The sequence below is a fragment of the Kitasatospora sp. NPDC058243 genome (genome assembly GCF_042882025.1).
Classification (GTDB): Bacteria; Actinomycetota; Actinomycetes; order Streptomycetales; family Streptomycetaceae; genus Kitasatospora.
In genome coordinates this window covers 1-51,319 of sequence record NZ_JBHVWW010000038.1, presented here as the reverse complement: position 1 = coordinate 51,319, position 51,319 = coordinate 1, and the positions used below count along the sequence as shown (strand labels likewise).

At 73.1% G+C, this 51,319-nt stretch carries 38 protein-coding genes; 17 read left to right on the top strand and 21 right to left on the bottom strand.

Going from position 1 to position 51,319, the window contains the following annotated elements:
• The first annotated feature begins 143 nt into the window (after window positions 1-143).
• Window positions 144-983, top strand: coding sequence for a helix-turn-helix domain-containing protein (locus ACFVX9_RS23915; protein WP_387983357.1), 840 nt, complete (start codon window positions 144-146; stop codon window positions 981-983).
• 105 nt (window positions 984-1,088) lie between these two features.
• Here ACFVX9_RS23915 and ACFVX9_RS23910 read toward each other — a convergent pair whose 3' ends face one another.
• From ACFVX9_RS23910 to ACFVX9_RS23895, 4 genes are all read right to left on the bottom strand, one after another.
• The gene (locus tag ACFVX9_RS23910) at window positions 1,089-2,966 is read right to left on the bottom strand and encodes an acetolactate synthase large subunit (protein WP_387983355.1); all 1,878 of its coding nucleotides are present in this window, start codon (window positions 2,964-2,966) and stop codon (window positions 1,089-1,091) included.
• A 258-nt stretch (window positions 2,967-3,224) separates the two neighbouring features.
• The gene (locus ACFVX9_RS23905; protein WP_380340466.1) at window positions 3,225-4,445 is read right to left on the bottom strand and encodes an MFS transporter; all 1,221 of its coding nucleotides are present in this window, start codon (window positions 4,443-4,445) and stop codon (window positions 3,225-3,227) included.
• Between the two features lie 77 nt (window positions 4,446-4,522).
• Complete coding sequence (locus ACFVX9_RS23900; RefSeq protein WP_350886768.1) at window positions 4,523-5,002, bottom strand: Rrf2 family transcriptional regulator; 480 nt, start codon at window positions 5,000-5,002, stop codon at window positions 4,523-4,525.
• Window positions 5,003-5,136: 134 nt separating this feature from the next.
• Window positions 5,137-6,123: an NADPH:quinone reductase gene (locus tag ACFVX9_RS23895; RefSeq protein WP_363376882.1), complete on the bottom strand. Its 987-nt coding sequence runs from the start codon at window positions 6,121-6,123 to the stop codon at window positions 5,137-5,139.
• Between the two features lie 273 nt (window positions 6,124-6,396).
• On the opposite strand from ACFVX9_RS23895, the gene ACFVX9_RS23890 reads away from it, so the two are divergent.
• Window positions 6,397-7,626 carry an IS701 family transposase gene (locus ACFVX9_RS23890; protein WP_380340458.1) on the top strand — a complete coding sequence of 410 codons (1,230 nt, stop codon included), beginning with the start codon at window positions 6,397-6,399 and terminating at the stop codon, window positions 7,624-7,626.
• Between the two features lie 28 nt (window positions 7,627-7,654).
• On the opposite strand, the gene ACFVX9_RS23885 is transcribed toward ACFVX9_RS23890, so the two are convergent.
• Window positions 7,655-9,583: a helix-turn-helix domain-containing protein gene (locus tag ACFVX9_RS23885; RefSeq protein ID WP_380375359.1), complete on the bottom strand. Its 1,929-nt coding sequence runs from the start codon at window positions 9,581-9,583 to the stop codon at window positions 7,655-7,657.
• Between the two features lie 262 nt (window positions 9,584-9,845).
• Here ACFVX9_RS23885 and ACFVX9_RS23880 point away from each other — a divergent pair, with 262 nt between their 5' ends.
• From ACFVX9_RS23880 to ACFVX9_RS23855, 6 genes are all read left to right on the top strand, one after another.
• Window positions 9,846-10,595, top strand: a complete 750-nt coding sequence (locus ACFVX9_RS23880; RefSeq protein WP_380375361.1) for a 50S ribosomal protein L11 methyltransferase — start codon at window positions 9,846-9,848, stop codon at window positions 10,593-10,595.
• Window positions 10,596-11,091: 496 nt separating this feature from the next.
• The gene (locus ACFVX9_RS23875; RefSeq protein ID WP_387983351.1) at window positions 11,092-12,264 is read left to right on the top strand and encodes a 3-deoxy-7-phosphoheptulonate synthase; all 1,173 of its coding nucleotides are present in this window, start codon (window positions 11,092-11,094) and stop codon (window positions 12,262-12,264) included.
• 98 nt (window positions 12,265-12,362) lie between these two features.
• Window positions 12,363-13,133 (top strand): 2,3-dihydro-2,3-dihydroxybenzoate dehydrogenase, encoded by a 771-nt coding sequence (locus ACFVX9_RS23870; protein ID WP_380375364.1) that lies wholly within the window; start codon window positions 12,363-12,365, stop codon window positions 13,131-13,133.
• A gap of 42 nt (window positions 13,134-13,175) precedes the next feature.
• Window positions 13,176-13,805, top strand: a complete 630-nt coding sequence (locus ACFVX9_RS23865) for an isochorismatase family protein (RefSeq protein WP_063346539.1) — start codon at window positions 13,176-13,178, stop codon at window positions 13,803-13,805.
• Window positions 13,802-15,757 carry an anthranilate synthase family protein gene (locus tag ACFVX9_RS23860; protein WP_380375365.1) on the top strand — a complete coding sequence of 652 codons (1,956 nt, stop codon included), beginning with the start codon at window positions 13,802-13,804 and terminating at the stop codon, window positions 15,755-15,757. The genes ACFVX9_RS23865 and ACFVX9_RS23860 overlap by 4 nt, the downstream gene beginning before the upstream one ends.
• Window positions 15,758-15,792: 35 nt before the next feature.
• A complete protein-coding gene (locus ACFVX9_RS23855) occupies window positions 15,793-16,650 on the top strand; it encodes an arylamine N-acetyltransferase (protein ID WP_380375367.1) in 858 nt (285 codons plus the stop codon).
• A 31-nt stretch (window positions 16,651-16,681) separates the two neighbouring features.
• On the opposite strand, the gene ACFVX9_RS23850 is transcribed toward ACFVX9_RS23855, so the two are convergent.
• From ACFVX9_RS23850 to ACFVX9_RS23820, 7 genes are all read right to left on the bottom strand, one after another.
• Window positions 16,682-18,250, bottom strand: a complete 1,569-nt coding sequence (locus ACFVX9_RS23850; protein WP_380340442.1) for a class I adenylate-forming enzyme family protein — start codon at window positions 18,248-18,250, stop codon at window positions 16,682-16,684.
• Between the two features lie 58 nt (window positions 18,251-18,308).
• The gene (locus tag ACFVX9_RS23845; protein ID WP_387983347.1) at window positions 18,309-19,787 is read right to left on the bottom strand and encodes an adenylosuccinate lyase family protein; all 1,479 of its coding nucleotides are present in this window, start codon (window positions 19,785-19,787) and stop codon (window positions 18,309-18,311) included.
• Window positions 19,784-21,775 carry an FAD/NAD(P)-binding protein gene (locus tag ACFVX9_RS23840; protein ID WP_387983345.1) on the bottom strand — a complete coding sequence of 664 codons (1,992 nt, stop codon included), beginning with the start codon at window positions 21,773-21,775 and terminating at the stop codon, window positions 19,784-19,786. The genes ACFVX9_RS23845 and ACFVX9_RS23840 overlap by 4 nt, the downstream gene beginning before the upstream one ends.
• Window positions 21,776-21,848: 73 nt before the next feature.
• A complete protein-coding gene (locus ACFVX9_RS23835) occupies window positions 21,849-23,420 on the bottom strand; it encodes a class I adenylate-forming enzyme family protein (RefSeq protein WP_167745846.1) in 1,572 nt (523 codons plus the stop codon).
• Between the two features lie 228 nt (window positions 23,421-23,648).
• Window positions 23,649-24,194: an SRPBCC family protein gene (locus ACFVX9_RS23830; protein WP_387983343.1), complete on the bottom strand. Its 546-nt coding sequence runs from the start codon at window positions 24,192-24,194 to the stop codon at window positions 23,649-23,651.
• Window positions 24,195-24,351: 157 nt separating this feature from the next.
• Window positions 24,352-24,753, bottom strand: coding sequence for a GNAT family N-acetyltransferase (locus tag ACFVX9_RS23825; protein ID WP_244293282.1), 402 nt, complete (start codon window positions 24,751-24,753; stop codon window positions 24,352-24,354).
• Window positions 24,754-24,903: 150 nt separating this feature from the next.
• Window positions 24,904-25,317 (bottom strand): Fur family transcriptional regulator, encoded by a 414-nt coding sequence (locus ACFVX9_RS23820; protein WP_363376909.1) that lies wholly within the window; start codon window positions 25,315-25,317, stop codon window positions 24,904-24,906.
• Window positions 25,318-25,517: 200 nt separating this feature from the next.
• On the opposite strand from ACFVX9_RS23820, the gene katG reads away from it, so the two are divergent.
• The gene (katG, locus tag ACFVX9_RS23815; RefSeq protein WP_387983340.1) at window positions 25,518-27,752 is read left to right on the top strand and encodes a catalase/peroxidase HPI; all 2,235 of its coding nucleotides are present in this window, start codon (window positions 25,518-25,520) and stop codon (window positions 27,750-27,752) included.
• A gap of 117 nt (window positions 27,753-27,869) precedes the next feature.
• Here the strand turns inward: katG and ACFVX9_RS23810 are convergent, their stop codons facing one another.
• Together ACFVX9_RS23810 and ACFVX9_RS23805 are read right to left on the bottom strand one after the other, a co-directional pair.
• A complete protein-coding gene (locus ACFVX9_RS23810; protein WP_380483861.1) occupies window positions 27,870-28,562 on the bottom strand; it encodes a response regulator in 693 nt (230 codons plus the stop codon).
• Window positions 28,559-29,812 (bottom strand): sensor histidine kinase, encoded by a 1,254-nt coding sequence (locus tag ACFVX9_RS23805; RefSeq protein WP_387983338.1) that lies wholly within the window; start codon window positions 29,810-29,812, stop codon window positions 28,559-28,561. Before ACFVX9_RS23805 ends, ACFVX9_RS23810 begins: the two co-directional genes overlap by 4 nt.
• A 206-nt stretch (window positions 29,813-30,018) precedes the next feature.
• On the opposite strand from ACFVX9_RS23805, the gene ACFVX9_RS23800 reads away from it, so the two are divergent.
• Together ACFVX9_RS23800 and ACFVX9_RS23795 are read left to right on the top strand one after the other, a co-directional pair.
• On the top strand, window positions 30,019-30,708 hold the full coding sequence (locus ACFVX9_RS23800) for an ABC transporter ATP-binding protein (RefSeq protein WP_380375381.1): 690 nt from the start codon (window positions 30,019-30,021) through the stop codon (window positions 30,706-30,708).
• Complete coding sequence (locus ACFVX9_RS23795; protein ID WP_380375382.1) at window positions 30,705-33,095, top strand: FtsX-like permease family protein; 2,391 nt, start codon at window positions 30,705-30,707, stop codon at window positions 33,093-33,095. Before ACFVX9_RS23800 ends, ACFVX9_RS23795 begins: the two co-directional genes overlap by 4 nt.
• Before the next feature lie 28 nt (window positions 33,096-33,123).
• Here ACFVX9_RS23795 and ACFVX9_RS23790 read toward each other — a convergent pair whose 3' ends face one another.
• Window positions 33,124-33,708 (bottom strand): hypothetical protein, encoded by a 585-nt coding sequence (locus tag ACFVX9_RS23790; RefSeq protein ID WP_380375384.1) that lies wholly within the window; start codon window positions 33,706-33,708, stop codon window positions 33,124-33,126.
• Window positions 33,709-34,076: 368 nt separating this feature from the next.
• Here ACFVX9_RS23790 and ACFVX9_RS23785 point away from each other — a divergent pair, with 368 nt between their 5' ends.
• From ACFVX9_RS23785 to ACFVX9_RS23775, 3 genes are all read left to right on the top strand, one after another.
• Window positions 34,077-34,256, top strand: coding sequence for a hypothetical protein (locus ACFVX9_RS23785; protein ID WP_380375386.1), 180 nt, complete (start codon window positions 34,077-34,079; stop codon window positions 34,254-34,256).
• Between the two features lie 179 nt (window positions 34,257-34,435).
• Window positions 34,436-37,648: a type 2 lanthipeptide synthetase LanM family protein gene (locus ACFVX9_RS23780; protein WP_380375388.1), complete on the top strand. Its 3,213-nt coding sequence runs from the start codon at window positions 34,436-34,438 to the stop codon at window positions 37,646-37,648.
• Window positions 37,649-38,025: 377 nt separating this feature from the next.
• Window positions 38,026-40,008 carry an ATP-binding cassette domain-containing protein gene (locus ACFVX9_RS23775; protein WP_380375390.1) on the top strand — a complete coding sequence of 661 codons (1,983 nt, stop codon included), beginning with the start codon at window positions 38,026-38,028 and terminating at the stop codon, window positions 40,006-40,008.
• 154 nt (window positions 40,009-40,162) lie between these two features.
• On the opposite strand, the gene ACFVX9_RS23770 is transcribed toward ACFVX9_RS23775, so the two are convergent.
• Both ACFVX9_RS23770 and ACFVX9_RS23765 read right to left on the bottom strand, forming a co-directional pair.
• Complete coding sequence (locus tag ACFVX9_RS23770; protein WP_380375392.1) at window positions 40,163-41,188, bottom strand: JmjC domain-containing protein; 1,026 nt, start codon at window positions 41,186-41,188, stop codon at window positions 40,163-40,165.
• Window positions 41,189-41,227: 39 nt separating this feature from the next.
• The gene (locus tag ACFVX9_RS23765) at window positions 41,228-42,274 is read right to left on the bottom strand and encodes a cytochrome P450 (protein WP_380375394.1); all 1,047 of its coding nucleotides are present in this window, start codon (window positions 42,272-42,274) and stop codon (window positions 41,228-41,230) included.
• 507 nt (window positions 42,275-42,781) lie between these two features.
• Here ACFVX9_RS23765 and ACFVX9_RS23760 point away from each other — a divergent pair.
• Entirely contained in the window at window positions 42,782-43,252 is a 471-nt protein-coding gene (locus ACFVX9_RS23760; RefSeq protein ID WP_380375395.1) for a DUF5990 family protein, read from the top strand.
• 73 nt (window positions 43,253-43,325) lie between these two features.
• On the opposite strand, the gene ACFVX9_RS23755 is transcribed toward ACFVX9_RS23760, so the two are convergent.
• Together ACFVX9_RS23755 and tsaD are read right to left on the bottom strand one after the other, a co-directional pair.
• Window positions 43,326-45,611, bottom strand: coding sequence for a M9 family metallopeptidase (locus ACFVX9_RS23755; RefSeq protein ID WP_380375397.1), 2,286 nt, complete (start codon window positions 45,609-45,611; stop codon window positions 43,326-43,328).
• A gap of 263 nt (window positions 45,612-45,874) precedes the next feature.
• Window positions 45,875-46,927 carry a tRNA (adenosine(37)-N6)-threonylcarbamoyltransferase complex transferase subunit TsaD gene (tsaD, locus tag ACFVX9_RS23750; RefSeq protein WP_380375424.1) on the bottom strand — a complete coding sequence of 351 codons (1,053 nt, stop codon included), beginning with the start codon at window positions 46,925-46,927 and terminating at the stop codon, window positions 45,875-45,877.
• Between the two features lie 175 nt (window positions 46,928-47,102).
• Here tsaD and ACFVX9_RS23745 point away from each other — a divergent pair, with 175 nt between their 5' ends.
• The gene (locus tag ACFVX9_RS23745) at window positions 47,103-47,705 is read left to right on the top strand and encodes a superoxide dismutase (RefSeq protein ID WP_380375399.1); all 603 of its coding nucleotides are present in this window, start codon (window positions 47,103-47,105) and stop codon (window positions 47,703-47,705) included.
• 55 nt (window positions 47,706-47,760) lie between these two features.
• Here the strand turns inward: ACFVX9_RS23745 and ACFVX9_RS23740 are convergent, their stop codons facing one another.
• Together ACFVX9_RS23740 and ACFVX9_RS23735 are read right to left on the bottom strand one after the other, a co-directional pair.
• The gene (locus tag ACFVX9_RS23740; RefSeq protein WP_380375401.1) at window positions 47,761-48,921 is read right to left on the bottom strand and encodes an XRE family transcriptional regulator; all 1,161 of its coding nucleotides are present in this window, start codon (window positions 48,919-48,921) and stop codon (window positions 47,761-47,763) included.
• Between the two features lie 3 nt (window positions 48,922-48,924).
• Entirely contained in the window at window positions 48,925-49,785 is an 861-nt protein-coding gene (locus ACFVX9_RS23735) for a tetratricopeptide repeat protein (RefSeq protein ID WP_380375403.1), read from the bottom strand.
• Window positions 49,786-50,444: 659 nt separating this feature from the next.
• Here ACFVX9_RS23735 and ACFVX9_RS23730 point away from each other — a divergent pair.
• Window positions 50,445-51,191 carry a hypothetical protein gene (locus ACFVX9_RS23730; protein ID WP_380375404.1) on the top strand — a complete coding sequence of 249 codons (747 nt, stop codon included), beginning with the start codon at window positions 50,445-50,447 and terminating at the stop codon, window positions 51,189-51,191.
• The last annotated feature ends 128 nt before the right edge of the window (window positions 51,192-51,319 follow it).

The window sequence follows — 51,319 nt, the reverse complement described above, 5'->3', positions numbered from 1 at the left end:
TTTTCGGCGCCCGTTTGTGGGGCGAGTGGGGGCGTTCGTGGTGTGTGCCTTGTATTTTTTCTCTGTTTGTTGGGGGGGAGGGGTCGTTTTTCCCGACACCACCCCCCCCCCCCGCCGCCCGCCTCTGGGTGAGAATCATCCCTATGAACCCGACCAGTGCCCTGAGCGAGTTCCTCCGCACCCGCCGCGCCCAGCTGCGGCCCGAGGACGTCGACCTGCCCGACTACGGCGGCCGCCGCCGGGTCGCCGGGCTCCGCCGCGAGGAGCTCGCCCACCTCGCCGGGGTCAGCGTCGACTACTACACCCGCCTCGAACAGGGCCGTGTCGGCAACCCCTCCGAAGCCGTCCTCGACGCCGTCGCCCGCGCCCTGCAACTCGCCCCCGACGAGTCCGGCCACCTCCACCGCCTCGCCCGCCCCACCCGCCGTGCGCCCCGCCGCCGCACCGCCCCGCAGCAGCCCCGCCCCTCCCTGCTGCGCCTGCTCGACCAGCTCGACCACGTCCCGGCCCTGGTGATGGGCCACCGGATGGACGTCCTGGCCTGGAACCGCGCGGCCGTCGCGCTGTTCGGCGACTACGGCGCCCTGCCGGTCGAGGACCGCAACATCGCCCGCTGCACCTTCCTCGACCCCGCCTCGCGCGAGCTCTACGGCGACTGGACGGCCTGCGCCCGCGAGAACGTCGCCTTCCTCCACCTGGAGGCGGGCCGCCGCCCCCACGACCCCCTCCTCGCCGAACTCGTCGGCCAACTCTGCGTCCACAGCGAGGAGTTCCGCCACCTCTGGGCCGAACACCCGGTCGCCGACAAGACCTCCGGCCGCAAGCTCTTCCACCACCCCATCGCCGGCCCCCTCGACCTCGCCTACGACACCCTCCGCCCCGCCGACGACCCCGACCAGGCCCTCGTCACCTACACCGCCGACCCGCACACCCCGTCGGACGACGCGCTGCGCCTCCTGCTCTCCTGGTCGGCGAGCCGCTGAGCGGCCTGCTCCGACGGCCGCCTGCCTGAAGGGCGCGAGAAACAAGACCGGCCGTAGGCCCTCGCGGGGGTCGAGGGCCTACGACCGGGGTTCAGGGGAGGGGTGTCAGTCGAGGTCGTCGCCGAAGTCGGGGCGGACGCCCTTGGCGAACTGGATCTCGTCGTTGCTGGTGCCGGCCGCGACCATCGGCCAGACCATGGCGTCCTGGTGGACGATGAAGTCGATGACGACCGGGCGGTCGTTGATCTCCATGGCCTGCTTGATGACGGCGTCCAGGTCCTCGGGGCGCTCGCAGCGCAGGCCGACGCAGCCCATCGCCTCGGACAGCAGGACGAAGTCGGGGATCCGGGTGCCCTGGGCCGGCGGCGCGATGCCGTCGTGGTCGGGGCCGGAGTGCAGCACGGTGTTGGAGTAGCGCTGGTTGTAGAACAGCGTCTGCCACTGGCGGACCATGCCGAGCGAGCCGTTGTTGATGACCGCGACCTTGATCGGGATGTCGTTCAGGGCGCAGGTGGCCAGTTCCTGGTTGGTCATCTGGAAGCAGCCGTCGCCGTCGATGGCCCAGACCGCGGTGTCCGGCCGGCCGGCCTTGGCGCCCATCGCGGCGGGGACGGCGTAGCCCATGGTGCCCGCGCCGCCCGAGTTGAGCCAGGTGCCCGGCTTCTCGAAGCGGATGAACTGCGAGCTCCACATCTGGTGCTGGCCGACGCCCGCGGCGTAGATCGCGTCGGGGCCGACCAGCCGGCCGATCCGCTCGATGACCTGCTGCGGGGAGAGGCGGCCGCCCGGGGCGGGCTCGTAGCCGAGCGGGTAGGTCTTCTTCCACTCGTCGAGCTTCTCCCACCACTGCGAGTAGTCGCCCTTGTGGCCGGCGTCGAACTCGGCCTGGACGGCGACGATCAGATCGGCCAGCACCTCGCGGGCGTCGCCGACGATCGGCACGTCGGCGGGGCGGTTCTTGCCGATCTCGGCGGGGTCGATGTCCGCGTGGACGACCTTGGCGTGCGGGGCGAAGCTGTCCAGTTTGCCGGTGACGCGGTCGTCGAAGCGGGCGCCGAGGGTGAACAGCAGGTCGGCCTTCTGCAGCGCGGTGACGGCCGGGACGGAGCCGTGCATGCCGGGCATGCCCAGGTGCTGCGGGTGGCTGTCGGGGAAGGCGCCGAGCGCCATCAGGGTGGTGACCACGGGGGCGCCGGTCAGTTCGGCGAGGATCCGCAGCTCGGTGGTGGCCTGTGCCTTGATCACGCCGCCGCCGACGTACAGCACCGGGCGCTTGGCGCCCACCAGCATCTTCGCGGCCTCGCGGATCTGCTTGGCGTGCGGCTTGGTGACCGGGCGGTAGCCGGGCAGCGAGGGCTCGACCTGCCGATGCCTTGTCAGGCCCTGGAGGGCGTCCTTGGTGATGTCGACGAGGACGGGGCCGGGGCGGCCGGTGGCGGCGATGTGGAACGCCTCGGCGATCACCCGGGGGATCTCGTCGGGGTCGGTGACCAGGTAGTTGTGCTTGGTGATCGGCATGGTGATGCCGCAGATGTCCGCCTCCTGGAAGGCGTCCCTTCCGATCAGGGTCGAGGGGACCTGGCCGGTGATCGCGACGATCGGCACCGAGTCCATGTAGGCGTCGGCGATCGGGGTCACCAGGTTGGTCGCGCCCGGGCCGGAGGTGGCCATGCAGACCCCGACCCGGCCGGTGGCCTGGGCGTATCCGGTGGCGGCGTGGCCGGCGCCCTGCTCGTGGCGGACCAGGATGTGGCGCACCTTGGCCGAGTCCATCAGCGGGTCGTACGCGGGAAGGATGGCCCCGCCCGGGATGCCGAAGACGGTGTCCACTCCGACCTCTTCGAGTGCACGGATCAATGCCTGGGCGCCGGTCGTCCCGGACTCCGCGGGCGTGGTCCGTGCGTCGGGGGTGACCGGCGCGGGGGTCGATTCGGTGGTCTCGGCGCTGTGGGTGGTCACGGGGGACTCGCTCAACTGGGTCATCTGGCAATCTCTCGGTTTCGTCGACGTGGTGGTCCCGCGGGGAGTGCGGGGTGGTGTCCGTGGCCGGGGCCGCTGCGGTGCGCGGCGCCGTTGGGCGGCCAGGGACGTGTCGGGGAAACCGGGGCAGCAGGGTCTGTCTCCGCGCCGGTCGTCGGTCGTCGCGTGCTGAGGGGTGTTTCAGCGCTCGGTGCGACGCCGCACCGTCAGGAAGCGGTGACCGGAAGGGAGTTGACCGGCCCGCAGGAGGTGTCTCGCGCCTCAGCCTTTGTTCGTGGGCGAGTGGCGGGTGAAGAGCAGGAAGATCAGGGCGATGGCGGCGATGGCCGCGCCCAGGCCGTACACGGTCGCGGCGCCGGCGCCGAGGGTGGAGCCGCCGATGATGGTGCCGAGGCCGATGCCGAGGTAGATGGAGGAGGAGTTGAGGGAGACCACCAGCGGGGCCTCCTGGGGGGCGACCTCGATCAGGCGGTGCTGCTGCGGGGGTGTCTGGCACCAACTGCTGGCGCCCCAGAGGAGGACCAGCAGGCCGACGACGGGCTTGAGGTCGGAGTCGGAGGCGGCGAGCCAGGCGAGGGCCCCGAGGGCGACGACCATGGCGGTGTAGCCGATGATCAGGACCTTGGTGGAGCCCCAGCGGTCGGTGGTGTAGCCCGCGGCGAGGTTCCCGATGACGGCGCCGAGGCCGTACAGGAAGAGCATCCACAGGATGGAACTCTCGGGCACCTTGACGGCTTCCAGCATGGGCACGCTGTAGGCGTACGCGGTGTAGCTGGCGCCCATGCCGAGGATGGTGAGCGGCAGGACGGCGAGGACGGCCGGTCGGCGCAGGACGGCGAGGCGGGTGCGTAGCGGCACCCGGACGTTGCCGGGGAGCCACGGCATGATCAGGCGCAGTATCACGGCGACGAGCAGGCAGAGTCCGGCGACGAGGCCGAGGGCGGTGCGCCAGCCCAGCCAGTGGCTGGCGGCGTTGCCGAGCGGCACGCCGAGTGCGGTGGCGATGGTGAGGCCGCCGATGACCACGGCGAGGGCGCGGGCCCGCAGTTCGGGGCGGACGAGGGAGGCGCTGACGGCTCCGGCGTTGGGGGTGTAGGCGGCGGCGCCGGCGGCGGCGATGATGCGGCTGATGATCAGCACGGCCATGTTGGGGGCCAGTGCCGAGCCGAGGTTGGCGATGCCGAGCGTGAACAGTGCGGTGATCAGCAGGGTTCGGCGGGGAAGCCGGGCGAGGAGGGTGGCCAGGACGGGGGAGAGGACGGCGTAGGCGGCGGCGAAGACGGTGATCGACTGGCCGGCCGTGGCCGAGGAGACGTGCAGGTCCTTGGCCATGGAGGGGAGGAAGCCGGCCACGACGAAGGCGTCCGTGCCGACGGCGAATGTGCCTAAGGCGAGGACGAGGGTGGAGGACAGGCCGCCCTGGGGTGGTGAGCCGGGTTCGGCCGGAGCTTTCCGGTCGGCCGGAATCGAGACACTGGACATCCAGATTCTCCTTGCGGGTCGGTGCGTGTGCTGTGGTGTCGCTGCGCGGTGAGGCGGTCGGACCGTCGGGCGTGCGGTCAGCCGGTCATGCGGGCGTAGTGGCGTCGGGTGCGGTCGGCGGCCCCGCCCGGCGCGGCGGCCATGAGGTCGGCCACCGTCTGCCCGGCGAGTTCGCGGCGCCAGGCCAGTTCGGCCTTGCGCATCGCGGTGGCGATCCCGCACGGCTGTCGGAACTCCCGTGCGATGGCGCCACCGCCGTCCGCACGCTGGCGGATCTCGGTGCAGCGGAACACGTCGTCGGGGCCCTCGATGGCGGCGACCACGTCCATCAGAGTGATCTTCTCCGGCCGTCGGCCCAGCCGGAAGCCGCCCTTGGAACCCGGTGTCGAGCTCAGGATGCCGGCCCGGACCAGCGCCTGTAGGCGCTTGGTCAGGTAGGCCGGCGGCAGGTCGAACCAGGCCGCCAGCCGTGCCGTCGGAACCGGTTGGTCACTGTCGAGCCATGCCAGGGTGAGGCAGCAGTGCAGGCCCCACTCGACTCCTTCACCCATTCGCATAACCAGGACAATACACGTCCAGGTTCTGTGCCGCAGGCCGGACGGGCCGGAGGCCCGGAATATGTCAAGTCGCAGCCCGACGAGGGCGTTGCGGCCCTGCCGGACCTCCGGTACAACAGTTGGCAGGCGTCCGGTCAGGCCTGCGAATCGGGCCTGAGGACCACCCGTCTGCCGTGCAGCTCGCCGCGTTCCATTCGGCCGTGGACCTCGGCGGCGGCGCTCAGCGGAAGGGTCTCGACCGCCAGGGGGCGCAGCCGTCCGGCCGCGAGCAGGCGGTTGATGGCGACGGCGGCCTCGGCCAGTTCGGTGCTGGTCGCATGCGAGATCACGAAGCCGGCGATCGAGCAGTCCTTCATGTAGAGCGGCCCGACCGGGAGGATCGGCCGCGAGCGGGCGCCGGCCAGCAGGACGATCCGTCCGCGCGGGGCGAGCAGGTCGACGGCGGTGGCCAGGTCGTTCTCCCCGGACGTGTCGAGGTGGAGGTCGACGCCGCCGGGGCAGGCCTGGGCGAGCCGTTCGGCGAGGTCCGGATCGCGGTAGTCCAGGGCCTCGGCCGCACCCAGGGCGAGGCACTGTTCCAGGTCGCGGGCGGAGGCGGTGGCGACGACCCGGGCCCCGGCGTCGACGGCGAGGGTGACCAGCGCGGAGCCGACGTTCCCGGCCGCGCCGGCCACCAGGACGGTCTCACCGGCCCGCAGGCGGCCGTGCGTGAACAGGCCGAGGTAGGCGGTCGCGGCCGGATGGACGACGGCGACGGCCTCCTCGGGGAGGACGCCCTCAGGGAGGTGGTAGAGGCGGTCGGCGGGGACGACGACCTGCTCGGAGGCGGCGCCCTGGCGCCCGCCGTGGCCGAGGCTGTTGGTCCACACCCGGTCGCCGACGGCGAAGCCGGGGGCGGCCGGCCCGGCCGCGGCCACGGTGCCGACCAGGTCGCGGCCGATCACGAACGGGAACTCGACCGGGGTGCGGAAGAGGCCGGAGCGGACGAAGGTGTCCACCGGGTTGACGGTGGTGGCCGTGACGTCGACCAGGATGTCGGTCGGCCCGGGACGGAGGGAGGGAAGTTCGCCGTAGCGGATGTTCTCGGGCGGCCCGAGGGCCTCGATGAAGGCTGCTCGCATGCTCGGAGAGTCTTCCACCGGTCGGCGCCGGGGTGCCGCACGGAAGTCGTTTGTTCGTCAACTCGCGCGCGGTCGGCCCGCCCCTGATGGCCCCGGCACACCCCGCCGGGCGGCTCCGGGGGCGATCTCGCCTGCCCGCGCGCTCCGTCCGGTGGTCCGGCCATAGGCCGCGCGTGCAGCCGTGTGTCCGGTGCACCTGGGCCCGGCCCGAGCCCTCTGCATACCGTCGACCCATCTGAAGATGCGTCTGCCATGTAGAGGTTGGGGATCTCGATGAGCGACTTCGCCCTGCACATCAGGGACACGCGAACGCCCGGGCGCAAGCCGGGCGTCGGCAGTTCCCACGACATCGTCCTCTCGGAGCTGTGCCCGGCGCTGTTCGCGTCGCTGCCCCGGGCGGACCAGCGCCGCAAGGGCGTGGAGTACCTGCGCGGACTGCTGGGCGCGGAGGGCCGCAAGTCGGTGCGCAACATCGCGCGGCTGATCGGCGGGCAGGCCACGGAACAGAACCTGCACCACTTCATCAGCAGCTCCACCTGGGAGTGGGACCCGGTGCGCGCCGCGCTGGCGCACTACGTGACGTCCGTCGCGCCGCCGCAGGCCTGGGTGGTGCAGCAGACGGTCATCCCGAAGGCCGGGGAGCACTCGGTGGGCGTGGATCGCCGGTTCATCTCCTCGCTCGGCCAGGTGCTCAACGCGCAGCAGGCGGTGGGCGTCTGGGCGGCGTCCGAGGAGGTGAGCATGCCGGTGAACTGGCGGCTGCACCTGTCCCGGGCGTGGCTGGACGACGTGCCGCGGCGCAGCCAGGCGTCCATCCCGGCGAGTGTGGACACCCGGACGCTGGGCGACTGCTCGGTCGAGGCGGTGCTGGAGCTGACCTCGGACTGGCGGCTGCCCACGCTGCCGGTGGTGATGGACGTCCGGGAGCTGGACGGGATGAAGGCGCTGCGGCGGCTGCGCGCGGCGGGGGTGCCGTTCCTCGTGCGGATCAACAGCACGCTGCCGCTCCGCCCGGCCGAGGGGGCCGGGCACGGCGCGGAGGCGATGCCGGCCCACCGGATCATCGGGGCGTGCCGGGACCGCAGGCGGATGGTGACCTGGACCGACCACGGCCAGGACGCCGGGCTGTGCACCGCGCTGGTCGGTGCCGTCCGGGTGCGGACGGTGACCGGGGCGGCCCGCCCCCTGGGAGTGAACCGCAGGCCGGACGGCCCGGACCGCGACCTGCTGCTGCTCGGCGCGGGCAGCTCCGGCCGGCGCTGGCCGCAGGAGCTGTGGCTGGCCGACATCCCGGACGCCACGCCGGCCCAGCTGTTCCGGCTGAGCCTGCGGATCGGCCGGGTCGAGCGGGACTTCGACGAGATCGCGGACCGCACCGGCATCCGCGACTACACCGGCCGCTCCTTCAACGGCTGGCACCGCCATGTCACCCTCGCCTCGGCCGCACACGCGGTCGTGGCCCTCTCCCACACCGGCGGCCGCTCGCTCCGCCGCGTGAGCTAGGGTCCGTCGTCGAACTCGCGCCCGCGCCCTAGGTTCCTTGGCCGACTCCCGCCGACGGGCCGTCCTTGATGAGGAGGTCGCGGACGCGCGAGAGCCGTAGGGCGAGCTGGACTTCGAGCGCTTGGCCGGGGTCCTGCCAGTCGGGGCCGAGCAGTTCCGCGATGCGTTCCAGGCGGCGGGCGACGGTGTTCGGGTGGACGTGCAGCTTCTGGGCGGCCCGGGTGGGGCTGGCTCCGGTCTCGAAGTAGGCGTCCAGGGTGCGGCCGAGGTCGGTGAACCGCTGCCGGTCGTACTCGAGCACCGGACCGATGACCGAGTCGACGAAGGAGCGGACGTCCCGGTTGTCGGCGAGCAGGACACCGAGGAAGCCCAGCTCGCGGGGGGAGGCCGAGCGGCCGGTGGTGTCGAGGGCGATCATCGCCTCCAGGCAGCGCAGCGCCTCCTGGTGGCAGTGGAAGACCGAGGCGGCGTCCGCGACCGGCCCGGCCGCCGCCACCGTGACCGGTTCGCTGAGCAGCGGGGCGAGTTCGTTCAGGACGGCCCGGGCCGTCGCGCCGGCGTCGGTGCCGGGCAGCAGCAGCACGGCGTTGCCGCCGTGCCCGACCCGCAGCCCGTTCAGTCGCTGGGCCAGGCCCGTGGCCAGGGCGCAGGCCCGGCCGACCGCTCGGGCCTCGGGGCGGACGACCACCACCACGTGCGGCGTGGCCAGGTTGATGCCGAGCCGGCGGGCGCGCTCCTCCAACTGCTGCGGCGGGCGCTGGGCGCTGGTGAGCAGGTCCTCCAGCAGCTCGCCGTGGGCGCGGCCCTGCGCGACGGTGGTGTCGCCGGTGCGCAGCAGCTGCACCGCCACCGCCTGGGCGGCCAGGTGCAGCAGTTCGTCGATGCCGGCCGCGGGGAGGTCCTCGGGGCGGAACACCAGGGTGCCGAGTATCTCGCCTCCGGCGGTGACCGGGGCCGCCCAGAGGCCGTCCGCGGTGTGGACCGGGCGTTTGGCGGCGTGCACATCCGCGGCGGCGGGGCCGGTCTCGGGCATCCGGCCGGTGGTGGTCAGGACGGTGCCGTCCGCTGCGTGGATCCGCAGCGCGCCACCCAGGTTCCGGCTCACGGCTTCGGCGAGGCCGTGCAGTTCGCAGTCGGTCAGCGCCCGTTCGATCAGCTCGTGATGGATGCGCCGGTGCTCGCTGAGCTCCCGCAGCGACTCGGTGGTGCGTCCGTGCTCCTCGCGCAGGGTCTGCACGGTGGCCTTGGCGTCGTCGAGGACGAGGGTGCGCTGGACGGCCAGGCCGGCGAGCTCGCCGAGCAGGTTCGCGGTGGAGATCTCCTCCGGGGTGTAGTGCCGCACATTGCGGTCGGCGACGTAGAGCGCGCCGAAGGGGTGCGGGCCGTAGCTCAGCGGGACGGCCATGATCGCGCGCAGCCCCTCGGTCCGGACCACCTCGTCGATGTCGGTGCTGTGCTGGATCCGGTTGTCGTCGAGGTAGTCCGGGGTCCAGACCGGCGCGAGGTTGGCGACGGCGGCGTGGCCGAGTCCGGAGCCGCCGGTCAGCTGGAGGCCGACGTTGAGGGTGGAGGTGTGGCCGTCCGACGCCCGGATGTAGGACAGGCCGTCCTCCGGTCCGGGGAAGCTGACGTACGCCATGTCCGCGCCGAGGAGCAGACGCGAGCGCCGGGTGACGGCCTTGAGCACCCCGTCGAGGGTGTCGGGGACGAGGAGGTCCCGGGCGGTGTCGAGCAGCGCGGACAGGCCCGCTTCGCGTTGCTGGCGCCCGCGGCGCTGGGCGCAGATGTCCAGTCCGAGCCGGACGGCCCGCTCGAGTGCGGCCGTCTCGGCCTCGGGGGCGCCGCCGCAGGCGGCTTCGGCGAGCAGTGACTCGATGCGCGCCGGTGGTGCCTCCGCCACCAGCAAGGTCAGTACGGTCAGCGCGTCAGGCCGCTTCCGGACCCCCTGTTGGGCCATCTCTTATCCCCCACCCGTACATACCAGCCGTTTTGCCTGGCACATGCCAGGTGCTACAACGTGTTTATCATGTCACTTTGGGTGGGGCTCGGATGATTCCACGGTGTGGACGGTGGAGAGGGCACCGCCGAGTGGCCCCCGATGTGTTGCCGGGTCACCTTCCCGCCGCCCGTGCCGGTTGAGGAGGATGAAGTGGTGGCCACCAGGGAGGTGGTCCGGGCGACAACGCCCAGCTGGCGCGGTGGGAGCACAGGCGGACGGCATGAACGCGCTACAGGACTACCGCCGTTCGCTGGAACGAAGCAGGGCCGCGCTGGAGCACGCGCACCGGCCCGCGACCTTCCGGCTCTGCGGCCGCGAATGGGACCTGCTGCCAGGGATTTTCGCCCCGGTCTACTCGCCCACCACCGAGATCTCCATGCGCCTGCTCGGCCTGGACGACCCGCGGGCCGCCGGGCGCTCCGGCTCGCTGCTGGAGATCGGCTGCGGCACCGGCGTCATCGCGGTGGCCGCGGCACTGGCCGGGCATGCCCGGGTGGTGGCCGGCGACATCAACGAGGCCGCCGTCCGCAACACCGAGATGAACGCCCACCGGCACGGCGTCGCCGACCGCGTCCACAGCGTGCACAGCGACCTGTTCGCCGCGCTCGCGCCCGAGGAGCGCTTCGACACCGTCTTCTGGCACTCCAACTACGTGCTCGCGCCGGAGGACTACCGCTACCGGACGATGCACGAGCGCGGCTACGTCGACCCGGGCTACGCCGCCCACCGCCGCTTCCTCGTCGAGGCTCCGGGCCGGCTGGCTCCGGGCGGCTCGGTGCTGCTGCACTTCAGCGAGCGCGGCGACCTGACGGCGCTGCGCCGGATCGCCGAGGAATGCGGGCGCACCCTGCGGGTGGTGCGCGGCGGCGTCTTCCCGGAGGGTGAGCAGGAGGTCGAGCACATGTTGATCGAGGTGGCCGTGGCGCGTGGCCGGGCCGCCCGCGAGACGGCACCCGGTACCGGCTTCTGACGTCCGGGTCCGGCGACCCGACCTGCCACGCCGACTTCGGCATGTGCCACGAGGCGCCGGCGCACGGTGGTCCGCCCACCCCCGGGGTAGGCCTGGGCCACCAGGGTCCGGCCGTGCCGTACGGCGTCCGGGCGGGTCGCGCGCCCGAGCCGTTCCATGGCCGGATCTCGCCGGTCCGCCACCTCGGGACGGACCTCTTCGAGGGTCCGCCGTCACCGTTCTTCGTCGTCCCCGGGCGACATCTGACGGAGTGTGCCGCCACCTGATGGAGTATCCGCCACCTGACGAAGTGCGGGGGCGGGCGTTGGCGACACCTGGTGGCACGCCACAAGATCTGGAAGAGCCTCAGCCGTTCGGTGGCCGGCGGACCGCTGCCGGACCGGGACCCGGGCCGCGGGCCCGCCGGTCCTCCCCGACCCGTGCCATCCACAGCCTCGCCACGACGCCCTTCCGTGCGCGCCGCCGAGCCGGCGCACCTTCGCCCTGGGAGACACCCATGGTCACCGCCCTGTCCGCGCTCCTGTCCCGGCCCGCACTCCACCAGCCCGACTGGGCCGACCACGAGCACCTTCCCGACATCAAGGACCGGCTGGCCGGTCTGCCGCCGCTGGTCGGCCCGGCCGACGTCCGGCGGCTGCGCTCCGTGCTCGCCGAGGTCGCGGCCGGGCGGGCCCAGGTCGTACAGATCGGCGACTGCGCCGAGGACCCGGCGGAGTGCACCGCGGGCGAAGTCGCCCGCAAGACCGGGCTGCTGGACGTCCTGGCCGGCATCGTCACGATGGCCACCCACCGGCCGGTGGTCCGGGTCGGCCGGATGGCCGGCCAGTTCGCCAAGCCCCGCTCCAAACCGACCGAGTTCGTCGGCGGCCTGGAGATCCCGGTCTTCCGCGGCCACCTGGTCAACAGCCCCGAACCCGACCCGGAGCTGCGCCGCCCCGACCCGCGGCGGCTGCTCGACTGCTACTGGGCGGCGGCCGAGGCGATGACCCACCTCGGCTGGCCGGATCCGGACCGCCGCTCGCCGCTCAGCCCGCCGGTGTGGACCAGCCACGAGGCGCTGCTGCTCGACTACGAAGTTCCGATGATCCGTCAGATCAGTTACACCGAAAGCCTCCTGACGTCAACGCACTGGCCGTGGATCGGCGAGCGGACCCGCGACGTGGCCGGCGCCCACGTCGCGATGCTCGCGTCCGTGGCCAACCCGGTCGCGTGCAAGGTGGGCCCCGGCATGGCGCCCGAGGAACTGCTGGAGCTGTGCGCGCGGCTCGACCCGCGCCGCGAGCCCGGACGGCTGACCCTGATCGCCCGGATGGGCGCCGAGGTCGTCGCCGACCGGCTGCCCGCGCTGGTCAGGGCCGTCCGGGAGGCCGGCCACCCGGTCATCTGGCTCACCGACCCGATGCACGGCAACACCGTCACCACGCCCGGTGGGCTGAAGACCCGCTTCGTGGAGACCGTCGTCCGGGAGATCCAGCACTTCCAGTACGCCGTCCGCTCCGAGGGCGGCGTGGCCGGCGGCCTGCACCTGGAGACCACGCCCGATGACGTCACCGAGTGCGCCCACGACGCCTCCGGGATGGCGCACGTCGGCGACAAGTACACCAGCTTCTGCGATCCCCGGCTCAACCCCGGCCAGGCCATCACCGTGGTCTCCGCCTGGGAGGGCTGACCCGCCGCGCCCGGAACGGCGCCACGCACCGCCACACCGAGAGAGCAACCGAGAGAGCAACGGGCCGGCCGCGCGCCGGCCCCGAGGGAGGTCCGGCAGTGACGAACACGATCGCCCTGGTCACCGGGGCAGCAGGCGGCATCGGCGCGGCCGTGGTCCGCGCCCTGGCCGAACAGGGCACCGCGGTGGCCGCGGCGGACCGCGACGAGGAGGGCCTGCGCAAGACCGTGGCCGCCCTCGCCGAGGAGGGCCTGCGGGCCGAGGCCTACCCGGTGGACGTCAGCGACCACCGCGCCGTCGACCTGCTCGTCGACCAGGTGGAGCGCGAACTCGGGCCGGTGGACCAACTGGTCAACGCCGCCGGGGTGCTGCGCCTCGGCGAGGTCCGGGACTTCTCCGTCGAGGACTGGGCGGCCACCTTCGCGGTCAACGTCAACGGCGTCTTCCACGTTTCCCGCGCGGTGGTCGACCGGATGATCCCGCGCGGGCGCGGCGCCATCGTCACCGTCGCCTCCAACGCCGCCCGCACCCCGCGCACCGAGATGGCCGCCTACGCCGCCTCCAAGGCCGCCGCGACGATGTTCACCAAGAGCCTCGGCCTGGAGGTCGCCAGGTACGGCATCCGCTGCAACCTCGTCGCCCCCGGATCCACCGACACCCCGATGCTCACCTCGATGTGGCACGACGAATCCGGCCCGCAGGGCACCCTGCGCGGTCGCGCGGACGCCTTCCGGGTCGGCATCCCGCTCAACAAGCTGGCCAGCCCCGCCGACATCGCCGCCGCCGTGCTCTTCCTGCTCTCCGACGCGGCCGGCCACATCACCCTGCACGACCTCACCGTCGACGGCGGCGCCGGCCTCGGCGCCTGACCGGCTCGCCCAACTCACCACTCCCCCAGGAGAGTCCACCGCATGGCAGGCATTCCGACCATCGAGCCCTATCCGATGCCGACCGCGGGCGAGCTGCCCGACAACACCGTGTCGTGGACCGTCCGCCCGGACCGCGCGGTGCTGCTCGTGCACGACATGCAGCGCTACTTCCTGCGCCCCTTCCCGGCGGACGAGGCACCCGGCCGGGAGCTGCTGCACAACGCCGCCCTGCTGCGCCGCCAGGCCGCCGAGCTCGGCGTGCCGGTCGCCTACACCGCCCAGCCGGGCGGCATGACCACCGAACAGCGCGGGCTGCTGCTGGACTTCTGGGGCCCCGGGATGCGGATGGACCCGGTCGACCGCGAGGTCGTCGAGTCGCTCGCCCCGGCCCCCGGCGACTGGCTGCTCACCAAGTGGCGCTACAGCGCCTTCTTCCGCTCCGACCTGCTCCAGCGGATGCGCGAGGAGGGCCGCGACCAGCTGATCCTGTGCGGCGTGTACGCCCACGTGGGCGTACTGATGACGGCCGTCGACGCCTTCACCAACGACATCCGGCCGTTCCTGGTCGCCGACGCCGTCGCGGACTTCTCCGCCGCCCACCACCGGCTCGCCCTGGAGTACGCCGCCGCGCGCTGCGCGATGCTGATCACCGCCAAGGAGACCTTCGCATGACCGACCGGACGACGGACCGGGCGAGCGAGCCGACGACGGACCGGGCGAGCGAGCCGACGACGGACCGGACGACCGAGGAACTGCTGCGCCGGGTGCTCGCGGAGCGGCCGCCCGCCTTCGCCCTCCTGCACCGGCCCGAGACCACCGGCCCGGGCACGCTGGACGTCCTGTTCGGCGAGGTCGCCACCGCGCACACGCTGGACGGTGTCCCGCTGGGCCCCGAGCCCGGCCGCCCGGGCCCGGACGTCCTGGTCCTGGTCCCGTACCGGCAGATCGCCGAGCGCGGCTTCGAGGCCCAGGACGACGGTGCCCCGCTGCTCGCCATGACGGTGACCGAGCACGCCACCGTCGACCTCGACGAAGCGCTGGCGCTGATCCCGGACCGGCCCACCGAGCTGACCGGCGCCCGCTTCGACCTCGGCGACGAGGAGTACGCCGACATCGTCCGCCGGGTGGTCGCCGAGGAGATCGGGCAGGGCGTCGGCGCCAACTTCGTCGTCCGCCGCACCTTCCTGGCCGAGATCAGCGACTACACCCTGCACGCCGCGCTGGCCTTCTTCCGCCGGCTGACGGAGCGCGAGGCGGGCGCCTACTGGATCTTCGTCGTGCACACCGGGGAGCGGACATTCGTCGGCGCCAGCCCCGAGCGGCACATCAGCCTGGCCGACGGCGTCGCCGTGATGAACCCGATCAGCGGCACCTACCGCTACCCGGCCTCCGGCCCCACCCTGGCCGGCGTGATGGACTTCCTCGCCGACCGCAAGGAGGCCGACGAGCTCTACATGGTGGTCGACGAGGAGCTCAAGATGATGGCCCGGATCTGCGAGGGCGGCGGCCGGGTGGTCGGCCCGTACCTCAAGGAGATGGCCCGGCTCGCGCACACCGAGTACCTCATCGAGGGCCGGACCGACCGCGACCCGCGCGAGATCCTCCGCGAGACGATGTTCGCCCCGACCGTCACCGGCAGCCCGCTGGAGAGCGCCGCCCGGGTCATCCGCCGTTACGAGCCCGCCGGGCGCGGCTACTACAGCGGCGTGGCCGCGCTGATCGGCCGGGACGAGCACGGCGGGCGCACGATGGACTCCGCGATCCTGATCCGCACCGCCGACATCGACACCGCCGGCCGGATCCGGATCGGAGTCGGCGCCACCCTGGTGCGCCACTCCGACCCGGCCTCCGAGGTCGCCGAGACCAGGGCCAAGGCGGCCGGGCTGCTGGCCGCGCTGGAAGCCGGAGGCCCGCGCACCTTCGCCGGCCACCCCCGGGTACTGGCCGCGCTGGAGCGGCGCAACACCGGCATCTCGGACTTCTGGCTGGCCGAGGACGCGGACCGCGGCCGACGGCTCGCCGAATTCGCCGGGCGCCGGGTGCTCGTGATCGACGCCGAGGACACCTTCACCGCCATGATCGGCCACCAACTCCAGTCACTGGGGCTTGAGGTGACGATCCGTCGATTCGACGAGCAGTACGCCTTCGACGGCTTCGACCTGGTCGTGATGGGCCCGGGGCCGGGCGACCCGCGGCAGGCCGACCACCCCAAGATCGCCTGTCTGCGCTCCGCGGTGGCCGAGTTGCTCGCCCGGCGGCGCCCGTTCGTCGCGGTCTGTCTCAGTCACCAGGTGCTGTCCACCCTGCTCGGCCTGCCGCTGCGCCGCCGGGACGTCCCCAACCAGGGCGTCCAACGCGAGATCGACCTGTTCGGCGCTCGCGAGCGGGTGGGCTTCTACAACACCTTCGCCGCCATCAGCCCGCACGACACGGTCGACGTGGACGGCGTCGGCACCGTCGAGGCCGCCCGCGACCGGGAGACCGGCGAGGTGCACGCCCTGCGCGGCCCGCACTTCGCGTCCATGCAGTTCCACGCCGAGTCGGTGCTCACCCAGGACGGCCCCCGGATCGTCGGTGGCCTGATCGCCGAGGTCCTCCGTGCCGGGGCGATCCTTGCCGGGTAGTCTCCGGGAGAGCGCACGGGAGAGAGGCCGACAGGATGGGCGATGACCGCGCCACCGGCGAATGGGGAGCGGAACTGCTCGACGTCGGGGCCTACCTGGCCCGCACCGGCGTCCCTGGCCCGCTGCCCCCCGAGCCCGGGACGCTGCGCCGGCTGCACCGCGCCCACCTGCTGGCCCTCCCGTTCGAGAACCTCGACATCCCGCTCGGCCGCGGCGTCCCGCTCGACCTGGACCGCGTCCAGGCCAAGCTGGTCGCCGGCGGCCGCGGCGGCTACTGCTTCGAACAGAACCTGCTCTTCGCCGCAGTGCTGGAACGCCTGGGCTTCCAGGTCACCAGGCTCGCCGCCCGAGCCCTGCTGAATGCCGGCCGACCGCTGCCGCGCACCCACCTGGTGCTGCTGGTGACGGTCGGCCAGGCGCGTTTCCTCGCCGACGTCGGCTTCGGCGACAAGGGGCCGCTGGAGCCGCTGCCGCTGACCGACGGTGCCCTGGCCGAGCCCGACGGCTGGACTCACCGGCTCCGCCGGGTCGGCTCGGAGCCGGACTGCTGGGTGCTCGAACTCCTTCGCCCCGACGGGTGGTTGCCGCTCTACCGGTTCGAGACGGGCCTGCCGCTGCACCAGGTCGACTGCGTGGTGATGAACCACTACACCTCCACCCACGAGCGCTCCCCATTCACCGGCCGGGCCTACCTGTCCAGGATCACGCCACAGCGCCGGCTCTCCCTCGACGGCCGACGGCTGGTCGTCGGCCGCGCCGACGGCACGACGGAGGCTGCGGACCTCACCGACGAGCGGTACGCCGCCGTCCTCGCGGAGGACTTCGGTGTCCGGCTCGGGCCCGGGGACCTGCGGTCCGTCCTGCGGAGCCTGCCGGCCATCGGCCCCTCCTGACACGCGTCGGCCCCTCCTGAAAAGCGTCGGCTCAGGCCTCCTCGGCCGTGGCCAGCTCCCTGGCCAGCTCCAGCCGCTTCACCTTGGTCGTGGCGGTGTGCGGCAGCTCGTCCAGCCGGCGCTGCACCGGCGGGGCCAGTGTGGGCAGGCCGGCCACCGCGCGGTTCCAGCGGGCGAGGTCGAGCGGCTGGTCGTCCCGGGTGCAGACCACGGGCACCGGGGCCTTGTCCCCGCCGGGCACGATGATCACCTCCAGCAGCTCGGGCAGCCGGGTGAACAGCTTGTCCTCCAGGTCCAGGGTGCTGTTGATCCCCGGGATCTCGTCGACCTCGCGGTCCAGCAGGTGCAGGCAGCCCCACCGGGTGCGGTAGCCGAGGTCGCCCATCCGCCACCAGCCGTCCCGCGAGAACTGGCCCTCGAAGCGCTCCCGCTCGCCGAAGTAGGTGACGATCTGCCCGCCGCTGCGCACCTCGATGTGGCCGGGGGAGTTCTTGGTCACCGGCCGGCCGTCCCGGCTGACCACCCGGACCTCGGTCATCCCGGGGAAGGTCCGCCCGACGCAGCGGCCGTCGGCGCCGCTGCGGCGGTGCCGGGTGTAGGTGCGGGCGGCGATGGCGCCGGTCTCGCTCTGCCCGTACGTCTGGGCGAAGAACGGCAGGCTGCGCTCGGACGCGCCCAGCAGGGTGTCGACCGTGCGCGGGTGGATGGCGTCGAAGGTGTTGCTGAAGCAGCGGACCTTGGCCAGCGGCTTCGCCGGGTGGTCCGCCAGGACCTCCCAGCTCAGCAGGGTGTTGGGGTGGGACTCGATCACCCCCGGGGGGATCCGGGCGAACAGCTTCGCGACGTGCTCCGGCTCGTCGTCCCGCAGGATGATCATGGGGTGGCCGCGCAGCGCGAACAGCGCGGCCCCGCTGATCATCCGCGAGTGGGCGAAGGAGACGTGTACGGCGATCGGCTCGTGCCGCCCGACCGGGGCGAGCAGCACCGACTGCGGGCGGCAGCGGGCCTGGATCGTGATGCCGGTCTGGACGGCGAGCTTGGGCAGGCCGGTGGTGCCCGAGGTGTGGGTGATCAGGGCCGGCTGGTCCTGCGGCATGATCACGGGTGCCACCCGCTCGACCCCGGCCAGCCCGGCCAGCGCGGTCGCGCCCGGGAACTCCCCGGTGGCCACCAGCACCCGCTCGGTCAGGTCGAACACCTCGGACGGGAGTTCCTGCTCCAGCTTCGCCGCGTCGGTGAGCAGCGTCGGCCGGGACAGCCGCCCCAGCAGGCGGGCGACGGTGGTGCCGTCCAGCTTCGGGGACAGCAGCACCGGTACCCCGCCGACCCGGGCGACGCTGTAGGCGAGCAGGGAGATGTCGAAGCTGTCCGACTTGTGGATCACCACGTGCGAGCCGGGGCGGACCTGGGAAGCCCACAGTCGGGCGGCGAAGTCGTCGACCAGATCGGCGAGTTCGGTCAGGGTGACCCGCCGGCCCAGCTCCGGGGCGATGTCGAGGTCGTGGTCGAGGTAGACCGGGCTCGCCGGGTGACGGGCGGCCGCGCGGTCGAAGACCGTGCCCAGTCGGATGCCTCGGTTGCCGACGCGTTGCAGGAACATGCTCCTCTTCCCCTTCGGTTGGTCGCAGATCGCTCGGGAGTCCGGCGCCGGGCCGGCCTCACGGCTCGCGCAGGGCCCGGTCGACGAGGGGGCCGGCCGCCCCGGTGTACGAGGTCGGATCGCACAGCCGGGAGAGCTCGGCCCTGCCGAACATGCCGTCGAGAGCAGGCAGTTCGGCGAGCACCTGCTCCAGTGGCCGCCCATCGCGGTCGGCCTCGCCGGAGGCCTCGGTGAGCAGCTGCTTGGCCGTCGCCTTGCCGAGCCGGGGCGCCAGGACGGCGACGATCCGTTCCGAGACGATCTGACTACCCGTCAGTTCCAGGTTGGTGCGCATCCGTTCGGGCCGGACCTCCAGCCCCTCGGCGAGCTCCACCGCAGTGTGCGCGGCGCCCCCGGTCAGCCGCAGCGCCTCGCGCAGCAGCTGCCACTCGGCGTGCCAGGCGCCTCCCGAGCGCTCGTCCTCGGCCAGCAGGCACTGGGTGAGCCCGGTGGCGATCACCGGCACCTGCAGCGCGGCGCTGCGGATCAGGGTGGCCAGTACCGGGTTGCGCTTGTGCGGCATCGCGGAGGAGCTGCCGCGCCCGGCCGCGGTGGGCTCGGCCACCTCGCCGACCTCCGTCCTGGTCAGCGACTGCACGTCGATCGCGATCTTGCCGAGGGCGCCGGCGGTGAAGGCCAGCGCGCCCGCGAGGTCGGCGATCGGGGTGCGCAGCGCGTGCCAGGGCAGCACCGGGCGGGCCAGCCCGGTCTCGGCGGCGAAGGCGGTGAGCAGCCGGTCCAGGTAGTCGCCCGGGTCCGGCGCCGCCCCGTTCGCGGCCGCGCCGTCGATCCGGGCGTATTCCAGGTACCCGGCGAGGGTGCCGGCGGCGCCGCCGAGCGAGACCGGCAGGCCGTGCTCGGCGACGTGCCCGAGCCGCTGCTCGGAGTCCAGGACGAGCCGGCGCCAGCCGGCCGCCTTGAGGCCGAAGGTGGTCGGTACGGCTTGCAGGGCGAGCGTGCGGCCGGGGAGGACGGTGTCCCGGTGCCGTTCGGCGAGGACGGCCAGGGCCCGCGCGGTGCGGGCGAGGTCGGCGCGGATGATCCGCAGGGCCTGGGCGGCCACCAGCATCGCGCCGGTGTCCAGGACGTCCTGGCTGGTGGAGCCGCGGTGGACGTACTCGGCGGCGGCCCGGTCCTCGGCCGCCACCACCCCGGTCAGCGCCCGGACCAGCCCGACCACCGGGTTGGCGGTCTCCCGGGACTCGACCGCGAGGGCCCGCAGGTCCAGCAGCTCGGCGCGGGCCAGGCGGGTGATGGTGTCGGCGGCGGTCTTCGGCAGGGTGCCCAGCCCGGCCTGGGCCCGGGCCAGCGCCGCCTCGGCGTCCAGCATGGCCTGCAGCCAGGCCCGGTCGCAGACGGCGGCCTCGACCGGCGTCCCGGCGCGGACCGGCGAGAGCAGCCCGGAGTCGGTCAGGATGCCGGCCGCGTCGTGCGGGTCGTGCGGGTCGTGCGGGCCGCCGGGTCCGTGCGGGGCGACCGGCTCGTCAGGGTCGGTCATATCAGCACTCCGGTCAGGTCGGTGACGGCCGCGTCCGGCCGGACCCCGAAGGGCAGCTGGGTGGTGGGCGGCAGGGCGAGCAGCGAGCGGGCGATCGCGTCCGAGTCGCCGAGCGTCACCGAGTCCACGCCGGGCCGGATTCCGGCCGCCGTCACCCAGTGCACCGACTCGGTCGGCACCCCGTAGGCGTAGCGCCGCGGGTGCGCGCGGCCCCGGGTGTCCAGCAGCCGGTACGGCCGTTTGGTGACGGCCAGGCCGCCGGTCTCGTAGTCGGTGCCGCCCGTGCCCGGGATCCGGTACGCGGTGGCCTGCTCGGTGCTCAGCAGGTGCTGCAGCAGCGGGTCGGTGGTGCGGCGCAGGTCGGGTTCGGGCAGCCGGGCCTCGATCAGGACGGTGGCGCGCACCGGCGGCTGGGGCACCGCCCGGGAGGTGAGCACGTAGGCGGCCGCCTCGGTGTCGATCCGGATCTCGGTGCCCGGGCCGGTGAGTTCGACCACCCCGGCCTCGATCAGGGCGATCAGCTCCTCGATCCGGGAGACCGGCGGGCCGATCGACAGGAAGGCGTTGAGCGGGGTGTACCAGCCCTCCAGGTCGTCCCGGTGCGAGTTCCCCTCCAGCCCGCCGTGGTCCACCGCGAGGCGGATCTCGTTGCGCAGGTCGCGCAGGATGTCCAGGGCGGTCTTGAGCGGGCCGCTGAGGTTGCCGGCGCGGGCCGCCTCGACGTCCTCGGCCAGGTACCCGAGCAGCCAGTCGCGGAAGTCCTCCGGCCCGGTGAACTCCCGGTCCCCGTAAGGGCGGAAGAGCCGCTCCCAGTCCCAGCGCTCCGACTCGGGGATGCCGTACTCGTCGAGCAGGGCCGCGAAGCCGCCGCCGTGCGCGACCGTCAGGTACCGCTGGACGAAGGGCTCCCGCTCGGCGCCACGGCCCTTCGCTTCGAGCAGTGTGCCGTAGTAGACGCTCTCCACCTCGCGCGCGATCAGCGGCCACAGGTCGGTGCGGAACTGCACCGGCTCACCGGCCGCGGACTGCTCGCGCAGCCCGGCGATGTACTCGGCGGTCAGCAACCGGGGGAAGTAACGGCCGTACGCGCCCTTCTCGTTCTCGCCGCGGGCGTGGTACGGGATGCCGCGGCGCGAAGTGGCGAACAGTTTCGGCTCCCGGCCCGACGGCCGGTACACCAGCCGTCCGTCCGCGCGGACGAAGGCGCCGCCCCGGCCGACCGTGAACAGGGCCATGTGGTCGAAGAAGTTCAGCCCGAGGCCGCGCAACAGGACGTGCTGGCCCGGCAGGATGCCGCTCAGGTCGAGGTCCGCCGGGTTGGCCGGGGTGATGTAGGTGAGGTGGTGGATCCGGGACAGGCTCGCCGTCCGTTCCTCGTGCGGGGTCGGCCGGGCCGCGACGTGGCCCTGGGCGAGCACGATGGCGTCCAGGCGGTTGAGCCGGCTGCCGTTCTCCAGGCGGATGCCCTGCGGGCCGCCGGGGACACCGTGGGTGTCCGCCATCGCCACCGCCCGCGAGCGGTGCACCTGGACGGTGACGTGCGCGGGCGCGCCGTCCACCACCCGGCGGAAGCTCGCGTTCAGGTAGCGCCCGTAGAACGCCCGGGTGGGGTAGCTGTCGGCTTGCAGGGCGCGGGCCTCGGCCACGCACTCCTCGTCCTGCCCGGAGGCCGCGCCGGCCTCGGCGACCTCCACCGCCCACTCCCACAGGCTCGGACCGGGCTCGATCGGGCCGTCGATCCGGGAGCTGTCGTCGGTGTACACGGTGATCTGCGAGGCCACGGTGTTCATCAGCAGGTGCCGTGACTGGTCCTGGCGCCAGACGGCGCCGGCGCCGGGCGCGGCCGGGTCGACCATGTGCACCGTGATGGAGCCGTGCGAGGGCGCTGCGCGCTCGTTGGCGCAGAGCCGTTCCAGAACGGACAGGCCGCGCGGGCCGGCCCCGATGACGCAGACCTCCAGTGCCGCCTTGCTGCCCACTGTGCTCATGCGCCCGCCTCGCTTCGCTCGGCAGGGGCGTGCGCCCACGCGGACCTCTCGATGACGAGCTCGCTTCGCTCACTCACGGCTTCACGTCCTCCACGTCTTCCACGTCCACCCGGGTGCCCTGCGGGGCTTCGGCGAGCAGCAGGCGGGCGAGCTCCAGGCGCTTGATCTTGGTGGTGGCGGTCCTCGGCAGCTCCTCCAGCCGCCGGTGGACCGGCTCGGCCATCGGCGGCAGCGACGCCGCGGCGCGCCGCCAGGCCGCCAGGTCCAGTGGTTCGTCGTCCTTGGTGCACACCACCGGCACGGCCCTGCCGTCCGGGCCGGGGATGATGATGACCTCGGCGAGGCCGGGCAGCTGGCCGAACAGGGTGTCCTCGGCCGCGAGGGTGCTGCCGAAGCCCTCGATCAGGTCGACCTCGCGGTCCAGCAGGTGCACGCAGCCCCACTTGGTGCGGTAGCCGACGTCGCCCATCCGCCACCAGCCGTCCGCCGACACCTGGGCGTCGTAGCGGTCCTGCTCGCCGAGATAGGTGACGATGCGTCCGTCGCTGCGCACCTCGATGAAGCCCGGGTTCCGCTCGGACGGCGGGTTGCCGTTCCGGCTGACCACCCGGACGTCGGTCATCCCGGGGAACGGCATGCCGACGCAGCGGCCGTCGTCGTCCAGGGTGCGGCGCCGGGTGAAGCCGCGGACGATGGCCGGGCCGATCTCGCTCTGCCCGTACAGCTGGCCGAAGAGCGGCGAGCGGCGCCGGGTGGCGCGCAGCAACCGGTGCACGGTCCGCGGGTGGATCGCGTCGAAGGTGCTGCTGAACAGCTTGACGTTGGACAGCGGGCCGCGCGGGTCCTGCGCCAACTCCTCCCACTCCATGAAGGAGTTGGGGTGCGCCTCCAGGATTCCCGGCTTCAGCCGCGCGAACAGGTCGCCGACGTGCTTCGGGTCCGACTCGCGCAGCACGACCAGCGGGAAGCCGCGGTAGAGCGAGATCGCCAGCGCGGTGATCAGCCGGGAGTGGACGAAGGAGACGTGGATGGCGATGGTCTCCCGGCCCGGGATCAGCGGGGCGATGACGGAGGCCTGCGGGCGGTAGCGGGACTGCAGGCTGAACCCGGTGTGCACGGCCAGCTTGGGCGTCCCGGTGGTGCCCGAGGTGTGGGTGATCAGCGTCGGGTGGTCGGCCGGCATGATGACGGGTTTGACCCTCTCCACCCCGGCCAGCGCCCGCAGTTCGACGGCGTCCTGGTACGAGCCGGAGGTCAGCACCACCCGGTCGGCGAGGTCGAAGACCGTCTCGGGCAGCACATTCTCCAGCTTCTCCTGGTCGGTCACCAGGAACGGCCGGTCGGTGCGGCGGACCAGCTCGGCGACCGTCGCGCCGTCCAGAGCCGGCGACAGCAGGACCGGGACCGCCCCGATCCGCGCCGCCGCGCACGCGAGCAGCGTGATGTCGAAGCCGTCGGCCTTGTACACCACCACCCGCCGACTCGGCCGCACGCCCGCCGCCCAGAGCCGGGAGGCCAGGTCGTCCACCAGGTCCGACACCTCGGCGACAGTCGCCCTGCGGCCCAACTCCGGTGCCGCGTCGAGGTCGTGGTCGAGGATGAGGACGTTCGCGCCGTGTCTGGCCGCGGCGCGTTCGAAGAGCATCCCGAGCTGAATTCCCCGGTTTCCGATACGTTGAAGAAGCACCTGTACGCCTCCCGGGCCGCGGCTGTGCGCCGTCGGCGCCTGACGTGAATGGAATGGACACCACCCGCGGTGAAAGGGACACCGTCCGAGGTGAATTGGCGTGCCCGGGCGTCCGAATGGCCGCGTGCCCGGGCACGAGCCCGGGAATTCCGGGCGAATCGCGGAAAGGCCGGATACCGCCCGGCGTCACGCCTCTTCGACGACGGCCTTGATGCGCTGCAGGGAGGCGGCCAGATCGCCGGAGATCTTGTCGCCCCACTCCGCGAAGAAGCGCTGCTTCTCGGCCGCGTCCATCTCCGCGGTGATGCCCTTGATGCCCTGGGTGGCCGAGTCCATGCGGAAGTGGTGGGTCAGCAGGCTGCCGCCGCCCTCGGCTGCTTCGATGTCGAAGCCCCAGATGCTCTCCTGCTTCTGGCCGTCCGAGTTGTGTATCGCCCACCGGAAGGTCCGGCCCGGCTCCGCGGTGACCACCTCGGACTGGGTCGTCCACCGGCCGCGGACCACCGGCGCCCAGGCGACGATGTCGTCGCCGCGGAGGTTGTCGCCGCGGAACACGGACCCGACGGCGGCCGGCTCGCCGACCGTCCATTCACCGCCCAGGCATTCCGGGCTCCATTCGCCGCTGCGCGGCAGGTCGCTGATCACCGCGTAGACCTCGATCGGTGTCGCGGAAATGCGAATGTCGGCGTCGGCGGAGAATATCGGCTGCTTCTCGTTGATGGTTTCGCCCATGCCGGGGATCGTCCCAGCCCGGCCCCGGAGGGGGTCAAGGGCAGGCCGGCGGGTCCGTCAACTCCGTGATTCCGTGTCAACTCCGGCCCGGGGCCGCGGCGAACGGCCGCGAACCGGCCGGCACCGCGGGCCGTGAACCGGCCGTCCCCTCGAACCGTTACGAACCGGCCCGGATCTCGCGGGCGAAGTGCAGGGCGACGATCGACATCCGGGCCGTGTGATAAAACCGGTGCGCGCCGTGGTTGGTCACCCCCGAGTCGAGCTCGATCCGGGCGCACCCCGTCCGCCGGGCCCGCTCCTCCAGCTCCGCCATCAGCCGCCCGCCGACCCCCGCCGACCGCACCGCGCGGTCGGTCACCAGGTCGTCGACGAACAGCAGCCGGCCGCGGCTGGTCGCCAGCACCCGGTGGGTCGCCACCCCGACGCACCGCCCGCGACCGTCGTACGCGGCGGTGAAGACCAGCCCCTGCGCGTGCGCCTCGGCGGCGAAGGCGGCGAACCCCTCGGCGGTCAGGGCCGGCCTCAACTGCCGTATCAGCGGCCCGACATCGGTCGCCATGGCGGCGTTTCCCGGTATGACGTCAACCATCGTCAGTTCCATCCCTCGATCTTCGCAGGGAATGCCGGTCCTCGGTCCGGGCGGGACGGCGAGTTCTGGCCCGTGGTCAGCCCGTGGTCAGCCCGTGGTCAGGCGGTGGTCAGGCGGTGGTCAGCCCGCGCAGGTCGGGCAGAGGCCGCGGTAGGTGACGGCGGCGTCGGTGACGGTGAAGCCGAAGCGCTGGTCGGCGGGGAGGGCGGTGAGGGGGTCGTCGGTGGGGTGGACGTCGCGGATGGTGCCGCAGTGGGTGCAGACGAGGTGCTGGTGCGGGTGGTGGGCGTTGGGGTCGTAGCGCTTGGCCCGGCCGTCGGTGGAGACCTCGGTGACCTCGCCGAGGGTGACCAGTTCGCCGAGGGTGTTGTAGACGGTGGCCCGGGAGATCTCGGGCAGGCGTTCGGCGGCTCGGGCGTGGACCTCGTCGGCGGTGAGGTGAACGTGCTCGCCGTCCAGGACCTCCGCCACGACACGCCGCTGGGAGGTGAGGCGCCAGCCGCGTCCGCGCAGTCGCTCCAGCAGGTCACTCATATCGGTTCACCTATTCAGGTCAATGGGAGGTCAGGATTTTACCAAGTGATTTCGGCTTCGCTCCGGTTCCCGATCGGATATGCCTTTGGTGTCGTTCTTGACGTGGATCGTGTCCATCGTAGGATCGGCTCCGGCGATAGCCTGGGTAGCAGGAAGTAGCAGTCAAGACACCGTGATCCGCCTTGTAGGGAAGGATTTCCATGTCTGAGAACCACGATCCCATCGTTACCGAACCCGAGCCGCAGGCGGAGGGCACGGGTGGCTGCCCGGTGGCCCACGGGCGCGCGCCGCACCCCACCCAGGGCGGCGGAAACCGCCAGTGGTGGCCGGAGCGGCTCAATCTGAAGATCCTCGCGAAGAATCCGGCCGTGGCGAATCCGCTCGGCGCGGACTTCGACTACGCCGCGGCGTTCGGATCCCTCGACCTTCCGACCGTGAAGCGGGACATCGAGACGGCCCTCACCACCTCGCACGCGTGGTGGCCGGCCGACTACGGGCACTACGGCCCCTTCATCATCCGGATGGCGTGGCACAGCGCGGGCACCTACCGGATCAGCGACGGCCGCGGCGGCGCCGGCGCCGGGCAGCAGCGCTTCGCCCCGCTGAACAGCTGGCCCGACAACGCCAGCCTGGACAAGGCCCGCCGCCTGCTGTGGCCGGTGAAGAAGAAGTACGGCCGCAACCTCTCCTGGGCCGACCTGATGATCCTGGCCGGGAACGTCGCCCTGGAGTCGATGGGCTTCGAGACCTTCGGCTTCGGCGGCGGCCGCGTGGACGAGTGGGAGCCGGACGAGGACGTCTACTGGGGCCCGGAGACCACCTGGCTCGGCGACGAGCGCTACACCGGCGACCGCCAGCTGGAGCGCCCGCTCGCCGCCGTCCAGATGGGCCTGATCTACGTCAACCCCGAGGGCCCCAACGGCACCCCGGACCCGCTCGCCGCCGCCCGCGACATCCGCGAGACCTTCTACCGGATGGCGATGAACGACGAGGAGACCGTCGCGCTGATCGCCGGCGGCCACACCTTCGGCAAGACCCACGGCGCGGGCCCGGCGGACAACGTCGGCCCCGACCCCGAGGACGCCCCGATCGAGCAGCAGGGCCTCGGCTGGAAGAGCACCTTCCGCACCGGCAAGGGCGCGGACGCGATCACCAGCGGCCTGGAGGGCGCCTGGACGGCCACCCCGGTGACCTGGGACAACAGCTTCTTCGAGACGCTGTTCGGCTACGAGTGGGAGCTGGCCAAGAGCCCGGCCGGCGCCTTCCAGTGGAAGCCGAAGGGCGGCGCCGGAGCGGACACCGTCCCGGACGCCCACGACCCGTCCAAGCGGCACGCCCCGACGATGCTGACCACCGACCTCTCGCTGCGCCTGGACCCGGTCTACGAGCCGATCTCCCGGCGCTTCCTGGAGCACCCCGAGGAGCTCGCGGACGCCTTCGCCCGCGCCTGGTTCAAGCTGACCCACCGCGACATGGGCCCGCTCGCCCGCTACGTCGGCGCGGAGGTCCCGACCGAGCAACTGGTGTGGCAGGACCCGCTGCCCGCGGTCGGCTACCAGCAGATCGACTCCGCGGACGTCGCCGCCCTGCGGGAGCGGATCGCCGCCTCCGGGCTGTCGGTGTCCGAGCTGGTGTCCACGGCGTGGGCGGCGGCCTCCTCGTTCCGCGGCAGCGACAAGCGCGGCGGCGCCAACGGCGGCCGGATCCGGCTCCAGCCGCAGATCGGCTGGGAGGTCAACGAGCCGGACCGGCTGGCCTCGGTGCTGCGCACCCTGGAGGGCGTGCAGCAGGAGTTCAACGCCCGGTCCGGTGCCAAGCAGGTCTCGCTGGCGGACGTGGTGGTGCTGGCCGGCGGCGTCGGCGTGGAGAAGGCCGCCCGGGCGGCCGGCCGCGACGTGGTGGTGCCGTTCACGCCCGGCCGGGCGGACGCGACGCAGGAGCTCACCGACGTCGACTCCTTCGCGGCGATGGAGCCGACCTCGGACGGCTTCCGCAACTACGTGGGCAAGGGCAGCCGGCTGGCCGCCGAGTACCTGCTGCTCGACAAGGCGAACCTGCTGACCCTGAGCGCGCCCGAACTGACCGTGCTGGTCGGCGGCCTGCGCGTGCTGGGCGCCAACTACCAGCAGTCCCCGCACGGCGTCCTCACCGGGACCCCCGAGGCCCTGACGAACGACTTCTTCGTCAACCTGCTCGACCTGGGCACGGAGTGGAAGGCCACCTCGGAGGACGGGCACACCTTCGAGGGCCGGGACGCGGCCACCGGCGCGCTCAAGTGGACCGGCACCCGGGCCGACCTGGTCTTCGGCTCCAACTCCGAACTGCGCGCCGTCGCCGAGGTCTACGCGAGCGACGACGCGAAGGAGAAGTTCGTGGCGGACTTCGTCGCGGCCTGGGTCAAGGTGATGAACCTGGACCGGTTCGACGTCGCCTGACCCCGCGCCCGCCTGGTCCCGCGATCGTCCGATCCCGGGTTCCCGGGCGGCCGACGGGGGTTGGCGTCAGCCCGCCATCGGCCCGGAGGTGCACGCCTCCGGGCCGATGGCGGACCGCTACCGGGGTTGCGCCGCAGTGCCGACGCTGACCAGCCCGGTCTCGTAGGCGGCGACCACCGCCTGGGCCCGGTCCCGCAGGTTCAGCTTGCCGAGGATCCGGGCCACGTGCGTCTTGACGGTCGCCTCGGAGAGCTGGAGCCGGGCGGCGAGTTCGGCGTTGCTGAGGCCGCGGGCGAGCAGGCCCATCACCTCCCGCTCGCGCGGGGTGAGCGCGGCCAGTTCGCGGTGCGGGGCGGCGGTGGGGGCGTCCGGGCGGGCGAAGCGTTCGACCAGGCGGCGGGTGATCGCCGGGGCCAGCAGCGCGTCGCCGGTGCGGACCAGCCGGACGGCGGCGGCCAGGTGCTCCGGTGTGACGTCCTTGAGCAGGAAGCCGCTCGCCCCGGCCGCCATCGCGGCGTAGACGTACTGGTCGAGGTCGAAGGTGGTCAGCATGATCACCCGCGGCGGGTGGTCCGCCGGGCCGGTGTCGGCGAGGATCCGGCGGGTGGCCTCCAGCCCGTCCAGGCCGGGCATCCGGATGTCCATCAGGACGACGTCCGGGCGGGTGCGGCGGACGGCGGCGACGGCCTGCTCGCCGCCCTCGGCCTCGGCGACCACCTCGATCCCCTCCGATTCGAGGATCAGCCGGAACCCGGTGCGGACCAGGGCCTGGTCGTCGGCCACCACCACGCGCAGCGCCTGCTCGCTCATGAACTCTCCAGGGGGATCAGGGCCTTGACGCGGTAGCCGCCGCGCGGCCGGGGGCCGGTGTGCAGGGTGCCGCCGTAGACGGCGAGGCGTTCGCGCAGGCCGATCAGGCCGCGGCCGTTGCCGGTGGCGGCGGCGCCGGTGGTCCGGCCGCCGGTGTCGGTGACCTCCACCCGCAGGTGGCCGGGGGCGTACTCGACGGTCACCGCGGCATCCGCGCCGCCCGCGTGCTTGACGGTGTTGGTGAGCGCCTCCTGGACCACGCGGTAGGCGGCGAGTTCGACCCCGGGCGGGACGGCCCGGCGCTCCCCGGTGACGGTCAGCTCGACCGGCAGTCCGGCCCGCCGGACGCCGTCGACCAGCGCGTCCAGTCGGCCCAGGCCCGGCTGCGGGCTGAGATCGGCGGTCGCGGCCGGGTCGTCGCCGGTCTCCGAGTCGATCGTCAACAGGCCCATGACCTGGCGCAGTTCGGTCATCGCGGCGCGACCGCCGGCCTCCACCGCGGCCATCGCCTCGCGGGCCTTGTCCGGGGCGCTGTCCAGGATCTTGCGGGCGGCCCCGGCCTGGATCGTCATCATGCTCACGTTGTGCGTCACCACGTCGTGCAACTCCCGGGCGATCCGCGCCCGTTCGAGCTCCACCGCGTGCTCCACCGCGTGCTCCAGCGCGGCCAGCCGCCCGCGCTCCAGGGCGGACAGCCGTTCGCGCTCCTCGTCCACCCGGCGGCGCCACATCCGCAGTTCGTAGGCGACCGCGAACACCGGCACCAGGACCAGCAGCGCGATCACCGCGTTGGGGAAGTGCGGCAGCTTGGCGTCGTCGAAGAGCACCACCAGCGTCACGGCGGCCGCCGGCAGGCTCGGCAGCAGCGACGCCGGGCGGCGCCCGTACGCGGCGGCGCTGTAGGCGGCGACGATGACGGCCACGCCGGCCGCGTACGCGATGTCCTCCGACTGGTGACGCACCAGCAGCGCGGCCGGCAGCACCGCCCACAGCACCGTCAGCGGGAGGCGGCGGCGCAGCACCAGCGGCAGCGGCACGAGCGGCACCAGCAGCATCGGCCCGTACCAGCCGGTGCCGTGACCCCTGCTCGCGGTGGTGGCGTAGCGGGCGCAGGCGAAGGCGAGGAACAGGGCCAGGGCCAGGTCGAAGGCCTGGCCGCGCCGGGTCGGCCGGGGCGGCGGCGCGGCGCCCGGGGGTTCGGCCAGGCGGGCCGCCGCGCGTAGCCGCGCCGCTGTCGGGAGGTTGATCACCGGGACATTGTGGGGGCCGGGGGCCGTCGGGGACAGCCCCTCGGGCGGCGGTGGCCGCTACACCCGGCGACTACCTCGCAAGGATGACGCCGCGCCGGGTCGCCCGGACGGGGTAGCGAAGTTGCCCCGGGCGACGGACGCGGGTGCGCGCCGCCCGTCCGTACCTTCGTGTCGTCCACCAGGCGGGAACGTACGAGGAGCGGGGAATGAGCAGCGATCCGGTGATCGAACTGAGCGGTGTGAGCCGCCACTACGAGGGCGCGCGGGCGGCGCTGGACGAGGTCACGCTGAGCGTGCGGGCGGGGGAGTCGGTGGCGGTGCTCGGCCCGTCCGGCAGCGGGAAGTCCACCCTGCTCAACCTGGTGGCCGGGCTGGACCGGCCGAGCGCCGGGACGGTCACCGTGGCCGGGGTCCGGGTCGACCGGCTGAGCGAGGCGGGCTCGGCCCGCTACCGGCGCGGCACGATCGGCATGGTGTTCCAGTTCTTCAACCTGCTGGACGACCTCACCGTGGCCGACAACGTGGTGCTCGCCGGCGAACTCGCGGGCGTCCCGCGCGCCGAGGCCCGGCGCCGGGCCGCAGAGCTGCTGGAGTCGCTCGGCATCGACCGGCACGCCCGCGCCCACCCGGCCCGGCTCTCCGGTGGTGAGCGCCAACGCGTCGCGGTGGCAAGGGCGTTGATGAACAGGCCGACGCTGCTGCTGGCCGACGAGCCGACCGGCGCGCTGGACTCGGCCTCCGGCGAGGACGTCAAGGAGCTGTTCCGGGAGCTGCACGAGGACGGCCAGACCATCCTGATCGTCACCCACGACCTGGCCCTCGCCGAGGACTGCGCCACCCGCACGGTCCGGATGCGGGACGGCCGGATCGCCTCGGACTCGGCGGTGGCGGCATGACCGCGCTGGGCAGGGTGGTGCGCGCGGGTGTCCGCCGGCGCCGCACGCAGTCCGTCGTGATCGGGCTGGCCGCTCTGGTGGCCACCACCTGCTCCGTCCTCGGCGGCTCGCTGCTGGTCGCCTCGCAGCAGCCCTTCGACCAGGCCTTCGGCGGCCAGCACGGCGCCCACCTCACCGCGCGCTTCGACGGCGCCCGGGCCACCGCCGCCCAACTCGCCGACACCGCGCACGCCCCCGGGGTGGCGGCCGCCGCCGGGCCGTTCCGCACCGTCACCGTCGATCCCGAACCGGGCCCAGGCGCGACCGGCGCGACCGGCACGGACGGGGAGGGGATGGAGCCGATGACCGTCGCGGGCCGCGCCGATGCCGCCGGCGGTGTGGACAACATCGAGCTACTGCACGGAAGTTGGCCCAAGAAGCCGGGGGAGGTGGTGCTCGACGCGAGCTACGGCAGCCCCGTCCGGGAGGTCGGCGGCACACTGCGCCTGCCCGGCCTGCCGGGCGCGCCGACCCTCACCGTCGTCGGCTTCGGCCGGTCCGTCAGCCGCACCGCCGACGCCTGGGTGACGCCGGACGGCCTCGCCGCGCTCACCGCGCCCGGCAGCACCCCCGGCTACGAGATGCTCTACCGCTTCACACAGGCGGCCACCGCCGAGGCGCTCGCCGCCGACCGGGCCGCCGTCGCCGCCGCCGCACCCGCCGGTGCGCTGACCGGCGCCCAGTCCTGGCTCACCGCCAAGCAGGGCTCCGACCGCAACACCGCGATGTTCCTGCCGTTCATGGTCGCCTTCGGCCTGCTCGGCATGGCGATGTCGGTCCTGGTGGCGGGGAACGTGGTGGCCGGAGCCGTCGGCACCGCCACCCGGCGGATCGGCGTGCTCAAGGCGCTCGGCTGCACGCCCGCCCAGGTGGTCCGCGCGTACGTCGCCCAGGCACTGATCCCGGCCACCGTCGGCACGCTGCTCGGTGTGGTCGCGGGCAACCTGCTGACCCTCCCGGTGCTCGCCACCACCGGGCGGATCTACGGCACCAGCACCTCCGGCATCGCCCCCTGGGTGGACGTCGCGGTGGCCGGCGGCACCCTGGCGGCCGTCGCCCTGGTCGCCTGGGCCGCCGCCGCCCGCGCCGGACGGCTGCGCACGGTGGACGCGCTCGCCGTCGGCCGTACGGCGGGCGGCACCCGGCGGGACCGGGCGGCGGCCCGCGCCGCCGAGCTGGCCGCCCGGCTGCCGCTGCCCCGGCCGCTGAGCCTCGGCCTCGCCCAGCCCTTCGCCCGCCCGGCCCGGGCCGCCGGGATGCTCGCGGCCGTGCTGTTCGGCACGGCGGCCGCGGTCTTCGCGGTGGGCATGGGCGGGACGATGACCTGGGTGCAGGCGGCGAAGGACCACGACACCGCGGATGTCGTCGTGCACCCGCAGCGGCCCGTCGGCCCGCCCGGGGCGACGCCTCCCGCCAGGCCGGTCGCCGCCGACCCGGCCACCGTCACCGCCGCCCTGGACGCCCAGCCGGGCACGGCCGGCTACTTCGGCGACGGCACCGAGGACGTGACGGTCCCCGGCGTCGCGGGGAGCACCAGGGTGACCGCGTTCGACGGCGACGCGACCGGGGCCGGCTACCGGATGGTCTCCGGGCGCTGGTTCCGGGCCCCGGGCGAGGCCGTCGCCCCGGCCACCTTCCTCACCGAGGCCTCGGTGGCGCTCGGCGACCAGGTCGCCTTCACCTCCCACGGCAGGGCGGTCACCGTCCGGATCGTCGGTGAGGTCTTCGACCCGCACATGCAGACCAACGAACTGTTCACCGACGCCGCCGGCTACCCGCCCGGCGCCGCCCCGCACCCGGACTCCTGGTCCGTCGCGCTGAAGCCCGGCACCGACCGCGCCGCCTACGCCACCGCCCTCGGTGCCGCCCTCGCCCCGGTGCGGATGACGGCCGAGGCAGGCGGGTCGCACGGCTCCAGCGGCTCGATCGCCGCCCTGAACTCCCTCACCGCCACGCTCACCGCGCTGCTCGTCGTGGTCGCCGGGCTCGGGGTGTTCAACACCGTCGTCCTGGAGATCCGGGAGCGGAAGCGGGACGCGGGCGTCGCCAAGGCGCTCGGCATGACCCCGGCGCAGACCGTGGGCGGGGCGCTCGCCCCGGTCGTCCTGGTCGGCGCGCTCGGCGGCGCGAGCGGCCTCCCGGTCGGGCTGCTGCTGCACCGGCTGACGGTGCCCGCCATGGGGCGCAGCGCCGGGCTCCGCTTCCCCGCCTCGGCCCTCGACGTGTTCGGCACGCCGGTGCTGGCGCTGCTCGGGCTCGGCGGCGTGCTGATCGCGGTGCTCGGGGCGCTGCTGCCCGCCGTCCGGGCGGCCCGGGCGCGGACGGTCGAGGCGCTGCGGGCCGAGTGAGGGGTCGAGTGAGGGGTCGGGCGGCGGGTCAGGCGCCCTTGTCGGGCCGGTGACCCTCCGCCTTGGGCTCCTCCGCCGTGTCCTGCTCTGCTGCGTTCTGCTCCGCCGGGTCCTGTTCCGCCGTGTCCTGCTCCGCCTTGTGCTCGGCGGCCCGGACCTGCTCGGCGAAGGCCTGCGCGTCGATCCGCTCGACCGTGGCCCCGTGCCGGGAGGCCAGGTCGTCGGCCCGGTCGGGAGAGGACTCCCGGAGCTCCAGGACGAGCAGCGCGCCGCCGTCCGGGACGCGGGGCGAGAGCATGATCAGCCCGGCGCCGCCCTCCGTCGCCCGGCCCTCCTCGGCGGCGTTGCCGAGCGCCGCACCCGCCGCGAAGCCGAGCAGGACGCCGATCGGCCCGCCGACCAGGCCCACCAGGCCGCCGAGGACGCCGGAGCTGACGGTGGTCACGCCCGCGCCCCGGGTGAAGGTGTCCTGGATCTCCAACAGGCCGTCGGCGCTGCGCTCCAGGGCCGCCAGCTGCCGCAGGCCCGGCAGGTGCTGCGCCTCGTCGAAGGCCGCCCGCCACGCGGTGGCGTCCGGGAAGGTCAGCAGGACGACGTTGTGCTGCTCGCTCATCGCGCTCCGATCGGGCCGGGGGCGGGGGTCGCCGGATTCCATCGTGACCTTCAGTGCCCGGCCCGGCCACAGGAGCGACGGGCGGCGCGGACTGCCCGGGGCCCGGCCGTTCAAACGTGGGGCCCGGTTCAGTTCCCCGTCGTGGTCTGGATTCCGGACAGGTGTAGGGCGATGCGAGGTCCGACGGGCGAGCCGGGGCACGGGCGCGGCCTGCGGGAGCGGGACGGGCAGGGGAGGCCTCGTCCCTATTTCGACCCTGGCCAAAATTGTGCCCGGTGCAAGGCACACCCCTGGTGCGGCGGGTGGGGCGGTGCCAGGATCCCGACCCGGCACGACCGTGCCAGACCCGAATGTCTGAAGGAGGCACCATGCAGCCCACGGCAGAGCAGGTCCGCGCGCTCAAGGACGAGGACTTCCGGCTCACCCTCGGCCAGGGCCACCAGGTCCACCCGGCCGGCGACCTGGCGGACGAGGTCTACGTGACCGCCGCGGTGCAGGCCAGCACCTGTGGTGGCTGGAGCAGCTGCGCCCACGTCTGCAGCTTCTGAGTCCGCCGTCCGCGGCGCGGACCCCGGCCGCACCGCCGGAGCCTGCGTCGCGGACGCACGACCCGGCCGATGAACGCGCGCCCCGGCCGCACCGCCGGGGCGCGTACGTCCGGTACCGCAACCGTCGGGCACGAAGCACCGCAACCGTCGCGCACGAACCGAGCATGGAGAGACCGCCCGTGGTTGACGCGTCCGAAATCCGGCGGGCCGCCGCCCGAGCCGTCCCGCTCGCCGCCCGCGGTCCGCTGCCCGACCCGGACGCCCAACGCGCCGAACAGACTGAACGGGCCGACCGCGCCGGACGGATCCTCGACCGCTGGCGCGCCCAGCCGCCCTTCGACCGGGACGACTGGTTCGAGCGCCGCCTCGCCGCCGACCGCCTCGACCCGGACGGGCTGCGCGCCCTGCTCGCCGAACACCCGGCCGACCTCGCGGACCGCCTCGGCACCCCCGCCTGGGCCGAACGCCTCGCCGCCGCCTTCGAGGCCGGGCACACCCTCGACCTCCCCGAGGAGCACGCCTTCGCCCGGCTCGTCGCCCCACTGCTCGCCGACGCCCGCGACCGCCTGCGCACCGGCCTCGCCGAACTCGGCCCCGCCACCGCGGACGCCGCCACCCCCGGCCCCGCCACCCTCGGTACCCCCGACCAGCTCACCGCCCTCGTCCTGCCCGCACTCACCGCGACCGCGCACACCACAGCCGTCCGCACCGTCATCACCGAACTCCACGTCGCCCGTCTCTCCGGCGAGTTGACCGGAGACACCCCCGAGCAGCGGTACCGGAACTTCCTCGACCGGCTCACCGAACCCGGCCGCGCCGTCCGACTCCTCGCCGAATACCCGGTGCTGGCGTACCGGCTGGCCACCGCCGCCGAACAGTGGACCGCCACCTGCCTCACCCTGTACCGCCGCCTCGCCGCCGACCTCCCCGCCCTCGCCCGCACCTTCGCCGACGGCCGCCCGCTCGGCCGCCTCACCGAACTCGCCACCGGCCTCGGCGACCCGCACCGGGGCGGCGCCACCGTCAGCGCCCTGCGCTTCGAACACGGCACCCGGATCGTCTACAAGCCGCGCCCGCTCGGCGCCGAGACGCACTTCCAGCACCTCCTGCGCTGGCTCAACCCCCGACTCCGGCTGCCGCTGCACGACCTCGCCCACCTGGCCCGCGACGGCTACGGCTGGGTCGCCCACGCCACCGCCGAACCAGCCCGCGACGACGCCGAGTTGAGCGACTTCTACCACCGCGCCGGCACCCTCGCCGCGCTGCTCCACACCCTCGACGCGGTCGACTGCCACGCCCAGAACCTGATCGCCGTCCGCGACCAGCCGGTCCTGATCGACCTGGAAGCGCTGTTCCACCCCGACCTGCCCGAACCCGCCAAGGACCTCTCCGAGTCCGAACGGCTCGCCCGCCACGAGGCCCGGCACTCGGTGCTGCGCTCCGGCCTGCTGCCCGAGCGCATGTGGGACGAGGGCAACGGCGGCACCGACCTCTCCGCCCTCGGCTGGGATCCGGGCAGCCTCCCGCCGCGCCCGGCCCCCGTCCTGGTCGACCAGGGCACCGACCGGCTCCGCCTGGAGTACCGCCGGATGCCCGTCGCGGCGCCCGGCAGCCGGCCCGTCCCGCCCGGGCGGCCGCTGCGCCTGGCCGACCACGTCGGCGAACTCGAAGCCGGCTTTACCGAGGCCTACCGGCTGCTCGCCACCCACAAGGGCGAACTCCGGGATCTCATCCGGGCGTTCGCCGCCGACGAGACCAGGATGCTCCGCCGCGACACCTTCGAGTACCGCAGCCTGCTCGCCACCGCCTGCCACCCCGACCTGCTCCGCGACGGCCTCGACCAGGACCGCCACTTCGACCGGCTCTGGGCGCTCCCCGCCTGGGAGGAGCACGCGCTCGCCTACGTCGACCACGAGCGCGCCGACCTCTGGCGCGGGGACGTCCCGGTCTTCACCATCCGCCCCGACGGCGTCGACGCCCGCTCCTCCACCGGAGCCCTGATCCCCGGCGTCACCGACCGGCCCGCACTCGACCTCGCCCTCGCCAAGGCGGACGCCCTCGGCGAACCGGACCTGGCCCGCCAACTCCAGCTGCTGCGCCTGTCGGTGACCACCGCGGACGGCGCCCGCGAGCCGCGCCGCCACCCGGCCACGTCCCCTCCCGCGCAACCCGGGAAGCCCGCCGAAGGCCTGGACCTGGCCTCCCGCGCCCTCGCCAAAGCCGTCGACGCCGGCGAACAACTCCTCCGCGAGGCCTACCGGGGGAGCGCGGACCTCGCCTGGGCCGGCCCCAACTGGACCCCGCCCGGCCGCTGGGCACCCGCCGAACTCGGCCCCGACCTCTACAGCGGGACGGCCGGCGTCACCCTCTTCCTCCACCAGCTCGCCACCGTCACCGGCGATCGCGAGCACCGAAACACCGCCCAGGCAGCTGAACTGACGCTGCGTCATCAAATCCGGCGACGTGCCGACCGCCTCGGCGGCGGCCTCTCCGGCGTCGGCGGCGTCCTCTACACCCTCGCCCACCTCGCCGCTCACCACCCCGACGCCGAACTCGACGCCCTGGCCGCCCAGGTGGTGCGCCGCAGCGCCGCCCTCGCCGCCGACGACGCCCAGCACGACCTCCTCGCCGGCAACGCGGGCACCATCGGCGGACTGCTCGCCTGGGCGGCCGTCCGCCCCGGCCCCGCCGTCACCGATGCCCTCGCCGCCTGCGCCGAACGCCTCGTCCGGGCCGCCGCGCCGTACCCCGAAGGCGGCGCCGGTTGGCTGCCCGTCTCCCTCGCCGACATCGTCAAGCGCCCGCTGGCCGGTTTCGCGCACGGCGGCTCCGGCATCGCCTGGGCGCTCGCCCGCGCCGGCCGGTACCTCGGTGATCCCCGGCTGCCCCAACTCGCCCTCGCCGCCGTCGCGTACGAACGCACCCTGTTCGACCCGGCCGCCGCCAACTGGCGCGACGTCCGCGAGGACGACGGCCCCGACGCGCCCCACTACCCCGCCCTCTGGTGCCACGGCGCCTCGGGCATCGCGCTCGCCCGCACCGAACTCGCCGAACTCCTCCCCGAAGCCCGCGAGTTGCTCCTCGCCGAACGCGACACCGCCCTGACCACCGTCCTCCGCGAGGGCTTCGGCCACAACTTCTCGCTCTGCCACGGCGACTTCGGCAACCTCGAACCCCTCCTCCTCGCCGGCGACCGCTGGCGCACCGCCGCCCTGCGGCAGGCCCACGCCACCCTCGACGACCTCGACACCCGCGGCTGGATCTGCGGCCTCCCGCACGGCGTCCACAGCCCCTCCCTGATGGTCGGCCTCGCCGGCACCGGCCACGGCCTGCTCCGCCTCGCCGACCCCACCACCCCCTCCCTCCTCGCGCTCCACCCGCCGACCCGCTGAGACGGTCGGCGAGGTCGGCAAGGTCGGCGAGGTCGGGCCGCGCGGGCTCGACCGGAACGTTCATGTGATCGTCGGACCGCACGTCCGGAGTGCACCGCAACCGACCCCTGAATCGAACATCGCGGACCCTCCCGGTGATCGATTGCCACCAACTCGCCGCCGCCGACACGGAATCGCCCGGATCGAGTGAGACCGGCCGGGACACGCCGGACGGCCCGGCGGACCGCTGCCAGGATCGGGGTCCGCACCGCAGCCAGCCCCTCGCAGAGTGCCCTCCGGCACCGCTGCCGACCCCACACGCCCACACGGCGGTGAGGGCTGCCCGCGCGCGGATCCGCTGCGGCCACCGGCCGCCGTACCAGGGAGCAGGGAGCACTGTGTCCGAACAGATCGTGAAGCCCGAGAAGCCCCACACCCCGCCCGACCGTACCCCGCCTGACCACGACCAGGATCAGGACCAGCACGACCAGGATCAGGATCGGCACGACGAGGAACTGCGCCTGCGCTTCCCCGGCGACCGCCGCGCCGAGGCCGGCGCGTCGATGTCGGCGAGCGCGATGCTGCGCCGCCTCCCGCACCTGGTGCGCCGCGCGCTGGCGCTGGCGTGGGCGGCGGACCGGACGTCCACCGTGCTGCTGCTGGTGTGCCAGGCGCTGGCGGGCGTGTTTGGGGCGTTGGCGCTGTACGCGACGACCGGCGCCCTGGGCGCGCTGCTGGTGGCGGGCCCGGTGGGGGAGCACCTGCGGACCGCCGCGCCGTCGCTGCTCCTGCTGACCGTCTCGGCTGCGCTGCGCGCGGTGCTGGGGATCGCGGTGGTGGGGCTGTCCGGCCGGGTGTCGCCGAGGGTCACCCGGGAGGCGGAGCTGGCGCTGATCGCCGCCGGGTGCGCGGCCGAGCTGCGGGCGTACGACGAGCCCGCGTACAACGAGCAGTGGGAGGCGGCCGACCGGGGTGCCTCGACCACGCCGGATCTGCTCTCCAACGCCCAGGACGTGATCGCCTCGACGGTCTCGCTGGCCGCTGCGGCGGGTGTCCTGGCGACGCTCCACCCGTGGCTGGTGCCGCTGCTGCTGCTGGGTTCGGTGCCGACCGGGGTGGCGGCCGTCCGGACGGCCCGGATCCACTACCTGGCGGCGGTGGCCACCAACGAGGACCGTGGCGCGCTGCGCGTCTACCGCTGGTTCCTGATCGACAAGACCCGCGCGGACCAGGTCCGTTCGGACCAGGTCACGCCGTTCCTGATGGCCAAGTACCGCCGCGCCGAGGAGAAGATCGTCGAGGCGACGGACCGGGCGACCAGGGAGGCGGCGAAGGTCTCCCTGCTGGCCTCGCTGGGCACGGGGGCGGGCAGCGCGCTGGTCTGGGGCACGCTGCTGTACCTGGTGGCGAGCGGCCGGATCGACCTGGCGGCGGCGGGTACGGCGACGTTCGCGCTGCGGACGGCCTCGTCCGGGTTGCAGGGCCTGGTCGGCAACGGCGCCCGGCTGTACCGGATGGGCCTGTACCTGGACGACTACTTCACCTTCCTGGACGAGGCCGGCGGCCACCGGATCCGGCGCGGCGGGATCGTGCCGGACGCGCCGCAACTGGTGGAGGTCGCGGACCTCGGGCACGCCTACCCCGGCGAGCAGCAGGAACCGGCGCTGTGCGGGGTCAGCATGACGCTGCGGGCCGGGGAGGTGGTGGCGGTGATCGGGCAGAACGGCAGCGGCAAGTCGACGCTGCTGAAGCTGCTGTCCGGCCTCTACCTGCCGCAGTCCGGCCGGATCTGCTGGGACGGCGTGCCGGTGCAGGAACTGGACGCGGACGGCATGTGGTCGCGGGTGGCCCGGGTGCCGCAGGAGTTCGCGCGCTGGCCGCTGGGGGCGGCCGAGAACGTCCACCTGGGGCACCTCACCGAGCAGGTGATGGCGGACGTGGAGCGGGCGGCCGCGCGGACGGGTTTCGACGAGATCGTGGCCCGGCTGCGGTCGGGCTGGCGCACGCTGCTGGCCCAGGGCTGGTGGGGCGGCGCCGAGTTGTCGGGCGGCGGCTGGCAGCGGGCGGCGGTGGCCCGGGCGCTGTACCGGACGGTGCGCAGCCCGGGGCTGCTGATCCTGGACGAGCCGACCTCGGACCTGGACCCGCGCGCCGAGCACCGCATCCTGCACGCGCTGCGCGCCCTCGCCCCGGGGCGGATCACGCTGCTGGTGACGCACAACATCGCCAACGCGGCGGTGGCGGACCGGGTGATCGTGATGGACCGGGGCCGGATCGTGCAGACCGGCACCTGGACGGAGCTGGCGGCGCGCCCGGACGGGCTGTTCCGTGAGCTGCTGGACCTCCAGCGGGACCGGACGGTCCCGGCGCAGCGGGTCTGACGTCCTCGGCCGGCGAGGGCCGGTGCTGACCGTCCTCCGTACCGTCGTCGTCACGGCGGTACGGAGGACGGGAGGCGCCCGCCGGACGCGCGGGGTCTCGTTGACGGCCCTGCGCCAGTGGGTCGGTGAGTCAGAGCGCCGGTGGGCCAGTGCGTCAGTGCGTGGTGCGGGCCGCGTCGCGCAGCCTGCGCCAGGTGCGGCTGACGGACGCCAGCCCGGCCCGCCCGGCGCCGGTCCCGCCGCCTTCCCAGGTCCGGGCCGCCTCGGCGAACGTCTCCGCGCGCTCCGCGTTCTCGGCCGCCGCCTCCGCCCGGGCCGCCCGTGCCTGCGCGGCCCGGGCGGCGAGCCGCAGGTCCTCCGGTTCGATCGTGTCGAGCCTCGTCCGGACGTGGTCGAGCAGCGCGGCGCAGGAGTCGTCGATCGCGGCCTCGCCCAGGGGGCGCGCCGGGAGGTCCAGCCCGTCCGTCAACCGCTGCTCCAGGGCGGCCCGCAGGTCCGGCACGGAGATGTCGCGGATCGTGAGGGACAGGTGGGCGGAGAGGCCGGCGGCGCCGACCGCGCGGTGCGCGAAGCCGCGCGGGACGTAGAGCACGCTGCCGGGTTCGAGGACGCTGTGCAGGAGCCGCGGGGAGTGCTCGTCGTCGGGGAGTTCTCCCGGCGTCCAATCCGCTGCGGTCGGCGCGTCGTGGACGTACCAGGTCTTGTGTCCGGCCGCCTGGAGGACGAACACGTCGGCGTCGTCGCGGTGCACCGCGAGGCCCTGGCCGCCGGCGGGCGTGACGAAGAAGAACGCCTCCACCCGCCGGTCGAGCTCTTCGGACAGCCGCGCCACGAGCTCGCCCGTCGGGCGGTGCCACTGGTCGACGCAGCGCAGCAGCAGCGTCGCCCCGACGCCCAGGAGCGCGAGGACCTTCGCGCGGTCGGCGAAGCCGTGGTACGCGGTGCCGTTGACCGTGCGTGACGTGGTGTAGGCCTCGGGCGGGACGGTCACCTTGGTGGAGCGGACCATCTCCAGGTAGGGGGTGCGCAGCAGCCCCGTGTCGAAGGCGGCGTCCAACGCGTCCAGGTCGAACGGCGAGGCGAGTCTCTCCGGCGTGAAGACCGCGGGCTTGCGCTGCCACTGGTGGCCGGTGAAGCTCCGGACGTCGCCGACCCAGTCGGCCAGCGTGGGCGATTCCATGGTGTGTCCCGTGGTGTCAGGGTGTTCGGGGCTCGCGGGTCAGGCCCTGGCCGCGGCGTCGAACCGTACGGAGAGCAGGGAGCGCAGGGGGACGTGCGTCTCCTGCTGCGGGCCGCGAATGGCGAGCCGGTGGTCGAAGGCGACGTTCAGCAGGCGTTCGGCCAGGGGTACGACCAGGTGCTTGGCCCAGCAGCGGGCCCCGTCGAAGCCGAACGGCATGAACCCGGGCGTCCTCTCCGGGTCCGCCACCCCGGCCCACCGTTCGGGCCGGAACTCCAGCGGGTCGGACCAGTGCTCCGGGTGGCGGTGCATCAGGAGCGGGAAGAGCGCGACGCGGTCCTCGGGGCGGATCTCGGGGTGCAGTCCGGTGTAGGCGTGGCCGTCGTTGCGGAACAGCATCCACGCGGGCGGGAGCAGCCGCAGGGTCTCCCACAGGACCTCGGTGAGGTGGGCGCGGGCGCCCTCCCGCTCCCGGTCCGGCCCCATGAGCCACAGGGCGTTGCCGGCCAGTGCGGCCACCCCGTCGCAGAGGGTGGCCGTCGACCGCCGGTACAGCGCGATGGCCTGCCTCCGCTCCCGGGTGTCGGAGGCGTCGCGGATCTGCCCGGCCAGCGCGGTGCTCCTGCCCTCGGCGGCGGATCCCGGCCAGACGGTGACGGCGCGGTCGACGATCCGGGAGAGCCGGTCGGAGCGGGTGACGCCGCGTTTCGACAGGAGGGAGACCGGCAGCGGGTCGGACGCGAAGAGCCATCGGCGCAGGTAGGAGGTGGCCGCGTAGGGCCAGGCGCCGGACAGCCCGCGTGCCGGGGGCGGCGGGGTCCTGATGCCCGCCATGACGTCCTGACCCAGCGCGCGGATCGTCCGGGTCGCGCTGTCGTGGTGGATGTCCGCTCCCGCGGCGGGCTTGTAGACCGAGCGCTCCGCCGACCGCACGGGGCGCGCCGCGACGATTTCGGCCATCAGCTCGCTGTCGGAGACGCCGACCGTGCGGGCGTCGATCCGGAATACCTTTTCTTCCCTGGTCAGCAGGTCCTGGATCTTCGGGGCGTAAACAATGGAATGGCTGCGCCCGGCTGTCGGCGCCATTTCTTCCATGAGAATCCCGCCTCCAATGAAATGGCGATGGAATGGATTCCCCCGGCGGGCGGAGAACTCCGGGCAGGCGGGGGAACTCCGGGCAGGTGAAAGGGTGGGGCGCTCTGCAGCGCCGGCGGGGGCCGCGGCCCGGCCGTGGCCCGGCCACGGCCCCCGTTGGTGACAATGCGTCAGATGACGTGCGCGATCCACGAGTGGTCGGCGAGGTCCTCGTCACGCTTGAACTTCTTCACGATAGCCTTGATCATCTTCATGGGTACTCTCCATTCCCGGGATGGCAGGCACGGTGGAGCAAGGATGCCCGCGGCTTGGCGGAAATTCGGTATTCCGATCGGAACCCCGAACCGACTTTCATCTAACTCCGGACCTTAACCGAAAGCTAGGGCTCCTGACACTCTTTTGACAAAGGATGACCTCCTCGCCGGTCCGGATTGTGCGGCGCATTAGATGGCCGATCGTTATAACTTCCCGAGGCGTGCGGTGGGGGACCATATCGGTATGGAGCTGAGGATTGAGGCCACCGACCTGCCGGGGCGTGAGTGTGCCGCCGCGCCGGGCTTCCCGGGCTACCGGGACCTGTACGTCGCCGTCCAACGCCGGGGCCGCCCGGCCGAGTTGCTCGACCTGTTCCCGGGGGATGCGCCGCGCGCCCACTGGTCGCTGGAGTGCGAGGCGAGGCCGGAACCCGGAGGTGCGGACCTCGCCGGAGGTGTGGACCTCACCGGCCGGTACGTGCAGGGCGGTCCCGGCGCCCGGTTCGTCTACCTGAACTGGGTGACCGGGAACGGCGACGGCTGGGCGCTGTTCCGCCGGGCCAAGCTGCTGCTGGCGGCGGTCGACCGGGAGGTCGTCGAGGCGGCGGTGGAGCGCGGCGTCCTGGTGGCCCGGCTGCGCCTGACGGACGCCAAGGGCCGTCCGCTGTGCGCCGCCGTCCGCCCGCCCGTGGTGACCTGGTCGGCGGAGGGCTGAGTGCGAGGGGCCCGAACGCGCGAGGAGGGCCCCGCCGCACGCGGGGCCCTCCTCGATGTTCGGTATGCGCAGGTCAGTTGTACGTGGTGGTGACGGTCACGCCGCCGAAGCCCTGCTGGGCGTAGAGGCTGAAGTACACCCAGCCGGACGGCGGGTTGGTGATGGTGAGGGTCTCGCCGTTGCCGGCGTTGGTGGACTTGGCCAGGTTCGACCCGGTGGTGGCCCACGCACCCCCGTTGTAGTAGAGGTCGGCGTTGCCGGTGCCGCCGCTGGTGGTGATGGTCAGCTGCTTCACGCCGGCGGGCAGGTTGAGGAAGTTGTAGCTGTAGTTGCCGGTGGTGGCGGCGACGCCGTCGCGGCGGCAGTTCTTGTCGTACTGCCGGGTGTCGCCGGCGGTGCACAGCGGGGCCTGGCTGGTGGGCAGGCTGCCGCAGTTGTCGGCGCCGCAGGCCTTGAGCCAGGTGGCGAAGTCGGCGTCGTAGCGGGTGCCGATGGTGGTCTTGAGCAGGGTGCGGGCGCCGTTCCAGTCGCCGACGCGGTACTTGGCGAGGAGCGCGTCGACGTCCTGCGGGTGCGACTGGAGCATGTAGCGCACGGCCAGGTAGCCCCAGTTGTAGACCTTGGTGGAGTCGGAGTTGTCGTAGGTGTTGTCGAAGAGGGTGCTCAGCGCGTAGGTGCCCTTGCCGGCCTGGGCGACGGCGGCGTCGTAGTGGACGCCCCGGTAGCTGTACGAGATGTACTCGGCGAGGCCCTCGACCCACCAGACGGTCGGGGTGGTCATGCCGGCGTCGAAGTCGCCGTAGAAGTCGTAGCGGCCGTCGAGGTAGTGGGTGTACTCGTGGTTGAGGTTCCAGATCTGGAAGGCGGGGCGCAGCCAGTCGGCCTCGTGCGCGATGAAGCGGGCCTGGTTGCCGGCCTTGGCCGGGTCGCCCTCCTCGTACATGCCGCCGTTGTCGACGGCGATGTCGTACATCTTCCAGGCGTAGAGGCTGTAGTTGTAGTAGTCGTCGAAGACGACGACCTCAAGGCTGGTGTTGTTGTCGTTGGCGACCGGGCCGTTGTCCTTGACCACCTGGTGGAAGAACTGGTCCTCGTTGATCAGGCTGGTGCAGGTGTCGGCGAGCTGCTGCGCGGTCATGTCCTGGGCGCGGATGCGCAGGTTGGCGTTGCAGGTGTGGTCGACGGTGAGCACGAGCGGGACGAGCCGGGCGGCCAGGTCGCAGGTGCCGTAGTAGGCGCAGTTGCCGGTGTCCTTCTTCTCCGCGAACCAGACCAGGTTCATGGTGAGCGGGGCGGTGGCGCCGACCAGCGGGTAGCGGTTGACCAGGTCCTTGACGATCGGCCGGCCCTGGGCCTTGGTGGCGTCGTTGGCGACCAGGTTGCCGATCTGGATGCCGATCGAGGTGACCAGGTCGGAGCCGTTCAGCTGGGAGCTGTTGCGGGTGACGAAGGACGCCATGGTGGTGGCGAAGGAGGGGTCGGCCTGGAGGGCCGCGGTGAAGGCGGGGAGGTCGAAGCCGCGCTCGATGACGGTCTTGGTGTTGGCGACGGCGGTGGCCATCGAGCCGGTCCAGGCGCCGGTGTAGTCGGCGAGCAGGCGCTTGACGACGCCGGTGTAGCGGGCGTTCTCCTGGGCGCTGTCGATCAGGGTGACGGCCTCGGCGAGGGTCGCGCCGTTGGCCTCGGTGACGTCCTTGCTGTGCGGGGCGGCGAAGAAGCCGTCGAGGGCGCCGCGGATGGCGGTCTGCAGGGTGGTGCCGTACGGGCCGACCACGTCAGGGTTGTACCACTGCACGTAGTAGCCGGCGCGCAGGAACAGGACCAGCTGGCCGGCGGAGGTGGAGTCGTCGCCGGGGTAGGTGGCGGAGACGTCCCGCAGGGCATTGGCGACGGTGGCCATCTGGGCCTCGTTGAACGCGGCCTTGGCGTCGTTGCCGGTCAGGGTGAACAGCGTGTTGACGCAGTCGAGGCCAACGGCCTCGACCCGCTGGACGAGCGCGGCCCCGGTGTTGCCGGTGAAGGCGGAGACGTCGCAGGCGGGGGCGGCCGCGAGCTGCTTGGCGGCCTTGGCGGCCTTGGTGTCGACGCCGGCCCCGGTGGTGCTGGCCGCCGTCGGGGCGGTCGCCTTGGCCTGCTCGTCGGCGGCCAGCGGGCGGGCGTCCTTCGGGGTGTCGGGGGACTTGGGCACGGGCACGGAGCGCGGTGCGGCCGCCTTGCCGGTGGGGGTGGTCGAGGCGTGGGCCGCAGGGGCGTCGGCGGCGTGGGCCTGGGGTGCGAAGAGACCGAGTGCGAGGAAGAAGGCGACGCCGAGCGCAGGGAGTCTGCGCGCGCCGGCCTTCGCTATCCGGGAGGGACGCATCTGTGGGGGCCTCCGGGGCCGTTGAGGGTTGCCGTGTGGTTGGGGGCACACGGTTCCTGATGTGTGACATGTAAAATGTCACACCTGTTGCGGCCGGGGGAAGGCTTGGGAACGGATTCGCGTCGGGCGAGATCGAACCGTTGTCAGGCCGGCACGCCGCGTCGGGCCGGCGCACCCCGCCACGTCGGCGCGCCGCGTCAGGCCGGCGCACCCCGTCAGGTCGGCCCGACGGCGGATCAACCCGCCGTCAGGCCAACCCGCCGTCAGGCCGCGGCAGTCCGCGCCAACGGCGTCAACGCCGCGAACTCCAGCGGCGCCGACGGATCCACCGACAGCTCCGCCGGAGCCGGCTCGGCGCCGGAGCGGACCAGCAGATCGCCGATCGCCGCCACCATCGCCCCGTTGTCCGTGCAGAGCCTCAGCGGCGGCACCCGCAGCGCGATCCCGGCCGCCGCGCAGCGCTCCTCGGCCAGCGACCGCACCCGGGAGTTGGCCGCGACCCCGCCGACCACCACCAGGGTGCCGATCCCGTGATCGGTGCAGGCCCGCACCGCCTTGCGGGTCAGCACGTCGGCGATCGCCTCCTGCAACCCGGCCGCCGCGTCCGGCACGTACGGGTCCGAGCCGCCCGCCCGTTGCGCCTCCACCCAGCGGGCGGCCGCCGTCTTGAGCCCGGAGAACGAGAACGCGTACGGGTCGTCCCGCGGTCCGGTCAGCGGCCGCGGCAGGCGGACGGCCGTCGGGTCGCCGTCCCGGGCCGCCCGGTCGATCGCCGGACCGCCGGGGTAGGGGAGGCCGAGGATCCGGGCGACCTTGTCGAAGCACTCGCCGGCCGCGTCGTCCAGGGTGTCGCCGAGGTGGACGATCGGGTCGCGGGCGAGGTCGCGCACCAGCAGCAGCGAGGTGTGCCCGCCCGAGACGATCAGCACCACGCAGGGGTTCGGCAGCGGCCCGCCGTCCAGCGTCGCGGCGGCGACGTGCCCGGCCAGGTGGTGCACCCCGTACAGCGGGACGCCGAGCGAGAACGCGTAGCCCTTGGCCGCGGCCACCCCGACCTGGAGCGCCCCGGCCAGCCCCGGGCCGGTCGTCACCGCGACGGCGCCGATGTCAGCGAGCGTCAGCCCGGCCCGCGCCAGCGCCTCGCCGACCACCGGCGCCATCGCGTGGACGTGCGCCCGGGCGGCGATCTCCGGCACCACCCCGCCGAAGCGGGCGTGCTCGTCCATCGACGACGCCACCGCCTGCCCGAGCAGTACGCCGTCCCGGACCAGACCCGCGCCGGTCTCGTCGCAGGAGGACTCGATCCCCAGCACCACCGGTGACCCTGTCACAGTCACTCACCCTCATCACTCATTACATGCACTCGCGACCATTGTGCCCGACGAGACGTGAGGAATAAGCAGGAGCCCATGCTTCGTTCCTGCAACTCATACGCAATAGTGTTGTCCCGGCACGATCATCACTGTTCATCGAAAGGGGCTGTGTCCCAGCATGGGCACCTACTCGCTTCCCGACCTGCCGTACGACTACTCCGCGCTTGAGCGGGCGATGTCCCCCGAGATCCTCGAACTGCACCACTCCAAGCACCACGCCGCCTACGTCAAGGGTGCGAACGACACCCTGGACCAGCTGGCCGAGGCGCGCGACAAGGAGCAGTTCGGCGGCCTGGTCGGCCTGCAGAAGACCTTCGCCTTCCACCTGTCCGGCCACGTGCTGCACTCGCTGTTCTGGCAGAACCTCTCCCCGGAGGGCGGCGACCGCCCCGAGGGCGAGCTGGCCGACGCCATCACCGAGCACTTCGGCAGCTTCGAGGCCTTCCGCAAGCAGCTCACCACCGCCACCACCGGCGTGCAGGGCTCCGGCTGGGGCATCCTCTCCTGGGAGCCCCTCGGCAAGCGCCTGATCGTCGAGCAGGTCTACGACCACCACGGCAACGTCGGCCAGGGCACCACCCCGCTGCTCGCCTTCGACGCCTGGGAGCACGCCTACTACCTGCAGTACCGCAACGTCCGCCCCGACTACGTCGAGAAGCTCTGGGACGTCGTCAACTGGCAGGACGTCTCGACCCGCTTCGCGGCCGCCAAGACCGTCTGACGCGCACTAGGTGAACGGCCCCGGACCGGTCGGGCGGTCCGGGGCCTTCCTTGTGTCAGGAGAGCTGCAACAACGCCTTCCGGTGCCGCCAGGCGAGCCGCAGGAGCGCCGCGCCGGCGGGCTGCATCGGCTCGGTGGCGGTGAGGCGATCCACCTGCTCGGCCGTGAACGGGATGCCGGCCGACCGCCCCGTCGCGTCCTCCAGCCCGACGCGGTGGCCCTCGTCGTTGGCGGAGACGATGCGCCGGAACGTCTCGTCGAACAGGTCGGCGTCGAACACGGCCACGGTCAGCATGTCGGTGACGAACGTCAGCGGATCCATCCCGAGGCCCAGCCAGAACACCCGCAGGCGGCCGTCCGCGCGCGCCGCGGTGAGCGACTTGTCCAGCGGCCAGGCGGCGTAGTCGATCGGCGCCCTGTCGCTCCCGTAGTCCTCGGTGCCGCCGAGCAACTCCTCGCTCAGCTCCCGCAGGATCGCCCGCCAAAGGTCGAAGTCGTTCCCCTCGTTCCACGGCGCATCGTGCGAGGCCTGGAACATCCCGACCGGCATCACCTGGAAGAGACCCCCGCCGCTGGCGACCTTCTCGGGGTCACGCCAGTGCAACACGAACTCCGCTTCGCCGGTCCTGCGATCGTGCCGGATGGTCAGCGTGCTGATGGCCGCCATGACCGGCCGGCGCGCGAGGACGGTCGGATCGCCGATGGCGGCCCGGAAGGGCGTGGCGGCCTCGCCCGCCAGGACCGCCGCAGCGTACTCGTGCGCGACGGCCTCACAGATGTTGATCACGTCGAAGTACCGGCCACGGCCGAACGTCAGCGTCGGATCGCCCGCAGACGTCCCGACATCAAGCAGGCGGTAGCAGCTTCGATCCTCGAACAGCCTGGGCCTGGCGAGCTCCCCAACAGCGTCGGCATAGCGGCGATGGGCGGTTCCATCAACCCGGTACGGGCGGATGCGGTCGAGCTCCGGCTCGCCGCCGTCCAGCTCGGCCTCCGGCGCGTCCGGCACCCACCGCAGCCGGACGCGCTCCAGCGGCACCGGCTGGTCCGGAATCCAGTGCCGGCGAGCCAGCAACGGAGTCCCCGGGACCAGCCGTTCGGGATCACTCCCGGCAAGGAGCCGATTGGTCAACTCGAAGCGGTGATCGTTGAGGAAGCCCCGCACCCATCGCCAGTGCTCCCGACTGTCGGACGGGCCCGGTTGGTCGTCTGCCACGGTTCACCCTAACGCCGCGGCTCGCTCGTCGAGTTCCCCGGCACCGGCCACGTCGCGGAGGCGGTAGAGGCGGGCCCGGAGGTCGCGGACGGCGTCCTGGACCTTGACCGAGCGGATGCCGTCCGCGCAGTCGAGGAAGTCGTTCCAGGATGCGAGGGCGCCGTCGACGTCGTCCTGCCGGAGACGGACGGTGCCGAGGTCGGCGAGGACGATCGCCCGGGTGCGGCGGCGGTCGAGGCCGTGGATGTCGAGCGCGTGGTGGAGGTGTTCCTGCGCGCTGCTGTAGTCGCCGAGTCGGGCGAGGACCATGCCGGACTCGTGAGCCCACCGGCCGATGCTGTAGTGCGAGGCCCACGACTCGCCGGGCGCGCCGGTGGCCCGTTCGATCGCGCTCTGGGACGCGGCGAGCGAGCTGGTCGCGGTGCGCCGGTCGCCGTCGAGGGCTGCGGCGTTGGCCAGGGTGGCCTGGTAGTAGGCGAGCGCTCGGGAGTCATCGAGGTGTTTGGCCTGGTCGACGCACTCTTCCGCTATCCGCACGGCGGTGGGCCTGAAACCCAGGTCGATGGCCTGGACGGCCAGACCGCGCAGGGCGGTGGCGGCCAACTCGGCGTCGCCGGCCTCGGAAGCGAGCCGGAAGGAATGCGCGTAGTACTGCTGGGCGGCGTCCTGGTTCCCCTCGTCCTGGGCCATCCACCCGGCCAGGTGAACGAGTTGGGAGGTCGCCGCGAACAGCTCCCGGCCGACGGCTTCACTCCACGTCCCGTCCAGCCAGGGCGCGACGTCGTCGTGCAGGTAGCGGACGGCGAGATGGCGGGCATGGCCGCCACCGAGCTCGGCGGCCGCGTCGCCCAGCGACTTCGTCATCTGACGGATCGCTGCGACCTCGCCCCGGCCGACCTTCACCTTCTCATCAGTCTTCAGCCGTGTCCGCCGAAGGATGGCGTCTGGATCAGGCAGGCCCAACGCCGCAAGCGCGTATGCGCTGGAGGCGGACACGAATCTCCGGCGATCCACCACGTCCCTCCGGCTCAGCTCGATGACGGAATCCACGGTATCGCCAGTTCTGATCTCGTCCTGGCCAGTTGGCGGGCTGCTAACCGTTTCTGCCAGATCGATACCCAGAACCGAGATCAGGTGCGGCATCCAGTATTTCGGGACGCGTCCGCCGCGCTCCCAGCGAGATACCTGGCCCCGGTCTGGCCCTGCGCCCCCTTTGCCTTCGGTCTCGCCGAGTTCGCGACCAAGCCTGGGCTGTGACCAGCCCTTGTTCTCCCGTGCGGTCCTGATCAGGCCTGCGACCGTTACAGATCCCCTTGACACGGTGCCCTCCGTTGGGTCGACACCCGGCCCACATCGGCCGACATCTGGCCGACATCTGGCCCACATCCTGGCACCTTATCCGTTTGCGTACACGGCTGTTGACTTAGCGTCAGCCGTTCGGGCAGCGACGATAGCTCTCCCCGGGCGGCAGGCCCAACCCGTAGGCGCCTCTGGAAGGCGCCGCGACCTGCAATGGAGACACAGTGACCACCGTCGACACCGAGACGATCACGGTCGAGCTGCCCGAGGCGTTCGACCCGCGCTGGAACCGCCTGCCCGGCATCACCGTGGACGGTAAGAAGATCACCCTCGACCCGAAGAAGTACTTCTTCCGGTTCGAGGCCAGCTCCTGGCTCGTCATCGACTGGCAGACCGTGCAGGACGGCCTGCTGGGCGTGGAGGAGACCGAGGAAGCCAGCGTCGAGCAGATGGCGCTGGAGTTCATCAAGACCCACGGCCACTCGACCCGCGACGCGGGCGAGGTCCTGGCCGTCGCCCACCAGGTGTACTCGTACCTGTTCCGCGATGAGCACCTGGCCACCCTGGGCCTGCCGGACGTGACCGCCGAGCACCTGAAGATGCTTCGTGAGGCCGCCACGTTCATGGCCCTGAACAAGGTCGAGCTGAATGGGCACATCTCCAACGTCGGCCCGTGCTGGTTCTTCCCCTCCGCCACCGGGGTCGTCTTCGACCTCTCCGAGGAGGAAGGTCAGATGCTGGACGAGGTCTACCACGGCGGCTGGTTCAACGAGCACCGCCGGATCGAGGGCATCAAGGCTCACGCCGCGCTCGGCGGCCGGCTGGTGCATGGCTGCCAGTCCGTTCCCGACCAGTCCGGCGGTGTCGTCGCCCCGTACGGCGCTTCCATGGCCCGCTTCCGCGAAGAGCTCGCCGGCATGAAGACCGAGTGGATCGAGCAGGTCGACTCCTACCGCGTGACCAGGTCCTGATCCTCGGGTGAGCACCGGTCCGGGGGGGGAAACGCGCTGCCGCCCCCGACCCCCACCCCTCCCCCAGAGGCCAAAAGAAAAGAACAAGTTCCCCTGAACACCACGCTCTTCCCCCCCCTCCTTGTCGA

Coding starts and splice junctions, on each gene's coding strand:
- ACFVX9_RS23915 (WP_387983357.1), top strand. CDS start 144: ATGAACCCGACCAGTGCCCTGAGCGAGTTCCTCCGCACCCGCCGCGCC.
- ACFVX9_RS23910 (WP_387983355.1), bottom strand. CDS start 2,966: ATGACCCAGTTGAGCGAGTCCCCCGTGACCACCCACAGCGCCGAGACC.
- ACFVX9_RS23905 (WP_380340466.1), bottom strand. CDS start 4,445: ATGTCCAGTGTCTCGATTCCGGCCGACCGGAAAGCTCCGGCCGAACCC.
- ACFVX9_RS23900 (WP_350886768.1), bottom strand. CDS start 5,002: ATGCGAATGGGTGAAGGAGTCGAGTGGGGCCTGCACTGCTGCCTCACC.
- ACFVX9_RS23895 (WP_363376882.1), bottom strand. CDS start 6,123: ATGCGAGCAGCCTTCATCGAGGCCCTCGGGCCGCCCGAGAACATCCGC.
- ACFVX9_RS23890 (WP_380340458.1), top strand. CDS start 6,397: ATGAGCGACTTCGCCCTGCACATCAGGGACACGCGAACGCCCGGGCGC.
- ACFVX9_RS23885 (WP_380375359.1), bottom strand. CDS start 9,583: ATGGCCCAACAGGGGGTCCGGAAGCGGCCTGACGCGCTGACCGTACTG.
- ACFVX9_RS23880 (WP_380375361.1), top strand. CDS start 9,846: ATGAACGCGCTACAGGACTACCGCCGTTCGCTGGAACGAAGCAGGGCC.
- ACFVX9_RS23875 (WP_387983351.1), top strand. CDS start 11,092: ATGGTCACCGCCCTGTCCGCGCTCCTGTCCCGGCCCGCACTCCACCAG.
- ACFVX9_RS23865 (WP_063346539.1), top strand. CDS start 13,176: ATGGCAGGCATTCCGACCATCGAGCCCTATCCGATGCCGACCGCGGGC.
- ACFVX9_RS23860 (WP_380375365.1), top strand. CDS start 13,802: ATGACCGACCGGACGACGGACCGGGCGAGCGAGCCGACGACGGACCGG.
- ACFVX9_RS23855 (WP_380375367.1), top strand. CDS start 15,793: ATGGGCGATGACCGCGCCACCGGCGAATGGGGAGCGGAACTGCTCGAC.
- ACFVX9_RS23850 (WP_380340442.1), bottom strand. CDS start 18,250: ATGTTCCTGCAACGCGTCGGCAACCGAGGCATCCGACTGGGCACGGTC.
- ACFVX9_RS23845 (WP_387983347.1), bottom strand. CDS start 19,787: ATGACCGACCCTGACGAGCCGGTCGCCCCGCACGGACCCGGCGGCCCG.
- ACFVX9_RS23840 (WP_387983345.1), bottom strand. CDS start 21,775: ATGAGCACAGTGGGCAGCAAGGCGGCACTGGAGGTCTGCGTCATCGGG.
- ACFVX9_RS23835 (WP_167745846.1), bottom strand. CDS start 23,420: ATGCTCTTCGAACGCGCCGCGGCCAGACACGGCGCGAACGTCCTCATC.
- ACFVX9_RS23830 (WP_387983343.1), bottom strand. CDS start 24,194: ATGGGCGAAACCATCAACGAGAAGCAGCCGATATTCTCCGCCGACGCC.
- ACFVX9_RS23825 (WP_244293282.1), bottom strand. CDS start 24,753: ATGGCGACCGATGTCGGGCCGCTGATACGGCAGTTGAGGCCGGCCCTG.
- ACFVX9_RS23820 (WP_363376909.1), bottom strand. CDS start 25,317: ATGAGTGACCTGCTGGAGCGACTGCGCGGACGCGGCTGGCGCCTCACC.
- katG (WP_387983340.1), top strand. CDS start 25,518: ATGTCTGAGAACCACGATCCCATCGTTACCGAACCCGAGCCGCAGGCG.
- ACFVX9_RS23810 (WP_380483861.1), bottom strand. CDS start 28,562: ATGAGCGAGCAGGCGCTGCGCGTGGTGGTGGCCGACGACCAGGCCCTG.
- ACFVX9_RS23800 (WP_380375381.1), top strand. CDS start 30,019: ATGAGCAGCGATCCGGTGATCGAACTGAGCGGTGTGAGCCGCCACTAC.
- ACFVX9_RS23795 (WP_380375382.1), top strand. CDS start 30,705: ATGACCGCGCTGGGCAGGGTGGTGCGCGCGGGTGTCCGCCGGCGCCGC.
- ACFVX9_RS23790 (WP_380375384.1), bottom strand. CDS start 33,708: ATGAGCGAGCAGCACAACGTCGTCCTGCTGACCTTCCCGGACGCCACC.
- ACFVX9_RS23785 (WP_380375386.1), top strand. CDS start 34,077: ATGCAGCCCACGGCAGAGCAGGTCCGCGCGCTCAAGGACGAGGACTTC.
- ACFVX9_RS23770 (WP_380375392.1), bottom strand. CDS start 41,188: ATGGAATCGCCCACGCTGGCCGACTGGGTCGGCGACGTCCGGAGCTTC.
- ACFVX9_RS23765 (WP_380375394.1), bottom strand. CDS start 42,274: ATGGCGCCGACAGCCGGGCGCAGCCATTCCATTGTTTACGCCCCGAAG.
- ACFVX9_RS23760 (WP_380375395.1), top strand. CDS start 42,782: ATGGAGCTGAGGATTGAGGCCACCGACCTGCCGGGGCGTGAGTGTGCC.
- ACFVX9_RS23755 (WP_380375397.1), bottom strand. CDS start 45,611: ATGCGTCCCTCCCGGATAGCGAAGGCCGGCGCGCGCAGACTCCCTGCG.
- ACFVX9_RS23745 (WP_380375399.1), top strand. CDS start 47,103: ATGGGCACCTACTCGCTTCCCGACCTGCCGTACGACTACTCCGCGCTT.
- ACFVX9_RS23735 (WP_380375403.1), bottom strand. CDS start 49,785: ATGACGAAGTCGCTGGGCGACGCGGCCGCCGAGCTCGGTGGCGGCCAT.